This window comes from Verrucomicrobiia bacterium, from assembly GCA_023953615.1.
GTDB lineage: Bacteria > Verrucomicrobiota > Verrucomicrobiia > Limisphaerales > JADLHS01 > JADLHS01.
Genome location: JAMLJH010000001.1, coordinates 1,211,103 through 1,268,773 on the forward strand (window position 1 = coordinate 1,211,103; position 57,671 = coordinate 1,268,773).

Here is a 57,671-nt window from a genome sequence, read left to right on the forward strand (position 1 = left end):
AAGCGCTGCGCGAAAAGATCGAGAAAACACCGCTCTCGGAGGAAGCCCGCAAAGTGGCGACCCAGGAATTGGAACGGTTGCAGCAGATGCAACCCGCCGCGGCGGAATACCCGGTGGCGCGCAACTATCTCGATTGGATTCTCGGCCTGCCGTGGGGACAATCCACCGCCGATAAAATTGACCTGAAAGCGGCGGAAAAAATTCTGAACCAGCAGCATTACGGTTTGGGCAAGGTCAAGGACCGTCTGCTGGAATTCCTCGCGGTCATCAAACGCAAACAGGTGATCAAGGGTCCGATCCTCTGTCTGGTCGGTCCGCCCGGGGTGGGCAAAACTTCCCTTGGCAAAAGCATCGCCGATGCGTTGGGACGCAAGTTCGCGCGCATTGCGCTGGGAGGCATCCGGGACGAAGCGGAGATTCGCGGGCATCGGCGCACTTACGTCGGGGCGATGCCGGGACGCATCATCCAAACTTTACGTCGCGTCGAAAGCAACAATCCGGTCATCCTGTTGGACGAGTTGGATAAAATTGGATCGGACTTCCGCGGAGATCCCGCTGCCGCCTTGCTGGAAGTGCTGGACCCCGCCCAAAACAACACCTTTACTGATCACTATCTGGATCTGCCGTACGATTTATCGCGCGTGCTGTTCATTGCCACCGCCAACTGGCTCGATCCGATCCACGCCGCTTTGCGCGATCGCCTGGAGGTCATCGAACTGCCCAGTTACACGGAGTCCGAGAAGTTGCAAATTGCCAAACGCTTTCTCGTGCCGCGCCAACTCGAAGAGCACGGCCTGAGTAAAAAGGAATTGGTGTTGCCGGACGCCACGTTGCGTTGTTTGATTCGCGAATACACGCGGGAAGCGGGCGTGCGCCAGTTGGAACGTCAGATTGCGGCGTTGTCGCGAAAGGCCGCGCGCAAATTGATCAGCGTCAACAGTCAGACGCCCTCCATCAAACTCGAACCGTCCGCGTTAAAAGCGGAATTGGGACACGCGCCGTTCATTTCCGAAACGGCGGAAAAAATCAAGGAGTTCGGCATCGCCACGGGACTGGCGTGGACGCCGGTGGGAGGCGAGGTGCTGTTCATCGAAGTCTCGCGCATGCCGGGCAAGGGTAGTTTCCTGCTCACCGGCTCACTCGGCGAAGTGATGAAGGAAAGCGCGCAAACGGCGTTCAGTTATCTGCGCAGCCAGGCGGAAAGTCTCGGGTTAGATTTCAAGGATGCGTCCAAGTTTGATTTTCACATTCACGTTCCAGCGGGGGCGACACCCAAAGACGGTCCGAGCGCGGGCGTTACGATTGTGGCCGCACTGGTTTCGCTGCTCGCGCAGCGGCGCGTGCGTTCGGACACCGCCATGACCGGTGAAATCAGTCTGCGCGGCCGCGTGTTGCGCATTGGCGGGGTGAAGGAGAAAGTATTGGCGGCGGTGCGGTTCGGGGTGAAGCACGTCATTCTTCCCGCCGGCAACAAACCCGATTGGGAGGAAGTTCCCGCTGAAGTGCGGCATAAACTCAAAGTTCATTTTGTGACTCGCATCTCCGAAGTGATCAACATCGCGTTGGCCAAAAAATGAAAACAGCCGTGGCGAGCACACAGCGATACCCTGTCCAGGCGAATGAAATTTTGAGTCCCGTTCGCGCGTGGCCGGGGCACTGGATCACTCGCCAGGCCTCGGCGCGATACGGGGGCTTGTTGCTGCTGGCGATGCAGCTCCTGGGTGTCCCCGCGTCCAACGCCCAGACCTCTGGCCAGGTTCTCTATGATCCATCCAAAGCCATCGAACTGGGGCGCGAACTGGTGACGCAATTACGGACCGCGATGCCCGAGCGGGAATTCACCAACACCGGGTCGCTCTACATCAAAGCGCGCCGCCAACCTTTGGTGAAAATCGCTTACACCTGCCGGGTCGTTGTCACGCCAACGAACTGGATCAGTTATTACTCCGCCCGGAGCGGCAGCACCAATTTGCCCGGGTTCTCCGTTGAGCACCGGCCCCATCAGCCGAGTCTTTATCGTGACGATGCGGGCGCGTTGCTTTCTGGAAGTCAACTGGACGTCCCCTTTGCCGGGTCGGATTTCTGGCTGTCGGACCTTGGCCTGGAATTCCTGCACTGGCCGGAGCAGCGGGTGAGCCGCTGGGAAATGGCGCGCAGCATTGGGTGCAAGGTTTTGGAGAGCAAAAATCCGGCGGCGTCTTCCTCCGGCTATTCGCGCGTGGTTACCTGGATTCAAGATGACGCGAACGGGATCGTGCAAGCCGAAGCGTACGACGCGCGCGGCAAGCTGCTGAAGGAATTTCGCCCCACCGAACTGGAAAAAATCAACGGGCAGCATGAGCTGAAGGAAATGATGATTGAGAATGTCCAATCCGGCTCAAAAACCCGTCTGGAATTCGAGCTTTAACCGCGAGCATCCTTCCTTCCCAGGTCCCGTCGCGACCGGGCAACCATATTCGCCGGACCTATCCCCAAGAAGGTGCGGCGATCACATACAGGTGCGCAAATGGTTCGGGTTGCTGACAAGTGGTAACGCGCCAACTGTTCTCAGGCGGTGAGGTGGCGGTTGATGCTCACCGTGCCACGCGTGCGGCGTAAAACCTCTTGCGGCGACGGTGGGGCGGGCGATTGCCAGGTACCCGTAAGCGGCGAGACGGTGGAAAGCGGGAAGCGACTTCGTAACTGGCTGCGCCTGAAATTCAGGCGCAGCCAGTATTAATCGAGTTCGGATTTACAGCCGTTTTTCACTGGCCGTCAATTCGTTCCGGTACGCCCGTTCCTATCTACGGGCCCGGAAGAATTTAGCACCGCCACTCGTAGGCACAGTGTATGGTGAAGAGGCGCCCACCACGTCCGCATAACCGCCATTCGCCGTGGTTGAGCTTTGCAACGTGCCCGTGTAAGTGATCACCACATCCGCACCAACTTTCCCGATGGAGAGCGTGGGCGGAAGTGGTGCGGTCACTTCGCGATAGGCCATGAGCGAGCCAGACGCACTGGCGTCATGAATGAGCGTGCGCGTAATGGCGTCCATGGCGAGGGAGTCCGAGGTGACGGTGGCCCATTCGAAGCCGGCCCCGCCGCCGCCCTGCTCATAAAGCACATGGATCGGATAGAGGCCGCTTTGAGGCACCGCAAAGCTGAAGTCCACCCAGCTCATGCCTTTGCCATAGTCCGCGATGCCGAGTTCCAGGTTGGCATCCCGACCGAGCGTGGCCACCAAACCGGATTTTGCCCAGATGTCCTGCTCTTCACCGCCGAATCCATTAACGCAAACTACTGGAATGGTGATGGGCGTGCTGGGCGTGTTGCCGCCCAAGACATAAGGCAGACCCCACTGCGCGTCATTGATGATGATGCAGCCAATCGCACCCATGGCTTGCGCTTGAGTCACGTAATCACGGTCCAAGCATTCGCTATTGTTGATTGCGGCGATCTTGCCGGTGAGGTCGGTGGCGGGTAGTGGGCAACCGGCGCTCGAGTCAAAGTAGGCTACCGGCCCCGAAATGGGCACAACCGGCATGGCGGCCCCAAAGGAACTGTTGCCCGTCCAGGTGACGACGGCGGCGACATCGCGATCAATGCCTGGACCGTTGACGTGGAGAACTTGACGGGTGATTCCAGTGCCTTGGGTCACGCGGAAGCCATCATCGCTGTTGATGCTCATGCGGTAGTAACCAGCGTTCAAAGGCAACCAGCCTTCAATCCAAGCCGCAAAGTTATCCGTTCTACCCGTTGCGCCGGGAATTCCTGGCAACTGATGGTCGGAAGCAAAATCACCGGGCGAGCCGCTGCTGTTGAAGTCCATGACGTCAGCGTAGAACCATTTGTTGCCTTCATCCGCCGGGATTCCGGAATACCAGCCTTCCACATCGGCGGTATTCGTGCCGTAGTAGGGGAAGAAGAGGCCGCCGATCAGCGCATCCATGGCATCCATCTGGTTGGGCAGACCGTCTCCTTCACCGGGTCTGGCCAGATCTGGATCCATTTGGGCCACGGTAATGGTAAAGCCCGGTTTACCAGTGTCACCTGCTGAAAGCGGCACACTGAGTCCGGGATTAAGCGTTGTATAAGGGGCCACGGCGAAACTCCAATTATTGGAATGAGCCGCGCCGGCAGCGTCGCTCCAGATCAAGGTGGCCGTGCGCGTCCCGGCCAGCATGAGGTTCGCGAAGGTGAAATTGGCTGCAACCGTGGTAACGCCGCCAACTTTGGTGCTGATTGGATTCACGGAAACACCATCCACCAACAACTGGATGCTGCCTTGATTTACCAGGCTGGCGCCGTCCGTGATCTGAGCCACAAGTTTATCCGCACGACAGCCCGTCGCCCCCGCAAACGGATAGAAGTGCGAAACGTAGGCCGGCAGCGTCGGCCCGATATAATACGCGGCGATGCCCGAGGTGTTGGTTGGGCTTGGATCATTGATGAGGTATTTTACTCCATTCTTGATCGTGAACCATTCCAGGTTGGCTCCGTTACCCGTACCTTCGCCGTTGCCATTTTCCCATACCAGGCGCACGGGATAGATGCCGGCGTTGGTGACGGCTATGGTGAAGGACACGTCACTCGCGCCTTTGCCGCCGTTGTACAGCCCGAGCCGATTGGCAAAGCGGTCACTGGGATTCTTACCTTCGGATACCAGGAATCCATCATCGCTGTTTACCACCATGGTATAAACGTCGGCCGTATCGAATTTAAGGAATGTGAGCAGTTCAATCGCAGTACTGCCGGTCAGTCCGTTCGCGCCCGGAAGACCTGGGAAGTGCGCGTCGGGATAGCCGTTCCCGGTGTTGAAGCTGCCCGCATCACTTAAGCCATCACTGGCTGGAAAGACATTGAAGTTAACTAGGCCATTGAAGTTGATGTAGCCATTGTTGGTTGCACTGGTTAAATCGGCCTCGTTTGCGCCGTGTAACCCAAGCAACTGCTCTTCCAGCCAGTAGAGCTGGTTCGGCTGGCCGGGCGATTGCCAGGGCCGGATGCGATAGCCGGGTTTGGAGGTGTCAACGCCGGTCACTGCGTCCGCCGCCGGAATGGTGACGTACGCTGGAACTGTGAAAGTCCGTTCGGCGGTGATGGAATTTCCATTACCATCTTCACAGGTGAACTCCACCGTATGGATGGAACCCGAAGCCAGCAAGGTCGGGAAGCCGCGGTAGGCAAAGGTGGTGGTCGCTCCCGCTTTCGTGCCGGTGATGGGAGTGACGGCCACACCATCCAGCTTGACCGTGGCGTTGGCGGTGGCCGGATTGACCACACTGCTCCCGGAATCGGTTACGTCCAAGGTGAAGCCGCCGGGGTTGCCCGTCGCCACACCCGCCTGAGCCAGGGTTGCCGCCACAGTGGTGATGGAAATGTTATCCACATCCTGGTTCTGCCAGCTGCCGCCGGTGCGTCCGGCGAACACCAAACGGCCGGGACTGGGAAAGTACGTGGTTTGGTAATCCGTCAAAATTTGCGTGCCTTTCCACCAAACGTTGAGCTTGCCGTCGGCCGCGAGTTGCACCTTAAGACGCGCCCAGTGCAAGTAAGCAGTGCCGCTGACCCCATCCCAAGGGCCAGTTTGAATCGAGGTTGGATCCGTCCAGTCGCTGGGATTTCGGGTCGGACAAGGATATTGCATGACCAGAATACCGTCCACGCGGACGGTTACTGCGGCCACGTCGATCCCGATGCTCTGGTCCACAACGCTGCAAAGTGATCCGGCGGTTCCACCACTGTCCCAAGCGTCAAATCCGATGCTGATCCCGGTCTGCGTGCCTTCCTCGGGGAGATTCGCTTCACAGTTCTGCCCTTCCGCGAATGCACCGCCCGTTAGCACCGGATCATTTGCCCGGCAATAGTTGACGCTGAAACCATCGGCCGGACTCTCCGAACCATTGCCGATGCGCAGATCACATTCGAACGTGAAAGCCTGCACTACGGCGCCTTCATCGAAATCCGCAAAGATGATTCTGGTATTGGCACTGGTCCCCTCGGTCAGCTTCAGGAAACCGTCTTCGGGGTTGTCAGGATAGTTAACTCCATCGTACGGGTACCAACCACCATTCCCGGTGATGGTCATCAAACCCTGCCCGGCCGGGTCGGAGTTGAAGTCAAAAAAGAATGAGCCGCTCCACGCCGTTCCGGCGCACAACAGGCCCATCAAGACACCACTCAACCATTTTTTTGTCATATACGATCCCTTCTTATTTTTGGTTTTCGGTCGTTGTTATTATTGGATTGGTAACTAACAATTCGCTGTCCTGCCTTGGGATAATCAAGTTCGTCAAACTCCGTCGCGGCGGTTGAATTCTTCACCACCCCAAAAGCTCCATTGGACAACATGCGTATTAGGCGCCTTCGTGTGTTATTTGCAAGAATAAATTTGAAACGGGCGGGCGCTCGTTCAAAATTAACCTGACAACGAAAGAATCGGCACCATGCCACCAACGAACGCCTCACCTTCAATCTGGACTTATGCCTTGGGGCTTATCCCGATGCTGGCCATTTTGGCGACGCTCGGTTGGATCATGTGGCGGGCGCTGAAAAAGTCGCCGGATCCGGCACGACTGATTTTCAAGTGGATTTTAACCGGGGCCGGTCTGGCGGGCTTGGTAGCCATCGGTGTTTTCATTGGCAAGGCCATTGACCGGCAGGCCTGGGATCCAGGCAGTGCAGTTTTCGGAGTTCTGGCCCTGGCGGTTTTGGGTTTGTTCTTCGCCATCATTTGGACGCCGGCGCTCACCGACCTCGCCGCCCGCGTGTTGGGCAATCTTTATGACGGCGGCAATCTCGAAGTGCTCCCGGAAGCGCACTATTCCAGCGCAATCGCCAAGCGGAAACGCGCCGAGTTTCAGGCGGCGCTGGCGGACATCCGGAAGCAGTTGGAAAGATTCCCGACCGATTTTGCCGGGCAGATGTTGCAGGCGGAAATTCAAGCTGAGAATCTGGATGACCTTCCCACCGCGACGATCACCATTCAACGCATCCTGAATCAGCCAGGACACGCCCCGCGAAATATCGCCTACGCGCTGAACACGCTTGCTGATTGGAACCTGAAATACGATCTGGATCCGGAAGCGGCCCACACCAGCCTGGAGCAAATCGTGGAGTTGCTGCCCAATACGGAATTTGCGGTGCTGGCTGAACAACGGATCAGTCATTTGCCCAGTCGGGCTTATCTGCTTGAGTCGCACGATCGGCCGCAAATGAAGGTGGTCAAAGGCGTCGAGAACATCGGATTGCTTTCTTCCTCCCGGCATCTGGCCGCCCCGCCCGAGGATCCGGTTGCGAAAACGAACGAACTGGTGCAACAACTTGAAACGCACCCGCACGACCACGCCGCGCGGGAACAACTCGCCATTCTTTACGCGCGGCATTACCAGCGACTCGATCTGGCCACGGAACAGTTGGAGCAGTTGATCCAACAACCTCATCAACCCGCGCGAACGGTCGTTCGCTGGTTGAATCTGCTCGCCGATCTGCAACTCCACGGCAATGCGCCCAGCGAGACCATTCAGGCGACATTACGCCAAATCATTGAACGCTTCCCGAATCATGCCGCCGCAGACCTGGCGCGGAATCGCCTGGATTTGATGGCGCTGGAAATAAAAGCCAAAGCCGCGGCGCGCACCGTCAAGTTGGGAAATTACGAACAAAATCTCGGTTTGAAATACGGGCCGCCCGGTTCGCCGCGTTGAGGGCAATAAAAAAGCCGGACGTAAAGTCCGGCTCAAATTTTTGCCGATGGCTACTGCAGCTCCACCGCAATGCGATCCACCACCTCCTTGGCGGTGGCCAGATCGGTGCCGCCCCAACGGGTGCGAACCTGCACGCGCGCCACAGTTTGCTGCGGGGCTACCTGCTCCAAGCGTACGTAGATGCCGCGTTCGTTGATCCAGCCTTCCACCAGGCGCACCGGATTGGCGCCCGCCACGTCCATTCCCTCACGGGTCGTATTTCCAAAACTGTTGATGGCGCGCTTGGTGGCTTCAAATACCGGGTCAACGGATTGCTCGTAGCGCCCTTCCACCCAGTCCTGATAGGACGGCATCAGGCCCCGATCATTGCGAGTCACTGTGTTTACACAGCCAACCACGCCCGCCAACGCCGTCAACAACAGGAGGTTTCTTAATTTTTTCATACCAGATTTAATACGTTCCCGTCAGCCCAACGGCAGCGGATTGCGTTTACTTGGACAATTCCAAAGCGATTCGCGTCGCCAGTTCATGCGCGGTTTGCACATCGCTCCCGGCCCACGTGCCTCGCGCCTGCACGATCACGGACGTCAAGCGCGGCTCCAACGCCTCCACCCGCACCCACACGCTGCGACCATTGGCCATGCCTTCCAGGGCGCGCACTTGGTTGGTGGATTCCAGCAATGTGGTTTCACGAGACAACGCACCATAACCCTTCAGCGCAGCCTTGGCCGCTTCCAGTGCCTGGTTGAAAGGCACTTCGTAATGGTTCTCGACCCGATCGCGCGACAACTTTACTCCGGCCGTCTTCTGTTCCGAAACTGTATTCACGCAACCGGCCAAGGCCAGCAGCGCGGCTCCCATTGCCAGAGCCAAAAAACCTTTTTTCATGCTCAATCAGTGCAATACAAAGCGCGGCGCCGGTCAAGAACGAAGCACAGACAGTTTTCCGCACGGCCCTGCCATTCGGAGTGGAAAATAAAAAACCCGGCCAGTGATCTGGCCGGGCTGAATTCAATGCGGAGAACGACTTAGTAGTCCATTCCGCCCATGCCGCCGGGACCGTGTCCGGCAGGAGCCGCGGGCTTTTCCTTCTCCGGCACCTCGGTGATGAGGCATTCGGTGGTCAGGAGCAAACCCGAGATTGAAGCGGCGTGTTGCAACGCGCTGCGGGTGACCTTCTTCGGGTCCACCACGCCCGCCTTGACGAGGTCCGCATACTGGCTGGTGGCGACGTTGTAACCTTCGTTGCCCTTCGCTTTCTTGACCTGCTCGACGATGACGCTGCCTTCCTCGCCGGCATTAGCCGCGAGCGCCCGCAACGGAGCTTCGACGGCGCGCTTGATGATGCTGACGCCGATCTGCTCGTCTTCATTGGCGGTCTTGGCGGTGTCAATCGCGGCAATACAGCGCACCAACGCCACGCCGCCTCCGGCCACAATGCCTTCTTCGACAGCGGCCCGGGTCGCGTGCAAGGCGTCTTCAACGCGCGCCTTCTTCTCCTTCATCTCCGACTCGGTGGCGGCGCCGACATTGATGACGGCCACGCCTCCGGCCAGCTTGGCCAGGCGTTCTTGCAATTTCTCGCGATCGTAGTCGCTCGTGGTTTCCTCGATCTGACGGCGAATCTGATTCACCCGACCCTGGATTTCCGAGGACTTGCCCGCGCCCTCAACGATGGTGGTGTTTTCCTTGTCCACCACGATGCTCTTGGCGCGACCGAGATCATCCAACGTGATGGTCTCGAGCTTGATGCCGAGGTCTTCGCTGATGAACTTGCCGCCGGTGAGGATGGCGATGTCTTCGCACATGGCTTTGCGGCGATCTCCGAATCCGGGCGCCTTGACGGCGCAGACGTTGATCGTGCCCCGCAGCTTGTTCACCACCAAGGTGGCAAGCGCTTCGCCTTCGACTTCTTCCGCAATGATCAACAGCGGTTTGCCGACTTTCGCGACCTTTTCCAGGATCGGTAACAGATCCTTGAGCGAACTGATCTTCTTTTCAAAGTTCAGGATGTACGCGTCATCCAGCTTCGCTTCCATCGCCTCGGCGTTGGTTACGAAGTAGGGAGACAGATAGCCTTTGTCGAACTGCATACCTTCGACCACGTCGAGCGTGGTTTCGATGGATTTGGCTTCCTCGACGGTGATGGTGCCGTCCTTGCCGACCTTGTCCATGGCCTCGGCGATGATGTCACCGATGGTGGTGTCCCAGTTGGCGGAAACGGTCGCGACCTGCTTGATCTCTTCCTTGTCCTTGACCTTTTTGGAGATCTTGTCCAAGTGCGCCACGGCGGCGTCCACCGCCTTTTGAATGCCGCGGTGAATTCCGATCGGATTGGCGCCGCTGGTGACGAACTTCAAGCCTTCGCGATAAATCGCCTCGGCGAGAACGGTGGCGGTGGTGGTGCCGTCGCCCGCGTTGTCGCTGGTTTTGCTGGCGACTTCGCGGACCATTTGCGCGCCCATGTTTTCGTACGGATCTTCCAGCTCGATTTCCTTGGCGACCGTCACTCCGTCCTTGGTGATGGTGGGAGAGCCAAATTTCTTATCGAGCACCACGTTGCGACCCTTCGGCCCGAGCGTGGCGGAAACCGCCTTGGTGAGTTTGGAAACCCCGCGCAGGATAGCCTGACGCGCGGCTTCATCGAACAACAGTTGTTTTGCTGCCATAATTTTTAATTTCTAGTTTATTGATTAATTTCGTTTGGTAGGGACGTCGCGCGGCGGCGTCCGGTCAGCGCAGCGCGCTGACCCTACCGATTTTGATTAGTTCAGAATCGCGACGAGGTCATCGGAGCTGAAAATCTTGTACTCCTTGCCGTCGAGCTTGATTTCCGTGCCGCCGTATTTCGAGACGAGCACGCGATCGCCCACTTTCACTTCAAAGGCGATTTTCTTGCCGTCATCGTCCGTTTTTCCCGTGCCGAGCACGCGGACAATACCTTCCTGCGGTTTTTCCTTGGCGGAATCGGGAATAATGATGCCGCCCTTTTTCGTTTCCTTCTCTTCGACCGGTTCCACGAGAATCCGGTCGCCGAGGGGTTTAATGTTCAGTGCCATAGTTTATTCTGTCTGGTTGTTTGGTTAACTGCTTAAGTAACTCCCGCCGCCCGAGCGACAGGAAAAACATTTCGAATCTTCACTCTTCTTGTTTCACGAAGCTGATGTTGAAGAACCTGAATGGCGCATCGCCCCGATCACTTCTTCTCGTCCACCACTTCGGCGTCAATGATCGGCCCTTCATCCTTGCCGTCCTTGGCCTCATCCGCTTTGCCGGCACCGCCGCCGGACGCCTCGCCCGCCGTCGCGCCGCTGGCCTTGCTTTGTTCCGCGGCTTTTTTGTAAAGCTCCGCGCTCACGGACTGCCACACCTCATTGAGCTTTTCGCTGCTCGACTTGATCGCCGCCGCGTCGCTGCCTTTTAGCGCGTCCTTCACGGACTTGACCGCTTCTTCGATCTTCTTCTTGTCGTCGCCGGAAAGCTTGTCGCCGCTTTCCTTGAGCATTTTCTCGGTGCGATAAACGGCATTGTCGGCTTCGTTGCGCGTCTCGACTTCCTCGCGCTTGGTCTTGTCTTCCTCGGCGTGCGCTTCGGCGTCTTTGCGCATCTTCTCCACTTCTTCCTTCGAGAGACCGCTGCTGGCCGTGATGGTGATTTTTTGCTCCTTGCCCGTGCCCAGGTCCTTGGCGGCCACGTTCAGGATGCCGTTCGCGTCAATATCAAACGAAACCTCGATTTGCGGCACGCCGCGTGGGGCGGGAGGAAGATCAGCGAGTTGGAACTTGCCAATGGTTTTGTTATCGCGGGCGAATTGGCGTTCGCCCTGCAACACATGAATCTCCACGCCGGGTTGACCGTCGCTCGCAGTTGAAAAAATTTCCGATTTGCGCGTCGGGATGGTGGTGTTGCGCTCGATCAACCGGGTGAACACACCGCCGAGGGTTTCAATTCCGAGGGACAACGGGGTCACATCCAGGAGCAACACGTCTTTCACGTCGCCCTTGAGCACGCCCCCTTGGATGCCGGCGCCGATGGCAACCACTTCATCCGGATTCACCCCTTGGTGCGGAGTCTTGTTCACCAGTTTGTGCGCGGTTTCCACCACGCGCGGCATCCGGGTCATTCCGCCCACCAAAACCAGTTCATCAATTTTATCGGCGCTGAACCCGGCGTCCTTCAAGCAAGCCAGCACCGGCTTGGTGGTGCGCTCAAACAGCGCGTCGGTGAGCTGTTCCAGCTTGGCGCGCGTCAGCGTCTTTTGAATGTGCTTCGGGCCGTTGGCATCCGCCGTGATGAACGGCAGATTAATGTCGTAAGTGGACGAACTGGAGAGCGCGATCTTCGCTTTCTCAGCCTCCTCCTTGATGCGTTGCAACGCGTCTGGTTGCTTGCGCAAATCCATGCCTTGTTCGCGTTTGAATTCGTCCAGAATCCAGTCCATCACCGCGTTGTCCCAGTCGTCACCACCGAGGTGCGTATCGCCGTTGGTGGCTTTGACCTCAAACACGCCATCGCCGATTTCCAACACGGAAATATCGAACGTGCCACCGCCCAAATCGTAAACCGCGATCTTCTCGTCCTTCTTCTTGTCCAAACCGTAGGCAAGCGAGGCGGCGGTCGGTTCATTGATGATGCGAAGGACTTCGAGACCCGCGATCCGCCCGGCGTCCTTGGTGGCCTGGCGTTGGGAGTCGTTAAAATAGGCGGGCACGGTGATGACCGTTTGCGTGATCTTCTCGCCCAACCGGGTTTCAGCGTCCGCTTTCAGCTTGGCCAGAATCATCGCGGAAATTTCCGGCGGCGAAAATTGTTTGGCTTTGCCCTCGACTTCCACTTCCACGGCGCAATCGCCGTTGGCGGCTTTCACCACCTTGTAGGGCATGCGTTTGGTTTCCTCCTGCACTTCATCGTACTTACGACCCATGAAACGCTTGATGGAGTAAATCGTGTTGCGCGAGTTGGTGACGGCCTGACGCTTCGCCGCGTCGCCAACCAGCCGCTCGCCATTTTTGGCAAAAGCCACCACGCTGGGAGTGGTTCGCTTGCCCTCGGAGTTCTCGAGAACCACCGGCTCCCCCGCTTCCATCACGGACATGCAGGAGTTCGTCGTTCCCAAGTCAATGCCTAATACTTTTGACATAAAATAAAATCGGTTTGTGCCACGACAATCGTAACGATCCTGTTAACGCCAGATTTATGCCAAGTGATAAAAACTCGAAAAATCCAATTAAAACCCAACAAATCCATAATTTTGTAATTGCGCTTACGAACGGAAAGTTGTGTCACGTGTGACATCGTGTCACAGTAATTCCGAGTGGTCTGGCGCAGCTTTTGATCCCAGGAAAGTTCAACGAGCGATGGGGTTTTTCGGCGTAATTCAATCTTTGCTGAGCGCAATTTTTCGTGCTCTTGGCAAAAAGCTCTTGTTAATCCGTTCTTCAATCAAAATCCTGCCCGGGCCATGAACATGAAACGCCGCACTTTCATTGGAACGCTCTCCGTCGCTGGACTTGGACAAACGCTCGCTCAAAGTTCCGGCCCGTTGTCACCGGTCAAGAAAACTTCGCTTGTCCGCACGCCCCTGGTGCTCATGGCGCCGCGCGCGGATGGTTGTGAAGCGGTCTGGGCGGTCAACCGTTTGAGCCGGGGTCGGATTGAATGGGAAGCGGAGGATGGTTCAAGCGGCCGAGCGGGCGCCGATGCGTTTGGGTTCGTTCCCCAAGGCGACAATATCCTGCGGGTCCGGGTTTCCGGATTGACCCCGGGCCAAAGCTATCGCGTGCGTTCAGTGACTCAGGCAGCCGATAACGACGAGACGCAGGTCAGCGCGTGGAAGTCATTTCGCACTTTAAGCCCGACCGCCGCGGCCACGCGCTTCGTCGTCTGGAACGACACGCACATTCACAATGACACGATTCGCGGGCTGCATCAGGCGACACCGGCGGCGGATTTTCTGTTGTGGAATGGCGACACTTGCAACAACTGGACCGATCAGGAGTTGTTCGTTCCCACTTTGCTGCATCCGGGTGAGTGCGACATCAGCACCGACCGCCCCCTGTTCATCACCTGGGGCAATCACGATGTGCGGGGCGCGTTGGCTTTCAAGATGCCCGAACTGGTGGCCACGCCCAGTGGCCGGCCTTTCTATGCGTTTCGCTCCGGCCCGGTGGCGGTGATCTGTTTGGACACCGGCGAAGACAAGCCGGATGATCACCCCTCGTTCCGCGGGCGCGTGGCGTTTGACGTTTTGCGCGCCGAACAAACGCAATGGTTGCAGGAAACCATCCGTCGCCCCGAGTTTCGCGACGCCCCGTATCGCGTGGTGTTCTGTCACATTCCGCTGCGATGGCGCAACGAGCAGTTGCCCAATTATGACCAGGGCGGTTTCGATCACTTCAGCGCGCGCGGTCGCGCCGCTTGGCATGAAGCGCTGGTCGCTTGGAAGACGCAAATCATTTTGTCCGGCCACACCCACTCCGATGCGTGGCTGCCGCCAACGGAGGAGTTTCCCTACGGTCAATTGGTGGGCGGCGGTCCGCAATGGGAGCGCGCCACTTGGATCGAAGGCGTGGCCGACCTTGATCAACTCCGCTTCAAAACCACCAATCTGGAAGGAAAAGTTCTACACGACGTCACGCTTAAACCACTGACCTGAACTCGCGGCGCCGCAGTGTCCGCAGTGTGAACGAGGGCCGCTATTTGCTGCCGGGTTTGACGGCGGGCGTTTTTGCCAGGTCCGGCGGAAGATGATTGGGATCGAAAGCTTCCACCTGCAAAGTGATCAAGCTGAATTGCGGCACGCCCAGTTCGGTTTGGCCGTTGGAACGATCCACCATCATGCCCACGCCCAGCACGTTGCCGCCGTGCGCACGCACAATCTCAATGGTTTCCCGCACCCGCCCGCCCTTGGTCACCACGTCCTCAACCACCAGAATTTTTTCGCCGGGAGCGATTTTGAATCCGCGCCGCAGCACCAGCCGGCCTTCCTCCTTCTCCACAAAAATGAAACGCAGGCCCAGTTGCCGCGCAACTTCCTGCCCGATGACGAGACCGCCCATCGCGGGCGCCACCACTGTGACCGCGCCGAGCGACTTGAGTTTCGTTGCCAGCGCCGCGCCGAGTTTTTCGACAATGGGCATTTGTTGCAAGGCGAGCGCGCACTGGAAGAATTGGCGGCTGTGCAAGCCGCTCCGCAGAATGAAATGACCTTCCAGCAAGGCTCCGGTATCGCGAAAAACTTGTAGCACTTCGTTTTGTGTCACGGACGGAATGGTAAATTGAGCCATCAAAGTTCAAAGCCTTTTTTGCCGGGCACACGCCATTACCAGTCTGGAAAGAATTTTCTCCCGACCTCTACGCGACTCCGGTTAAGCTCCGCGCGTGCCGAAGTGGGTTAAATTCATCATTGCCATCTTGTTGCTTCCGTTGTGCCTTGCCGCCGGCAAAACGCTCGGAATGGTCATGAGCCGCTGCGGCAGTGCGGACACGACCATCGTTCCGATTCTGGGAGGCGCCGCCTGTTGGCTGTCCATCTACCTGTTTTTGCCGCGCCCGATGTGGCTCTACGTTGTCGGCCACGAAATGACCCACGCGTTGTGGGTGTGGCTGTTCGGCGGACGGGTGAAGAAGTTCAAAGCCACCGCGCGCGGCGGCCATGTGATTGTGGATAAAAATAATTTTCTGATCTCGCTCTCGCCCTATTTCTTTCCGTTTTACGCGGTGTTGGTGGTGGTCATTTTTCTGATCGGCCACCTGATCTGGAATTGGCACAATCTCTTCGTCTGGTTTCATCTGTGCGTCGGCGCGGCCTACGCGTTCCACGTCACCCTCACGGCGCACATTCTCAAGACCCAGCAATCCGACATCACCAGCCAGGGCTATTTGTTTTCAGCGGTCATCATTTTTCTCGGCAACACGCTGGTGCTGCTCATCGGCATTCCCCTGCTGACGGCCAAAGTGGATCTGACCACGATGCTGGGTTGGTGGCTGGAAAATACCGGGATGATTATTCACCGTCTGGGCCGAATCTTTTAACCACCGTGCTTGCATGAAAACACTCGCTTGGCTCGGCCTGCTGCTCGCCAGTCAGTTTATCGCTCTGCCCCAAATAACTCAGTCAGTGGTCCCGGCGACCCTTTATCGCGACGACCAAATCCTGGTTCTGCCCCGACCCGGTACCGACAACGCCTTGGCGGAACTCCGCCGCGCCTGGCAATCCGAAGTGCGCAGCACTTTTCCCAGTCTCGGAGGATTGCAAGTGGTGTCCGTGCCGCCGCCGGAAACGGTTGCCAGTTTGATCGAGAAATTTCAGCAAAGCGGTTGGGTGCAATATGCCGAACCGGATTACCGGCGCTTCCTGAACGTCGTTCCGGACGATCCTAAATTCACCGACGGCGCTCTGTGGGGATTGCATAACACCGGCCAGAACGGCGGCACCGCGGATGCCGACATTGATGCTCCGGAAGCCTGGGATCTCATTCACGACGCCAGCAACGTGATCGTGGCCGTGCTGGACACCGGCATTCGTTACACTCATGAAGACCTGGCCGCCAATCTGTGGACGCATCCGCTGGATGGCGGCCATGGATTCAACGCTTTTGATGGCAGCACGAACGTGTTGGAAACGAGCGGCTCGGGCCATGGCACCATGGTGGCCGGGGTGGTGGGCGCGGTGGGCAACAACGGCAAAGGCACCACCGGAGTCGCCTGGCGCGTGCAACTGATGGCCGGTAAATGTTTCGACGCTGTCGGCAACTCCAGCGATTCGCTGATCATCGCCTGTTTGGATTACGCTCGCACCAACGGCGCGCAAATCATCCTCGGCGCGTTCGACAGCCCCGCTTATTCGCAATCCTTGTCCAACGCGATTGTGGCGGTGCGGGATGCGGGAATTATTTTTGTCAGCTCCTGCGGCAACGCCGAACCACCCGCCTACCAACCGGTCAACGTGGATGTTAATCCGCGCTACCCTGCCGGCTACGACATTGATAATATCGTCTCGGTGGCGTACACGGATCGGAACGATCAACTCGGCGTGCTTTCCAATTATGGCGCGACCAATGTGGACCTGGCCGCGCCCGGTGAGAACATTTACACCACCCACGTCGCCACGGACACGTTCTACACGGATTTTTACTCGGGCACGTCGCTGGCCGCGCCGCACGTGGCGGGCGCGTTGGCCTTGATGAAAGCCAGATTCCCCACCGAACCGCCGCAACAACTGATTCAACGATTGCTGAGCGCGGTGGACCCGAAGCCCGCCTTGCAGGGTAAATGCGCGACGGGCGGACGCTTGAATCTGTATCGCGCGCTCAGTCCCCCCCTCCGGCTGACACCTCTTGCCGCGCCGGGCGACTGGCCGTTTCGATTGCGCGTGAGTACCGGGCCGAATCGCTGGTGCGTGGTTGAAACTTCAACCGACCTGGTCCAGTGGCAACCCGTGCATACCAACACCACTTCCGCTACGGGCACATTTGATTACACCGCCGCCACTCCCACCAACGCAGCGTCATACTTCTTCCGCGCCACCGCCGCCCCGTGAATGATCGCGGCGAAGACGGCAGAGTATGTTTTCAACTTATGCGGAGTTCCTGACTGTCTTGTTCCCGCTGACAATCCACCACTCAGCGGCAGGTCTCTGCCAGAACTTCAGGCTTGGGATTTGTTTCTGTGGTCGAGCGAGTTATGCCAACGACAATTGAGGGAGTTGATCCTCTTCGGCTCGGGCCTCGCTGCTCGGGTGAAGCGTCAGTCGGGTGCGCGAATGAGGACGATTCATTTGGGATTAGCGATTTGCTTTTGGGCGGGTTTGAGGTAAATGAACAGGCGTCGCGCACGTGGCGGAATTGGCAGACGCGCCAGACTTAGGATCTGGTACCGCAAGGTGTGAAGGTTCAAGTCCTTTCGTGCGCACCATCACTTCACGTCCGTAAACTGGTTGCGGTCATTCAGTTCTTCCTGCAACCGCGTCAGCTCCGCTTTCAAATCCGCCACCAGTCGCGCGTTTTGCGGTGCGGCATAGAGGTTCCGCAACTCGTGCGGATCCATGCGCAAATCAAATAGCTCCCATTGCTCCAGGCGGTGGTAGTAAATCAATTTGTAGCGTTCGGTGCGCACGCCGTAGTGTGGCTCGACCCCGTGTTCGTTCGGATAATGGTAATAGCGATAATACCAACTACGCCGCCAATCGGCCGGAGGGAGGCCCGAGAGCAGCGACCGGAAGCTGCGTCCCTGGACTTCCGGCGGCACGGGGACGCCGGCAAAGTCCAGAAACAACGGCGCAAAATCCACGTTCAGTACCATCGGATCAACGACGCGTCCCGCCGGCAGTTCGGCCGGGTAACGCATCAAGAAGGGCATCCGAATGGATTCTTCATACATGAAGCGCTTGTCGAACCAGTCGTGGTCGCCGAGGAAAAATCCTTGGTCCGAGGTGTAGATGACGATGGTGTTGGTGGCCAGACCGGTTCGATCCAGGTAATCCAACACGCGGCCCACGCTTTCATCCACGGACGCGATGCACGCGAGGTAATCCTTCAGGTAACGCTGATATTTCCACTTTTTGAGCGCCGCGCCGGTGAGCCGGTTGGTGCGCCCCGCCGTGATCATTTCCAATTCCGTATCCGTACCGCGCCGCCAAGCGGTCAGCGCTTCTCCTTTCAATCCGGGCGGTGGAGGCAGCTTGAGATCGTTTCGAGTGAGATCGCGGCTGACCCGCATGATGGCTTCTCGCGCGGCGTCCGCGCGGGTGGCGTAATCGTCATTAAATGTTTCCGGCTCGGGCAGGTCCGCGTCATCGAATAGGTACGCGTATTTGGGATGAGGCTGCCAGGCGCGATGCGGCGCTTTGTGGTGCATCATCAGAAAGAACGGCTGATCGGTGGGACGTTGCTCGAGAAATTGCAGTGAGAAATCGGTGATCAGGTCCGTGGCGTAGCCGGAGTGTTTTTTCCGCTTCCCCATTTCAATGAACACCGGATCAAAATACAATCCCTGTCCGACCAGGATGTTCCAATAGTCAAAACCGGTCGGGTCACTTTGCAGATGCCACTTGCCGATCATGCCGGTGTGGTAACCCGCCGCCTGCAACGCCTTGGCCACCGTCCACTGGCTGCCATCGAACCGGTTGAAGACCGTAACGCCGTTGATGTGACTGTATTTGCCGGTGAGAATCGCCGCCCGACTTGGGGTGCAGATTGCGTTCACCGCGAAACAATTGCTGAGCCGCACCCCCTCGTGAGCCAGCCGATCCAGATTAGGAGTTTGATTGACCTGGCTGCCGTACGCGCTGATGGCGTGCGCTGCGTGGTCGTCGGACATGATGAAGAGGATGTTGGGTCGTGCTGGTGCGGCGTGGACAAATTCCACCCCAGCGGCGAAGCTCAGAAGCAAAATCAAAATGCGGTTCACGTTGGTTAGAGTTGCGACCAATCCCGACGCGGGCAATGAAATTTTACCGGACCCATTTGATGCCGACGCTCTTGGAACGCTAACGGTTGGAATGTGTCTTCCGCTACGGCTACCGTGTGGTCGGGGTGCGGTGCAGCCATCCAATTTGGTGTTGCGTCGCGCAATCCGCGAAAACCCATCGCGAGCAAAACACTCTGAAGATGAAAGCGTCACCGAAGCCAATTCGCACGGCGGATAAAAGGCCCCGATGGCGTCATCTATTTCCCCATCGCGGGAATTTACATCCGAACCTGCGGCTCATCGTGGGAGGACTGTTCAATCTCGTTCTGGTGATCTGGGTGCGACCGCACTTGGGTGCCGCTACGGATCCTGCCTACGCATTGGCCAATGCCCTGCGTCCCCTCGTGGCCGTTGCGCTCCCGAGCGTCACCCTGCTGGTCCTGCTGCCGGTCTTTTTCCTGGGTCGCGAGGTGCCGCGATTGCTGGCGATTGGATTTTCGTTTCTGCCCGCTTACGTGCTGGCCGTGGGTCTCATGATGGCCTTGAGCCTATTGCTGAATTGAGACATTCGGTTTCCGTGGCGGGCGCCGTTGTAAAAGTCGGCCCACAAATGCTGGCGTCCACAGAGTGCGCCGATTCACGCAGCGGGCAAATCGGAAAAATCTCGGGATTTGCGTTATCTGCGGATGGGTGTTTCAGGGTATCACCGGCCGCAGGGGTGGCGTCAGAGGTTGAAGTCCGGGCCGAGATAGATTTCGCGCGCCTTGGGATCGTGCGCCAGAAATTCCGCCGAACCTTCAATGAGCACCTGGCCTTTTACAATGATGTAACCGCGATCAATCAGCTTGAGCATCTCGCGCGCGCTGTGGTCGGTGATCAACAGGCCGAGACCGCGATCGCGCAGGCGGCGCACAATTTTCTGCACCTCATAAACCGCCAGTGGATCAATGCCCGCGAACGGTTCATCCAACAGCAGCAACTTTGGACTGGTAACCAGGGCGCGGGTGATTTCGAGCCGACGCTTTTCGCCGCCACTGAGCGTGTAGGCCTTGCTTTTGGCGAGCGGGGTGAGTTCCAGTTCTTCGAGCAGATATTGCAAACGCACCGCGCGTTCGCGCCGATCCATTTTGCAGGTTTCGAGAATCGCCTGGATGTTTTGCGCCACCGTGAGTTTGCGGAATACGGACGGTTCCTGCGTCAGGTAACCGATGCCCAACCGCGCGCGTTGGTGCATGGCCAGTTTGGTGATGTCGCGATCCAGAAAGCTTACCTGCCCGGCGTCGGGTCGCACCACGCCCACCACCATGTTGAAGGTGGTGGTTTTGCCCGCGCCGTTCGGACCGAGCAACCCAACGATTTCGCCCGCGCCCACCTGGATGGAAACTCCGTTCACGACGCGGCGATGTTTGTATTCCTTCACCAGCGCGCTCGTTTGCAGCAACAGCGAATCGGAAGCCGCAACGGGAGCCGTGGATGCCGCTGGCGATAGAGTTGGTGACTGGTCCATGTCAGGGAAATCTCTCTGATTCCTTAAGATTCTTCAAGAGCGCAGGTGCGGCGGTGAAGCGCGCGTTCGAGCCGCGCACGGTCTGGTTCGCGTTGTTCCAGATCAATTCATCTTCGGACTGATAAACGCCTTCCGGCAGCTCGATGCGCGGATGTCCGATCAGGCGCAGGATTTGATCCGCCGCCGTGTAAACCACCTGCGCGCCCTGTGCCCGGCTGGCGGTTTGTTGAAAATCCACTCCGCCCGTGGCGGAAAGTTGCAGCAACTCGCCCGTGGCGGGGTCCGCCTGCGCCGTCAACGTGGCGCAATCCATCCGCGCGTATTCCGCCGGGCCGTTGGTTACCCCGAGGGTGCCGCGCTCACAAATCACGTTCTGTCGCGCCTGCAAAAACTCGGTGTGCCGTTGATCCGCGGCGAGCCGGATTTCCAACTCCTGCGCCCGCATTCGGGCTTCGCTGCCATCGGCGGGGATTTCCTGCGCCACCACGTCGCCCGTGAACAGACCGTGTCCATCCCGCAATTGAAACGATTGCGCCTGGATCATGACTTTTCGCGCCGGCGTCGGGATTGACGGCGGTCGGCGCGTGGTTTCCGTGGGCAGAATATTTAGAAAGCTACCCTGAGCGTTGGTCAACGGAAACTGCACGGCAACCGAATCCAACGCCTGAATTTCGCTCGCCTGCGGTCGCACGAGCACGCGCCCCGCCGTGCCGCGAATTTCGCCCTCCTGCAAACGCGGATTGCCGGTGAACAAAATTTCGTTCTTCACCCGGGCATACTCGGCGCGATCCGACTGGATGCCGCCCGTGGCGGAGCCGACGAAGACGTCGCCGGTGGCGATGGCCCATTCGTTCGTCGCCGGTCGGATGGCCTGCCGTCCTTCCAAACGTGCGCAATGCAGAAAGTTTGATCCCTCCACCAGGCGCACGTTGCCGTCCGCGAGCAACGCCACGCCGTGTTTGCTGAAGCGGTCGGCAAAGAGCGAAACCGTATTGGTGGCCGTCCCCTGACGAACGGTATTGGTGGTCGTCAACAGATTGGCCGCGGCGCCCAGCTCCGCGCGTGGCAACGTCAAACGCACTTCGCCGCTGGCTTCAATATCTTCGCCCCAATGCCAAAGCGTGAATTGCTCCGCCTGCCCGGAGCGCCCGGCAAACGCCCAATCCGCCTGTCCGATCAAATCCACGCGTTGCTCGATCGGGCGCAGGCGACCGCGTTGCGCACGCGCGTAGCCGGGGCGGGCAAGCCCGAGAATTTCCAGTGGGCCTTCGGCTTCGATGATTTCCACGCCGCCGGAATTGAGCGCGTTGTGGCCCGCGACGGTTGGTCGCGTTTGATTGGTGTTGCCGATGATGGTTAAAGTAGTGCAGGTCAAGGTTTGGTTCGTGTCCGTTACCCGCACGGCATCGTAAAAAACGCCCCGATGCAGCTCGGCGTCGAATTGAAACCAGCGCGACGTGATAACGAGCGGCGGCGCGTTGTTGGTGTATTGCACCACGGCGTGGACGGCGTTCGAGATGATGAGCGTCTTCTGGTTCTGCCACCACTTGAAGCCCGTGCCCGTAATGCTGAAATCCCCCGTGCCGGTACGCATGGCCAGCGGCGCAGCGGAAGCGATGGTGCGCGCCTGCGAATCGCGATCGTCAAACCAACACTCCGGCGTCTCGAGGGTCAGCTCCACTTCTCCCGAGGGCCGGAACGAAGTGAAGTGAGGTTGGGTGATATGATATTGGCGGACCTGATTGGTGGGCTGCACGGCTTCGCTGCCGGTCAATTGCATCTGCAACTGCCGGAAGTTTGGCGCCGGATAGTATTGCGTGACCTGATAATCCTTGATGATGCCGACCTGTCCGCGCACGGAGGCCAGACTGACGCAGAGCCAGATCAGGCTCCACCCCAGCCCGCGACTTCGTGGCGTAAGACGCATCAGCATCATTTCATTAACCTGGGTTCACGGCGGCAAAAACCTTTCGCAAGCTTTGCAACACTTTGGGCAGGTCCGCCAAGGCGATCATGTTCGGGCCATCGCTGAGCGCCTTGTCAGGATGGGGATGGGTTTCAATGAACACGCCGTTGGCGCCCGCCGCCACCGCCGCGCGCGCCAGCACCGGCGCGAATTCCCGCTGGCCGGAGGATTGATCGCCACCCGCCCCCGGCAATTGCACCGAGTGGGTCGCGTCAAAAATGACCGGGCAATCGGTCTGTTTCAGAATCGGGATCGCGCGCATATCCGCCACCAGATTGTTGTAACCGAACGTCGTGCCGCGTTCGGTCAATAAAATCCGTTTGCCACCGGCGCGACGCGCCTTGGCCACCACGCGCCCCATTTCTTGCGGCGAAAGAAACTGTCCCTTCTTGATATTCACAATTTTTCCCGTGGCCACGGCGGCTTCGATCAAATCCGTTTGACGACAGAGGAAGGCGGGGATTTGCAAAATATCCACCACTTCGCCCGCGGCGGCGGCTTGCGCTTCGGTGTGGATGTCGGTGAGCACGGGCACACCGATTTTCGCGCGCACCCGGGCCAGCACGTTTAGCCCGGCGACCAGACCCGGCCCGCGAAACGACTGATCCGAAGTGCGATTCGCCTTATCGAAGCTCGCTTTGAAAACGTAAGGGATGCGGAGACGGGTGCAGGTTTTTTTCAACGCCGCCGCCACGTCCAGGCAGAGTTTTTCCGACTCGATCACGCAAGGCCCGGCGATCAAGGCAAGCCGCCGTCGGTCGGTCAACGCTTTCCAAAGTGAGGCATCATTAAGCACGCCGCGTTGTAACATTCCCCAACGCGAAAGTAAATTGCCGTGGGTTGAGCGGTTGAGGTTTTTATTTTCAGCGCCGGAGGCGCGGCGGAGGGTAGCCCACGGCGTGAGCCGTGGGTAAAGCGTGGCCCAGACTCAAGCCCCGGAGGGGCGATGGAAAACCAGAAGTTGCGAGACGTTCTGCCGCCCCTCCGGGGCTGGATTTTCTTTCCATCTTTCCCCACGGCTCACGCCGTGGGCTACCAGCTATCGCTGCTCCGCAGCTAAGAAGCTGCGACGGTTGACAGCCCCAAACGCTTTGATTGCATGATAACCCGATGTCGTCCGCGAGACGCGAACGACCACCGCCGAGACGGCGGTGCCACTTTGGGTCTGGGTGGAACAGCCAACTTGGCTGTTCTGGTTGGCAACCTGCCGACCAGTGCAGTCTGCGTTTAGCTAGGGACGCGATGAAACGTGTCCCTCCCCCATAAAACACCACAAGTGGTGGTGAAGTTCACTGCCGTGCGGTGACTCATCGGCGCGTCCCCGCGGAGTTTAGCATCACGGTTGCGTCTGTTTCTGTAACTCAACTGGCTGCTCCAAAATAACAGGGCGACCACTGCCCATACCACCACAATACCGATTGATGACACTCCGATAATCTTCTGCTTTGAAACAAACATCAGCCAACGCCAGATAGTCGCCGGGCATTAAAAAGCAAAATCCCCATCTGCTTCCGGCTGGCAAAGTAAAGCTTCCGTCTGCTGCCGACGTGCAATGAATGTTGGAATGATTGCGAACTGCTATCCTCACACCTGAAATCGCTTGCTTGGTCGTAGCATCAACCACCGACCCGCGCACTTCTGGCGTTGGATAGGGAAAGACGACACACCCCTGACAAAAAATGCTCCCAAGCAAAATCGCAATACTGGCTGAAAATCTCATCGCACGATGTAATGCTTAATATGCTCGGCTCAGCCACGTCGAACCAGTAACGTGACCTGCGGAAGTGGATATGCCAACGCCACCCGGTGTTAGCACATGATTGACCACGTCATCTCCGAGTCCATCCACATGATGAGCATCCGTCTCCCTCTCGTCCGACAATTTTTGAGTGGAATTTCTTATCATATTCTGGTCGCGGAAACTATGCGAATTTTGTAAGCCTTTGTCCAACCGGTATTATTGAAATACACCTCGAATTTCGGCGGAACGCGGCCTCCCGATATAACGACGCTGTCGTCGTGAGCGTGTGCTCGGCCAACGATGTGGCCGCGGCATCCCGCCGCAGTTCCGACCAAACCAAGTCGAGATGCCTCGGTGTCCCCTAACTTTAGAACTGCTTGTCGTCCGCGAGACGCGAACGACCACCGCCGAGACGGCGGTGCTCCCCCAATCCCCATTCCTCTGCCAATCATTCCCTTGTCTTTCCGTTCGCGTATTCCGTGTATTTCGCAGTAGTGATCGTGCCAGTGCGACTGGGGAGCATACGCGTCTCGCGTGTGCTGGCGGGCGTCTCGCCCGACAGAATCTGCATCAGCCAGCCAGTAGCCCGTTCCACCCAAACTCCAATCGAATCGTTCCGGCCAACAATGTGGCGGCGGCGTCCCGCCGCAGTTCCGACCAAACCAAGTCGAGATGCCTCGGTGTCCCCTAACTATAGAACTGCTTGTCGTCCGCGAGACGCGAACGACTACCGCCGAGGACGGCGGTGCTCCCCCATTCCCCATTCCCCATTCCTCTGCCCATCATTCCCTTGTCTCTCTGCGGAGTTGGCTGGGCATGGTGATAATTTCCAATCCTTCGATTGTCAGGACGCTGCTTCGACGGCGTTCATGAAGCTACTCAGCTTCTTCGGATCCAGTAACCCGTTCGTACGGACGCCGGTGCAGAGATCAACTCCGAACGGTCGGGTTGAGCGTATCGCTTCGCCGACATTGGCCGCGCACAAACCGCCCGCGAGAAACACAGGCACCGTCGAGCTTTGAATAATCCGCTTGCTGAGCGACCAATCGTGCGTGCGTCCGGTCCCGCCCAGTTCCTTTATGGGTGCATTCTGGTTGCCAGAGTCCAGCAAGATCGCATCCGCCCGACGCCCCAATTCCAGAGCTTCGTCTATTGAAGATTCGTCGCTGACGTGAACGACCTGCACCAGTGAGATACCGGGCAATGCCTCGCGCAAAGCCAAGTGGGCCGCAGCCGTCAGCCGGTCGCAAAGCTGAATGGTATTGGTGCGGCAACGTCGTTGCTGGGTGATGATGGCCTTTGGCTCCGTCCGACTGGTAAGCAGGAACGTGCCAATGGACGGCGGGACGGTGCTGGCGATCTGGTTGATCACGTCTTCCGCGATGACGCCCGGGCCGCTGGGCATTTCTGATACGAAGCCCAAGGCGGAAGCGCCCTCACGCACGGCGAGGCGAGCTTCTTCAACCGAGCCGATACAGCAAACTTTTACTCGTATCATAAAACCCGCTCTGAAGCCTGAAGTTCACTCCGGTCGTCGGCCGCGCCGGGTTCAGGAGAAAATGGCGGCGGTCATGGATCGCCGCGACAATCTTTACGCGCCGAACTTATTGAACATTTGCGCGTTGGCCTGCATCAATCGGATCAGAAATTTGGACGGAAAAATTCCGAGCGAACCCGAGTTGGCGCCGGTTTCGGTGAAGCGATCCAGTTTGTCCCAACCGCTGACGGCGGAGTTGAGCAGCACGGGCTGCGGATGCCACGAATGCCCCTTCAAGGCGCACGGCGTGGAGTGATCGCCCGTGATGGCGATGACGGACGGTCGCTTCTTCAGCAGGATCGGCAGCGCGGCATCGAAGTCTTCCACGGCTTTTTTCTTGGCGGCAAAGTTGCCGTCTTCGCCCGCTTTGTCGGTGTATTTATAGTGGATGAAGAAGAAATCGTAGTTGTCGTATTCGGTCAGATAACGCTCGAACTGTTCGGCGATGGTTTGCGGGCCTTCCAGTTTGGTCATGCCGACGAGTTGCGCCAGCCCTTTATACATTGGATAAACGGCGAGGCAGGCGGCTTTGAGCTGGTAACGTTCTTCAAAGCGCGGCAGGTGCGGCTGATGCGCGATGCCGCGCATGAGAAAACCGTTCGCCGGTTTTTCCGAATGCAGGATCGGCAGGGCCAGTTTGTAAAAATCAGCAATCAACTTTGCCGTTTTCTTTTGTTTCGCATTTTTGGGATCGCGCGGCGCGACGGTGGGAATGGGCAACCCTTCGCGATTGGGGTCCGCATCCGTCAGCGGCCCTTCCAAGCCGTGCCCCCGGAACACCACCACGAACCGATGTTCTTTGCCCGCCTTGATGATGACTTCCGTTTCACCGATTTTTTTGATCTTGGACCGCAACAACTCCACCAGACGTTCGCAGGTGGCAGTCGGAATCCGCCCCGCGCGCCGATCGGTGATGACGCCTTTGGCGTCCAAGGTGGCGAAGTTGGCGCGCGCACAGATGTCGCCGGGCTTCAATTCCACGCCCAGCCCCAGCGCTTCGATCACGCCGCGTCCGACCTGGTAATCCACCGGATCGTAACCGAACAAACCCAGATGGCCCGGGCCGCTGCCGGGGGTGATGCCCGGCGCGACGGGAATCATCCGACCTTGCGCAGAGCTTTTGGAAAGCGCGTCGAGATTGGGCGTGTAGGCCGCTTCCAACGGCGTGAGGTAGCTTTGTTCTTTGATGGCCAGATCGCCCAGACCGTCCAGGACGAGGAGCGCCAGCTTGCCGCTCGGTTTGAGGGTTAATTCAGAGTAAAGGTCGTCGAGATGCATAATCAGTTTCAGTTGAAATTCATTTCAGCGGGCGTTAGCCCGGCTCCGTGAGTCATGATGCGGCTATTCTCGCCAACCGGTCAACGCGATTTGCGACCGGTTTCGACTGGCCTATGTTGTAGCGTTCTGTCACGCTGTGATCGTTCGGGTAGAACTTTTGATTTTATGAGCGAGAAAACCGTTACCCTCTCCCGCGATGTAGATGCCGCCCTGGTGCCCGTGGGCACCAAAGTCGTTCTGATGAAAGGCGAACAGGCCCATATCACGCAATCGTTGGGCGGCGCTTACACCGTGGTGGTGAACGGAAACATGTTCCGCATCGAAGGCAAAGACGCTGATGCGCTCGGGATCGAAGCGCAAGCGCAAACCAAGACGGCGACCGCCGGACCGGTCACGCTGGAAGCGCTCGAAAAGCAGGTCTGGGAATCGCTCAAGTCCTGCTACGATCCGGAGATTCCCGTCAACATTGTGGACCTGGGATTGATTTACGACTGCCACCTGACGCCCACCGGCAACGCCACGTACAAAGCGGAAGTGAAAATGACATTGACCGCGCCGGGCTGCGGCATGGGATCGGTGCTTGCGCAGGACGTGCAAAATAAATTGATTTCGCTCGAACCGATTGACGAGGCCGACGTGGAACTGGTTTGGGAGCCGCCCTGGAATCAGGGCATGATGACCGAAGCGGCCAAGTTGCAATTGGGTTTGATGTGATTTCGACTACGGATGGACACGGATTCACACGGATAAAACCATTTGACGCATGGCCAGCGACGACCCTCGCATCAAAAGAGTTTTGAAGCGCTATGAAAAGGACGCTCAATTCAGAGATGCGCATATAGATTTGGAAGCGGTTAGTCTTGAAGCACTGAACGTCGCCTTTGGTTTTCCTCCGGAAGATGAATTTAAGTCGCCCCGAAAGCTTGATGAATACGCCATCGCCTGCTTTGAACAATGGATGGGAATTGAACTGGATGCGGGTATTTACGATTACTTCATTCACCCATACGCCCGGCGCGAATTTTGTTCTGCAGAACACGTTCCCGAGGAAGGACTGGATCTACCATGTGAAAATGGTCCTCCAACAAGGATTCCTCTTGCGGAAGGCCTTCGCTGGGTTTCAACGCGCCCCGAGGAAGATGGAGAAAACTACAAAGAAAACTACGTTGGGGTTGAAGATGATTACGATGATGCGAGCGCGCAGTAAAAAGACCGGTTTGGCTGCGTTTATCCATGTTCATCTGTGCCCATCCGTGGTTAAATTTTCATGACTGACAAGAAGACTATTGACTGGGCCGCGCTGCGAAAAGATTTTCCGATCCTCGATCAAAAAGTCCACGGCAAACCGCTGATCTATTTCGACAACGCCGCCACGGCGCAAAAGCCGCGCGCCGTCGTGCAGGCGTTGGTGCATTATTACGAACACGACAACGCCAATGTGCATCGCGGCATCCACGAATTGAGCAACCGTGCCACGCACGCGTACGAAAATGCCCGCGCCCGCGCCGCCCAGTTCATCAACGCGCGGCACGCGGAGGAGATCGTCTGGACGCGCGGGACCAGCGAAGCCATCAACCTGGTGACCAGTTCCTGGGGCGCCAAATTCCTGCGCCCGGGCGATGTGATTTTGCTGACCGAAGCCGAGCACCACAGCAACATCGTGCCGTGGCAATTGCTTGCTGAAAGAACCGGCGCCAAAGTCGCCTACCTGCCGGTGTTGGGTGATGAAGGCATTCTGGATTTGTCGCGCGTTGACGCCATGCTGACTTCGTCAGTGAAACTGCTTTCGATGGTTCACATCTCGAACGCGTTGGGCGTGGTGAATCCCGTTGCTGAACTTTGCGCCAAAGCCCGCAAGCTGGGTATTGTGACGTTGGTGGATGGCGCGCAAAGCGCCGGGCATCTGCCCGTGGATGTGCAGGCCATCGGTTGCGATTTCTTTGCTTTTAGCGGTCATAAAATTTGCGGCCCCACCGGGATTGGCGTGTTGTACGGGCGTCAGGAACTTTTGGAACAACTACCGCCCTACCAAGGTGGTGGCGAAATGATTCTCACGGTGAACTACGATAAAACCACTTTCAAAGCGCCGCCGCACCGTTTCGAGGCCGGCACCCCGAACATCGCCGGCCCGGTCGGATTGCACGCGGCCATGGATTATCTGGACGCCATCGGGCGCGACCACATCTGGAAGCACGACCAAGAGCTGGCGCAATACGCCTACGATCAACTGGCCGCCTTGAAAGACATCCGGTTGTTTGGTCCGAAAACCGGTCGCGCGGGACTCGTCAGTTTTTTGCTCAAAGACGTTCATGCTCACGACGTGGTGACGTTGGCGGACCAGGGTGGCATTGCCTTGCGGGGCGGACACCATTGCACCCAACCGCTCATGCACAAGCTGGGCGTCGAGTCCACCGCGCGCGCCAGTTTTTATTTCTACAACACCCGAGCCGAGGTGGATCATCTGGTCACCGTGGTGAAGGAAATCCAGAAATTTTTTGCCGCATAATTTGAAAAGCCTTGTGCTTGGCCAGTGGCATCATGGTCATGAACGAAGCGCCAGAACTAATCTTACGATGTAACCTTCACGGTCATGCGCCCCCAATAGCAAGCTCGCCTTAGCCGGAAGGATGCAGTTGGTCCGGGTGGAACGCCGCTGGCTTGGAGGAAAGAGGGAAAGCCCCTTGCCCATGGTTCCCGCGTCAGTTAGGGTTCGCCCATGAAAGCGATTCCCATTCGCGAGGCGGAAGGACAACTCGGCCAGCTCATCGCCGAGGCGTATCGCGGCGAAGTGATTGTGCTCACGGACGGCGAGCGGCAAGTCACGTTGTCACCGGGTGAATTGCTGGATTTGGAGGCGGACAGTCCGGAACTGGAGGCGGAATTGTTGAAGGCGGCCAACGGGCCGTTCACGCCTTACTCCGCAGAGGAAATGCGCGCGGCATGTGAGAAGGTCATTCGTGAAAAACACGGATGAGTCGAGCCATCAAAAAGTCGCCGCTGTTTCACGCTGACGTTACCAGCCAGTTCAGTTGGTATGTTGATGAAGCGGGCGAGGAACTGGCTTGGCGTTTCTTCAATGCCGTTGATCAAACCCTGCTCAAACTTTCTCGCCAACCCGACTTGGGCCGACGGCGGCGATTTCGGAATCCGATTCTGCAAGGATTGTGGTCTTTTCCGATCGTGGCCCCGTTTCAACGATTTCTGATTTTTTATCGCGTGACCGAAATTCATCTGGAAGCGTGGCGGCTGATCCACGGCGCGCGGGATTTACCGCGCCGATTGGTCGAGTCGCCCGGAACGGAATAACCTTTTTGCGGATCTTGCGCTTCTTTGCGGCAAACAATTCAGGTTCACTTCCGCACTCGTCCTCAATCTCGTGCGGATGAATGAAGCGATGAGTTGCGAGGACACGCCGCTGGCTTGGAGGAAAGAGGGAAAGCGGCCAATTCGCCGCTTGAGTCAAACCAAGCCATTCCTCTAGGCTGTGGACAAATGATTGCCAAACGACTTTTTGCCGCGACGGCCACCTTGGGGCTGCTGCTCGGTACGGCCCGCGCGGCGGACTGGGACGCTCCGTTCTATGCGGATGGAGTTTATGGTTGGTATGAGGCCGGCCCGGCGTACGGGCAAAAGGCCACCATCCGGGATTTTTTTGGCGCGCCGGTGGGCGGCACAACTTTGAAGTTTGATCCGGGATTCCATTTCGGCATCGGCATTGGCCAGGAAATCACCACTTTTTTCAAGGTCGAGGTGGAGAGCGGATTTAATTACAACGGCCTGGATCAAATCACGGGCGCCACGGCGGCCAGTGCGAATTTTTACCGCGTGCCGATCCTCGCCAACCTCATTCTGCAATATCCGAACCCTGCGGGTATTGTGCCGATGATCGGCGCGGGCATTGGCGGGCAATGGCTGCATTTGGACGCGCAAAACATCATGTTCGCCGGCACCACGCTGCGCGACGACAGCGACGCGTGGGCGTTCACGTATCAAGGATTCGCCGGCATTCGGTACGAGTTCCACGAACGCTTCAGTCTCGGTTTGTTCTATCGCTTCAACGTGGCGGACAGCCCGTCATGGGAGTTCCGCAACGTGCCGGGCAACTTCAAATTGAATCAGCTCCGCACGCACTCGGTTTCGCTGACGTTTGGTTGGACGTTTTGAGCGGCGTCCGTTTACTCACGCACCGTCTTTAATCCGGTCCGGATGATGCGCTCGATCAATTGCGGGTAGGCCAGCCCGGCGCGCAACGCGGATTGCGCAAAATCCTCGTCCGCCGCCAGAATGGGGTTGGGGTTCGCTTCGATAAAATAAATCTCATTTTGCGGCGTAACCCGCAAATCCAGACGCGCATAGCCGTCAATTGTCAGCAAGTGATAAATCCGTTTGGTGGTCTGGATGATGTCGCGGATCAATGCGGGGTCCAAATCAGCGGCGAACTGATTCTGCAGCCCCCATTTGCGCCGATACTCCTCGTCCCACTTCGCGCGATAGGTGGCGATTTTGGGTTCGTCGGGCACTTCCTTAAACACCAGCTCGCGAACCGGGAACACTTCCAGCCGGTGATTGCCCAACAGGCTCACGTACAACTCGCGACCGGCGATGTATTCCTCGGCGATGGCGTCGCAATCGAACGAGTTATGGATGAATTGCACCCGCTCCTTGAGTTGCTCGTCGTTGGCGACGAAGGAGGCCTGGGAGATGCCGTAACTGGCTTCCTCTTTCAGCGGTTTGACGAGGATCGGAAATTTGAGACGCGCCGGCCGCGCGCAACGCTTGCCGCGCGTGATCACCGTGAAGTCCGGCACTTTGATGCGGTGGTAACCCAGGATTTTTTTGGAAATCGCCTTGTGCTTGCACAACGTCAACCCGGTGGAGCCGCAGCCGGTGAACGGCAGTCCGTGCAATTCGAGATACGCCGCGATGCCTTGGTCAAAGGCGCGATTGTTCCGGAACTGATCGGCCAGATTGAAAATGACGTCGGGCGTGAAAGTTTCCAATTTTTGCTGGAGCAGGTTCAGGTCGTCGAAGATCGCCAGATACTCGGTGGTGTGCCCCAATTCCCGCAGCGCCGCCAGCACGTGCGCCTCGGTTTTCCAATCACCCGTCTGCAACTCCTGACTCAAATCCTGATTCATCGTCGTCGGCGCGATGGCATCGAATAACGCGAGGATTTTCAACTTTCGTTTCACGCGCGGAGCGACCGGGCCGGGCGTGGGGGCGTTCCCTTTATCCGGGCGGGGTGCCGTGGCGGGAGGCGCGGAGGATTTTTCGGTTGTCGTATCCATTCAAATCAAGTGGTTGATGGCGTGCCGCCGCCGCTGCGCCGCCGGTGGATGGTGAAACGGACGACGATCTTTGCGTTGGCGCGATGGGCGGTCAGGAAGCAGGCAGTGATTCATTTTGCGCGTTTGAATTTTCCCGTGAACAGATGGTTGGCTACCAAAGTTGTGATGTAAGCCGCCACCTGAATGTTTTGTTTGGGGTCGTAGGATTTGATGTAAAGATTCAGTTTATCACAACGGTCAATCAATTTCCCGACCAGCTTGTTCACGCGATAACGATTTTCGTTTGACCATTGGCTGATGGCGGATTCCAGGTCGCGCCGATGGCGGCGCAGATAATCGGAAGCCTGCACACGCCCGGCGTCATCCGCGCTGGCCTCGAACAACTGGCGCAAATCATTGTCATAAAAATCCGGGAAGGAATGTTCGTATTCCTTCCGCTTCTTGGCGTAGTAGGTCTTGAGCTTGACGTTCAGACAATTGAAATCCGCCTCGCGATATTCCGGCTGCGGCAACGGCGGTTTGCCCGCCAGCGAACGCATCAGTTCATCCACATACTCCAGCTTCTCCAACGCGCCCCAGTCCCGGTATTTGGCGCGCCAGTCCAGACCCGGCGTCAGCCAGACCGCAAACGTCTCGGCAAAATCCTCGTCCGGATGCGACTGGGCGTACCAATCGCCCAGGTGGACGACGAAACTGCGACTGTGCGGCCGGGGACGATAAAACGAGGGCGTCTCCCGCGCGTCCGAACGGCCAAAGGTGCGGCGCCATTTGCGCTGGTGAACAAACCGGTAGGCGTACGAATAAGCGTGGGCGGTTTCGTGGCGCAGGAGTTTCATGAACCACTCATCCGTTTCGCCTTCCACTTCGAGCATGATTTTGCGTTCCAATTGCCGCAACCGTTCATGCGCAAGAAAGAATGGAATAAAAATCGCCGGAATGCCCACCGGCACGAACCATTCATCGCCCAGATGACACGGCGGATGAAAGCGCAGCCCATGTTGCGAAAGTTCACCGTAGAGTTGCTGAATCAACGCGGGCAGCCGGGTCGTTTCGAGTTTCAATCCCAGCCGGGCAATTTTGCACTCGAGCAATTCTTCATCGCTCAAATTGACCCAAGCCGGCGTTTCCATGTCGCGAGCTTAACGAGGAAGAAAATGCCTCACAAGCCACAGTTTCCACGGTTTATTTCACTCGTTGCTCAGGCGGGTGAGCCTTGCTAGAATCCCGGCGCGAACCATGGCTTTTGGCTTCTCCAAAAAATCGCCGCGCGACCGGCCGGAAGAAAAGCAACGCTATTACCTGCTGCCCGGTCAGGGCGGCAGCAGTTATCGGCGTAAGCAACGCTTCATCATCAAGTGGGCCATCGCGGTGGGGCTGGCGGTTTCGCTGATCTTCGCCTTGGTCATCTACCTCACGGAACGCGGTCCGCACTGAACCAACGACAAGGCGCGCGCCAGCGCCACTGATCGCGCTCGTTCTATCTGAATTCAGTCAAGCGTTACCATCGCTGGCTCCACCCGGCGCCGTGTCATTTATGGTGTCGGTTGAGGCTGAGCGGCTTTCCATTCGGCTTCACTGACTTTGCGGACGAGGTGTTCGATGTAGAACGTGCCGCGTTTATTGCCGACGACGAGATCGGGATACTTTGAATCGTGGTTAGGCGTGGCCACGATTTGAGTTCCCACGCCCGAGGCATCATCAATCAAGTGAGGAATAAACTCCGCTCCACCACCCGGAGTCCGTTTGAGTTGGAACCAATAGAGAACTGCGGCGTCGTTGCGATCGGGATCGCCGGTGCGTCCGTGCGACCAAAAGCGCTTTCCGGTCACGATGTCTTTGAGTCCGTCGCCATCCATATCCACCAGGTCCAACGCGTGGATTTCGGAAAAAGAGACCCCATATTGATTGGGAACGCGTTTTTGTTCCGTGCTGAGGATGACGTGCGGTTTGAACGTGATGTTGCCGCCGTCACGAATTTGTTCATACCACAACAAGCCGAATCCATGCGCGGCGTAGCTCGTGATGACGTCATTCAGTCCATCGCCGTTCACGTCGTAGGCGTACATTTGCGCCCCGCCATGCGGACTGAACTCAAATTTGTGGAATGTCCAAACGGGATCCCCCGCCTGGGAGGCGGGTTGTTCCCACCAACCGTTCTTCTCCAGTAAATCCATCCGTCCATCGCCGTTCACGTCACCCACGCCCATCCCGTGCGTGAACTTGTGATAATTATTGTTTGGAGAAATGGGGTGAAATTTCCAGGGCGCCGTCGGGTGTTCCGGATCCAATTGCGCGTAGCCGTAGAACCCCTTCGAGCAACAGACCAAATCCGGCACCCCGTCGCCGGTGATGTCGGTAAAGGTGGGCGATTCGTTGTCGGTGACATCCAGCACCAGATGTTTTTGCCAATGCCCCGCCTGACCTTTCGGGTTCTCGTACCACACGGTGGCTTCACCGGGAAACCCGATGATGAGGATGTCGTTCCACTGGTCGCCGTTGAAGTCGTAAACATAAGCGAAGAAATTATCCGAATACTTGTTCTCCACTCCGAGCGCGCCTTCAAAGCCTTCAACGGTCTGCGTGGTGCCATCCGCGCGCTTGAGTTGGAAGGTCGTGGTGGCGGGATAAAATTCGTGGCGCGTTTTGAAGTCCGGCCCCTCATACCAGAACGGTCCGGAAATCAGGTCCTTCTTGCCGTCGCGATTCAAGTCGCCGAGCGTTGCGCCTTCGCCCCAAAATTTGTCGGTCAACTGGGTGCGCTTGAATTCATGCACGTAATAGTTGGCGCTGGTGCAGGAAATACCGGAACCGGCGACCAAAGCGAGCCAGACGATGGTGTTCTTCATGTCGCTAATCTTGGCGTAGCCAGAATCCCAGTCAAGCCTGAGCGTCGGCGGCGGCGGTTGCGGAATCGGGGCGCACTTTGTCGAGACCAAGGTGACGAAAGGCGGGTCGAGAGTCAGGGCGTCGGGGCAAACCGCATGGTTGTCCGACATGGATTCGAACCATGACTAAAGCCTCCAAAGGGCTCTGTGCTACCATTACACCATCGGACAAACCGGCGGAGAGCCTAAGCCGGGGCGGCAACGAGCGCAAAGGAAAATTCCGCCGCCACGCTCCGATTACGGAAACAACCCGCGGATCTGCTTCGCTTCATGCACCCGCTTCACCCCCACGCTCAACGCCACCAGGCGCATCGGAATGTTTTGCTTCCGACTCAGACCGACGACTTGGACGAAGGCCGCTTCCAAGGTGCGGAAGAGCTTGTCGGTGAGTGCAACTGTTCGGCGAGGATGTGTCCAACGGCGTCGAATCCGCACCCGGAAAAAAGACGCGGCAAAAGTGCAGGCGTTCAGCCAGAACGCCAAACAAGTTCGGAATGAAAAGTAGGAGGGCTAACAACCCATTGCAGCCTGACATCAGCGTGCCCGATCAATCTCAGCAGCTGTGGGTGGCGGGTTGGCAGGCATGATTATTACACCTTGAGGGTATCTTTGCCATTGAGTGGAAATGCGGTTGCCGTGGAGACTGTTGATATGATCCAGAATCCACAGTTGCCGAGCCTGTGGAGCAGGAGGAAGATCGTTGGGATTCCATCTTTTAGGATTGGGCATGATCGCGAGCAGTTTTGACAATTGCTCCGCATTTAGCGATTTTCCAGAAACTCCGAAGTGATGATATGCACCCGCTTCCAGCCCATAGACACCATCACCCAACTCAATCACATTTGCATAGATGGTCAGAATTCTTTTCTTCGAGAGCAACAACTCCATCCAGATCGAGTAATAGGCCTCCAATCCTTTACGGATCCAAGACCGGCCTTGCCACAAAAAGGTCGAACGCGCGCACTGTTGGGTGATGGTGGAAGCACCACGCGGCGGCTTTCCGGTGACTTGCGATTCGTGGATGGCGGTTTTAATGGCCCCAAAGTCAAAGCCATGATGCTCAAAGAAACTCAAATCTTCGGCATAAATCACCGCATCCACAAAGTCATCTGGGGTATCCTTCAAATCAAGCCAACGGATTGGCATGGATTTCTTTTCTGGGTGGAAAGCATATTTCAACTGCCAGAGCAGGCGCGGCATGGTAGTTGGCGGATTCACCCAACGCAGACAAAGCACTTGAACTATGGGGAGCCACAGCAACACGATTCCCAGCCCCAGTATGGCCTTCCGCCAAGTCCCTTTTATTTTCGCGGTGGAGCCGCTCTCAATGGGTTGGGTTGGGTCTTTCATCCTGAAAGCTGGCGCCAAGGATATGCGCCGTCGCCGATAAAAAAGTCTTTGTCTTCATACGGAATTCACAATCCGTTCGAATCAAAGCCATTGGAGCCGCTATTACCCAACTGGACAGGGACCCACCGCTTTTCTTCAGGATACCAATAGAGTTGCAAATAAACCCCGGCACCCACCTTGCTTTCGTTTCGGATGGCAAAGCAACAGGTCGCATACTTCAGCGTTCCATGCTTGTTCTGCAATTCCCGGGGCGTTGGAGAATCAATGAAAACCGGATTCGCCGTAAAAACTCCCCAATTGGGTCGGCGCGAGCCGATTTCCAATACTCCCGGTGGTGCGGGCGGGGCTTCCGTGATTTCAATGGTTGACTCATGGCGGCCGATTTCCCGCCAAAACAACCCGTTACTTTTCAGGAACGCAAGCATATTAACGTTCCAAAATTTTTCCACGACTTCACGATCCGTCAGATTCTTTGTTGGCATGTTCTCGTCCAACTTTTTCCGGTAAAATTCCACCACCTGCGGGTTGAATACACCTTGTGGCGCGGGGTTTTCACCAAAACGAAAGCGCTGAAAACTCGCAAACTCATGGGTTTGATTTAGCAGAAGAAAATCCGCCAATACTCCGATAAGCTGAATTTTTTCTTCGCTGGTCAGCAACGGTTCTCCGGCTATTTTTATTCCAGCCAGTATTCCATCCACGTTATCTTTATCATAGAGCGTGAATTCAAACTGCTGCCAATAATTGGTGGATTCCATCGTCGAACTCTCAATCCCCGTAGGATGCCGGGGCGCTTGTGTAGCAAAGAATATCACCGCAATCAGAGCCAGCCCAATTGGAAGAAATAATAGGAACAATTTTTTCATAGATCGTTTGAAATCAATGCGCCTGCCTGTGCATAAGCACAAACCGGTGATGTCAGAGCTGTGGTTTCAATTACAAGTGCGGCTATTGCAATGAGGCTTTTCCAATGCGCCATAGTCCCAGCCCCAACGGTTCGGCAAAGAGTCTTTCCGGTGCATGCGCCCACACTCTGCCAATTCCATCACTCGTTACCCATCAAAAATGTCAGAGAACCCTATATTTAGGCTTTCCAGCGGAAACTACACCTCGCCTCGCCTCGTATGGAAGTAAATATTTTTAATGCGAATAATAACTGTACATCGCGGCCGCATCTTACTACCCCAGCAAGACCCCGCGGCCGTTACCGCCGCGTGTCAATTTGTGCCCACGGTTGTTCTCTGCTCCGCGCTAGGGAAACAACCCTCGGATCTGCTTCGCTTCATGCACCCGCTTCACCCCCACGCTCAACGCCGCCAGGCGCATCGGGATGTTTTGCTTCCGACTCAGACCGACGACCTGAACAAAGGCCGCTTCCAAGGTGCGGAAGAGCTTGTCGGTGATTTCCGTTTCGCCCCAAAAGAAACTTTGTAAATCCTGCACCCACTCGAAGTAGCTCACCACCACGCCGCCCGCGTTGCAGAGGATGTCCGGAATGATGAAAATTTCCGGACGTTGGTTCAAAATCACGTCGGCCTCGGGCGTGGTCGGGCCATTCGCCGCTTCCGCCAAAATGCGGCATTTGATTTTGCCGGCGTTCGCTTCGGTGATTTGTCGTTCCAACGCCGCCGGCACCAAGATGTCGCAGGGCAACAACAACAATTGCTCGTTGGCAACCGATTCTGCTCCGGGGAAACCGACGACCGACCGGTTGCTGGCGACATATTGCTCCAACGCCACCAAATCAAGGCCCTTGGCATTGTAGATGCCGCCGTTCACGTCGCTGACCGCAATCACCTTTGCCCCGTAACGCGCCAGGGAGAGCGCGGCCATGCTGCCAACATTCCCGAAACCTTGCACGACCGCCGTGCATTGATGCAAATCCAGTCCCACCGTGTCGGTGGCGCGATTGATCAGATACGCCACGCCGCGTCCGGTGGCTTCTTTGCGCCCGAGCGAACCGCCGATTCCCACCGGTTTGCCGGTGACGATGCTCGGCACCGAGCGCCCTTTGTGCGCTGAGTAAGTGTCCATCATCCACGCCATCACCTGCGGGTTGGTGCCCACGTCCGGCGCCATGACATCCGTTTGCGGGCCGATGAACGGAATCATTTCCTGCGTGTAACGCCGGGTCAGACGCTCCAGCTCTGCGCGTGAAAGTTTGCCCGGATCACAGGCGATGCCGCCTTTGGCGCCACCGTAGGGCAATCCCGCCAGGGCGCACTTCCAACTCATCCACATGGCCAGCGCGGCGACTTCGCCCAGCGTAACGTCCGGGTGATACCGCAACCCGCCTTTGGTAGGCCCGAGCGTCAGATGGTGCTGCACCCGGTGGCCGAAGAAAACCTCGGTCGAGCCGTCGTCGCGATGAATGGGCAGCGCAACGGTGAGCGCCCGCTTGGGATACTTGAGCCGCGCCCGATCTTCCTGCGGAATCTGTAAATGATCCGCCACCAGATCAAATTGCTGGCACGCCATGTGAAACGTCGGATGATCGTAGATATCCATGCGCACAGGATAACGGGAATCGTCAAAACATTAAATCGTTAAAACGTCGTTTAAGGTCTGTCGCTCGCGCGCCACGCGATTCAACATTGTAACGAGTTGGCGATTTAACGACATTATCCGCGATGTCCGAAACGCTGGTCGTCAACGAAATCTACCTGAGTTTGCAAGGAGAAAGCACCTGGGCCGGCCTGCCGTGTGTTTTCGTGCGGCTCACCGGATGCAACTTGCGTTGTTCGTTTTGCGACACGGCGTATGCGTTCACGGAAGGCAGGAAGCGCGACCTCGGCGAAGTGCGCGCGGAGGTGTTGCGGCTCGCGAAGCCGTATCAAGTTAAACCCTTCTCATTAACCCCGGGCTTCAGCCCGGTGACAACGCCAACCAGAGCCGCAGCCGTTTCAACGGCTTTCTCCATCGGACCAACCGCTGAAGCGGTTAAAGGTCACGCGGCGACCATCCCCGGGCTAAAGTCCGAGGCTAATGAGATGGAAAATGTCGCGCGTTTACCGCTGGTCGAATTAACCGGCGGCGAACCCCTGCTCCAACCCAATGCGCTCACGCTGATGCGACAGCTTTGCGACGACGGATTCACGGTTCTGGTGGAAACCAGCGGCGCACTGGACATTGGCAAAGTGGATTCGCGCGTACACCGCATCATGGATTTGAAATGCCCCAGCAGCGGTGAGGTGGAGCGGAATCGCCCCGACAATATTCCGCTGCTCCGGGCCACAGACGAAATCAAATTCGTTATCGGCACGGTGGAAGATTACGAGTGGGCCAAACAACAGATTGCCGCGCATAAACTCGACGAAATCTGCCCGTTGCTGATGTCTTGGGTGCATCCGTTGCGACCGGAGCAACAGGACAAATCGCTCAAGCGCGTGCCCGCCGGTCAAACCCCGCTCACGCGGAAGGAACTGGTTGAACGTATCCTTGCCGATGCTTTACCGGTGCGCTTTCAGGCGCAGTTGCACAAAATCATCTGGCCGCCGGAACAGAGAGGCGTTTAGAAATTTACGATTTATGATTTGCGATTTACGATTCGCAAGATTGATGGCGCGTAAATCGTAAATCCTCAAATTCCGAATCCATGACAGCCACCGAAACCACGCTGCAACTCTTGCGTAACTACGAGTCGCGCAACATCACCTTCATGGAGGCAGACGGTTCGTGGCCGATCGTTTGGGCGCGTGCGCAGGGCGTCCATGTCTGGGATGCGGAAGGAAAGCGGTATCTGGATCTTACGGCGGCATTTGGAGTGGCGGCTGCCGGCCACGCCAATCGGGCGGTGGTGCGGGCCGGGCAAAAGCAAATGAGCACACTGCTGCACGCCATGGGCGACGTGCATCCGCACGCGCTCAAAGCGGAACTGGCGCGGGAGTTGAGCCGGATTACGTTCGAACGCTGGAACGTAGCTGCGTTCGTGAGAACGCGGCCAACTTCATCCGCCTCGACAAAAAGAATTAGCCGCACTCTCACGAGTGCAGCCACGGGCAAAGTCATCTTCAGCAACTCCGGCTTTGAGGCCGTGGAAGCCGCTTTGAAGACAGCAATGCTTGTCACAAGCAAACGCGGCATCATCGCGTTTGAAGGCGCGTATCATGGTCTGGGCTATGGCGCGTTGAACGCCACGCATCGCGAGCATTTTCGCGCCGCGTTCCGACCGCAGTTACGGGAGTTTGGCCACTTTTTACCCTTCCCCCGCACGCGCCAGGAACTGCCCCCGCTTGCCCGGCGTATCCGTGAATTACTGCGCACCAAAAAAGTGGGGGCTATTTTGGTGGAGCCGATTCAAGTGCGTGGCGGAATCAATATTCCGCCACCAGACTTTCTGCCGCAGTTGCGAAAACTTTGTGATGAGTACGGCGCGCTGCTCGTGTTGGACGAAATTTATACCGGCTTCGGACGTACCGGAAAATGGTTCGCGTGCGAGCATGTCGGCGTCACGCCGGATTTGATCTGTCTGGGCAAGGCGCTGACCGGTGGATTTCCACTTTCCGCTTGTGTGGGCCGCGCCGAAATCATGGACGCCGCCTGGCCGCCTTCGGATGGTGAGGCGATCCACACCAGCACCTTTCTCGGACATCCGGTCGGTTGCGCCATGGCGCTCGCTCAAATCCGCGAGTTGCGGCGCCGCAAACTTTGTGAACGCAGCGCGAAGCTAGGCCCGGCTCTACTAGCGCAACTGCGCCAACTTCGCGGCAACGCATCCACGCTCCAATACGAAGTGCGGGGACTGGGGCTGCTCGCTGGGTTGGAATTGCGCCAGACCGATGGTGCGCCAGCCACTGCGACCGCCTTGCGGGTCATCAAAGCCATGTTGCAACGCGGGTACATTTTGTTGCCCGAAGGTGAGCACGGTAACATCGTCAGTTTCACGCCGCCGCTGATGATTACGGAGGCGCAACTTGGCCGCATGGTGGCGGAGCTTCAAAAGGTTTTGAGCCACGGATGAACCCGGATGAATACAGACGGGAAACGGGAGTGGCGCTAATTTCGCGAATTATCGCGAACTCAGATCCGGCTTTCTCAATTCGTGATAATTCGCGCCATTCGCGCCAAAACTTTCTCATCTGGGTTCATCCGTGTCTATCCGTAGTTTCAATTTTTCCATGATGAAACTTTCCGAAATGCGCGAGTGGTTGGACCGGCGCGACATCCAGCTCACGAAATCGCTCGGGCAAAATTTCCTGCACGACGCGCAACAGTTGCAGCGCATCGTGGATGCGGGGGAGTTGACGAAAGCGGACAAGGTCTTGGAAATCGGGCCAGGCCTTGGACCGCTGACGGAATTACTGCTCACGCAAGCCGGCCAAGTGTTGGCCATCGAGAAAGACGCGCGCTTGGTGGCGGTATTGCAGGAGAGATTGGGTACTCCCCACTCCGCGCTCCGCACTCCGCACTTCGAACTGATTCACGCCGACGCACTGGAATTCATCAAACGCGAGCGCCGGGATTGGCGCGATTGGAAACTGGTGGCGAACCTGCCATATTCCGTGGCCTCACCGATTTTGGTGGAATTGGCGCAATCACCGCTCCGCCCGCTACGAATGACGGTGACGCTGCAATTGGAAGTGGCGCAGCGGTTGATGGCGCAGGCGGATGATGATGATTACGGCGTGCTGACGTTGTTACTCCAACTGGATTACGAACCGCGCGACTGGTTCAAAATTCCCGCGAGTTGTTTCTTTCCGGCGCCGGACGTGGATTCCGCCTGCGTGACCTTGGTGCGACGCGAGACGCCGCTGCTGGCGGAGGAACAACACCGGACGTTCGTGAAAATTGTGAAACGTGCGTTTTCGCAACGTCGGAAAATGATGTTGAAACTGCTCAAGACCGAATGGCCACTGGAAAAACTGCAGGCGGCGTTTGCGGCCTTGAACATTTCGCCGCAAGAACGGGCGGAGAAGTTGAGTTTGGAGCAGTTTGTGGCATTGACTGAAAAGCTGGTTACCGATTGATAAGGCTCGGACTCTTGTCTGTCCGTTGACAGAACCCTTTGAAGGGCTATTCCGGATGCATGAAAACGACGATTGATATTCCAGATGGCGTGCTTAAAGAAGCCATGAGGTTCACCAAGGCAAAAACCAAGCGCGAGGCCGTGGTCACCGCGGTTGAGGATTTCAATCGCCGCCATCGGCTCGCCGCCTTGGCCAAGCGTCTGCACGGCTCGATGCCGAACTTCATGACGCAGGCGGAACTTCAGGCCAGGCGCGAGGACTCCAAATGGGAGGCCAAGCCGTGACCCTCGTGGATTCTACCAGTTGGATTGAATTTCTGCGCGGACACGAAAAGCGAGCCAGCGCAACGCGTTCAAAGCCTGCTCGCTGGCGGAGAAGCGGCGTGGTGCGATTTGATCGCGGTGGAATGGGGTTCGCGTCGGTAGCGAGCGTAAGGCTTTGGACCTGCTGGAAGCCGAACTGACCAGTTTTCCTTTGGCGGCGACGGAATGGAAGCTGGCCCGCAAACTGGCGTTCCACAGCCGGCAAGCCGGGATTACAGTTCCAACGAGCGACATCATCATTGCCGCGTGTGCGGTGGCGCACGGATTGGAACTGGAGCATTGCGACAAACATTTCGACAACTTAACGCCGCTCGCAAAATCCTTGTGAAAACAATTTCGCTGCAGAAACGAACCAACATATCGAGTTTGGCATAATTTGTGGTGTTTACTAAAGGAGTTTCATCCACAAGCGAAATGCAATTTATGAATGATCAAGCCATACGCGACCGACTGGTTAATCACGGTCGGCAAATACTGAACTCCGAACAAAGGACGGAAAAATTTACTGATATTCCCGCCGCAGACGCCTTAATTTGTGACTTGGATTCGCGACCTCACGCTTTTGTCTTGGCGTGTGTAATGGATCGTCAAATTAAGGCGGAAAAGGCGTGGCTCATCCCGTATGAACTTGCAGCGCGAGATTCAAAACTTGCAGGATTTTCGATGGAGGCACTTGAAAAGCTGTCTTTGGCCGAGGTGCAATCGCTTATGTTAAATCCAAAGCCTGTTCATCGATTTGTTGAGATAATGAGCAAGGTATTTTATTCGGCAATTCGACACATCAAGGAAAAATATCGTGGTGATGCCAGTCGGATCTGGAGAGGACGACCATCGAGCGCTGAAGTCGTCTATCGTTTTCTTGAATTTGATGGGGTTGGGCCAAAGATTGCAAACATGGCGACCAACATTCTCGTAAGAGGATTTAAAATTCAATTTGCTGACTACGCCTCGATAGACATTTCCGCCGATGTACATGTACGTCGGGTGTTCGCTCGCCTTGGTTTATCGGCGTCCAATGCCTCAGTCGAACAAATCATCTACAAAGCGCGAGCATTGCATCCGGAATTTCCTGGCATCATGGATTCGCCGTGTTGGGAGATTGGAAGAAACTGGTGTAAGGCTGGCGAGCCGGATTGCGCGAGCTGTTACATGAAAGATTTATGCCCTACAGCAAATGGAACTCTGTGACCGAATGGATTTTTGATGTGGCTCCGAGCCTACCGCATCACGATTCAGTGAATTGACCCGGCAGCGAAGCGGGAATATCTTTGCGCCATGAAATTTCGCGTGCTCATTGAGCCGGATGAGGATGGCATTTTTGTGGCGGAATGTCCGTCGCTCCCCGGATGCATTTCCCAAGGGAAAACCCGCGCCGAAGCGGTCACCAACATTCGGGACGCCATCGCCGGCTATCTGGCCAGCCTTGCCAAGCACAATGAGCCGGGACCGTTGCCAATCAACGAAGAAGTGGTCGAGGTTTCCGCATGAGCAAACAGCCGGTTTGCTCGGGAGCGGACGCGGTGAAAGTCTTCCGCAAGATCGGCTACGAGGTGGATCATCAAACCGGCAGCCACATCATTCTGCGTCACGCCAGTGGCCGGCGGCTGACCATCCCAAACCATCGGGAACTCGCCAAGGGAACGTTACGGGCAATCATCCGGGAAGCGGGTATCACAAAGGACGAATTCAGTGCGTTGTTGTGAAGTGCCCGGTTTATGAAAGTTCCCCCGACGCCAATCCATGACCGAAGAAATTTTTGATGTCGTCAACGAGCGCGATGAAGTCATAGGACAAGCGCCGCGCAAGGAAGTCCACGCGAAGCAACTGCGCCATCGCGCCGTGCATGTGTTGGTGTTCAACGCGCGCGGCGAGGTGTTTTTGCAAAAGCGCTCGCAGTGGAAGGACACGGCCAGGGGGCAGTGGGATTCTTCCGCGAGCGGGCATGTGGATGCGGGCGAGACGTATGACGCCTGTGCCGTTCGTGAATTGCGCGAGGAAATCGGACTCCATCTTGCCAAACCGCCGGAGCGGATTCTGCGGGTTGGGCCGTGTGTCGAAACTGGTTTCGAGTTTGTCTGGGTTTATCGCTGTGAAAATGAAGGTCCGTTCACGTTACACCCGGAGGAAATTGAGCGTGGCGACTGGTTTATACCCGAAAAGGTGACCTGTTGGACGATGGAACATCCCGAGGAGTTGGCCTCGGCTTTCGTGTTGATTTGGGGGCTGTTGAGGCAGCAAGCGCCGATGGGTCGTCCGAAAAATCCCTGAATCCATGCTTGACGATTTTGAGCGCTCCGCATAAACAGACGACGCAATTGAATAGGAAATAACCATGTCTGAAAAATCAATCGAACAACGCATCAAGGATATCATCGTCGAGCAGCTCGGGGTGAAACCAGAACAAGTCACACCCGAAGCCAAGTTCATTGAGGATTTGGGCGCGGACTCTCTGGACACAGTCGAGTTGGTCATGGCGCTGGAAGAAGAATTCGGCAGCGAGATCCCCGACGAACAAGCGGAAAAACTGCAGAGCGTGGGCGACGTCATCCGCTACGTGGAAGACCAGCAGAAATAATTTGTGATCCGATCGCTCCGGGGCAGCTGAGCTGAAGAGAGCTTGAACTGCCCCGTTTGTTTTTATGGCTAGCAACTGGCAGGATCGCCGCGTCGTCGTTACCGGTTTAGGTGTCGTGACTCCTTTGGGGCACGACTTGGAAATTTTTTGGCAACGCCTGCTCAAAGGCGAAACCGGCATCGAGCACATCGCGGCTTTCGACGCCACCGCCTACGACTCGCGCATGGCGGGTGAAGTGCGCAATTTTGATCCCACTCCCGCATTTCCGCATCCCAAAGACGTCCGCCGCACTGATCGCTATTCGCAATTCGGCATCTACGCCGGCTGGCAGGCCTTGAAAGATTGCGGCGCGGATTTGAGCCAGTTGAACCGCGACGAAATCGGCGTCATCATCGGCTCCGGCATCGGCGGGCTGGAAACCACCACCGCCCAGCTCAAAGTGCTGCTCGATCGCGGCCCGGGCCGGCTCTCGCCGTTCATGATTCCCATGTTGATCAGCAATATGGCGAGCGGTCTGTTCTCGATGTATCACAATTTGCGCGGGCCTAATTTCGCCACCTGCTCGGCCTGCGCCACCGCCAATCACGCCATCGGCGAAGCCTGGCGCACCATCAAGATGGGCGAAGCGGTCATGATGTTTGCCGGTGGCAGCGAGGCCGCCATCGTGCCGATCGGCATTGGCGGTTTCTGCGCCATGAAGGCCATGAGCCGACGCAATGACGATCCTCACCGCGCCTCCCGGCCGTTCGATAAAGACCGCGATGGCTTTGTCATGGGCGAAGGCGCGGGAGTGCTCTGCCTGGAGGAACTGGACCACGCAAAACGTCGCGGCGCGCGGATTTATTGTGAGATCGTCGGTTACGGCAACACGGCGGACGCCTATCATCTCACCGCGCCCTCGGCAAACGGCGAAGGCGCGGCGCGTTGCATGAAAGCCGCGTTGCGCACCGGTGGATTGAACCCAACCGACGTTTCCTACATCAACGCGCACGGCACTTCCACTCCGCAGGGTGACGTTTCAGAAACCTGCGCCATCAAAACGGTATTTGGCGATTACGCGCGACGGGTCGCCATCAGCTCAACCAAAGGCGCAACCGGTCACATGCTCGGGGCGGCGGGCGCGGTGGAAATGACCGTGTGCGCGCTGGCGATCGAGCGGGGCGTTGTGCCGCCGACCATCAATTACACCACTCCGGATCCGGCGTGCGATTTGGATTACGTGCCCAACACAGCGCGCGAAATGCCGGTCAACGCCATCGTGAACAACTCCTTCGGCTTCGGCGGCCACAACTCGACCATCGCCGCGAAGAAGTTTGTCGGGTGAAATCGAGAATTCCATTGCCCCTCCCACTTCCAAGTTTATCATCCGAAACCGATGAGCAAACTTGAGCAGGCACACCATCCATTTGAGAAAGCGCTAACTGTTTGCTGCGAAGATTTACAGGAGATTCTTCTTAATTATCCTGCCCTCCCTTGGCTTGATTTCTGGTTGAATCCACGTCGTTTGCGCGGCAGTGATTTTCTCATGCGCTGGTCGCAAGGCGTGTGGAGCGAACATCGGTTAATTGAAGCCGTGGGGGAAACCGGAAAGTTCTTCGCTATTCCTTACGGTCCGAGCGGCACAGCACCGACTGGCAGCGTCAGAGAATTTGAACTCTACTTTGAAAGACTGGAAGCGGCTGGCCTTGGTAAGGTCAAACGCCCCGACCTCCTGATTTTCCTCAAGGAGGACAGAAAAAAAGTGGAAGGTAAAATCGCGGCGGCAGGCGGTTTGGCAGAGTTGCCCTTCATCCCTGAAACTGATCCACGCATTGCGGCCCTCCTAGCCGATGCACTTGTTGCTGTGGAGTGCGAGAACAGCCTTTGGCGCGGAGTGAAGATGCCAGACTTCCAGACACCTCTACGTCCACAAAAACGGCTTGGCGGGAAACTGGGATTAAAAAAGGGCGCGGTGCTTCCAACCATCATCATTAAAGAAGAAGACCGACGGCCATTGTTGCAATGGCAAAAGCTTCGGGGCGTTCCCATTCATATCTGGCATGTATTTTACGACCGTGCTTACGGGCTGTCCTTTGATCGCGCCGAAAAATTAATTAGAGAAAAACTGACCGAAGCTACGGTGCAAACTTTTCAAGCACCCGGCGGGGCAACAACCAAAAAAGCCATCTACAAACACTACTACCACTACGGTTATCCAGTAGGCATCAGCATTGAAGACCCGAAACTATTGCCGGCGTTTGTTGAGGACAAGAATGGTCACATTTTACCTTACGTTACGTTCAGCGGGGGTCACCTCTCCCTGCTGCCCGAATCTCTGGAGCAACTTCGTTTACTTGCGGCCAAGCGGGAATAGCTTTGTTAGCCATGCGCGCCATTCAAAAACTGCCAGCCAACGGAACTGAACGAGAAGCGTTGCGCGTGAAAGGACAATTCTGGACACCATCGTGGTTGGCAAAAGTCATGGCTGGTTGGGTAACGCAAGATCGTCCAGAGGTTCTCTTTGATCCCGCAGTCGGCCCAGGAACCTTTTTCGCAGCAGCACGGGACGCAGGATTTACCGGCGAGTTTCAAGGTTTTGAACTTCACCGCAATGCTTTTACCGATGGTTGGAAACTTGGCTTAAAGCCGGATGACTTCCGTCATGTGCAGATCGCCGATTTCATTAGTGCGCTTTCGCCAAACAAGTTTTCGGCCATCATTTCCAATCCGCCCTATATTCGCCATCATCGCCTGTCTCAAGAGCAAAAGGTTCAATTAAAACAACTGGCACAAAATCATCTTGGATTTTCACTCGATGGTCGTGTTGGTTTGCATGTTTTTTTCCTGCTCAAATGCCTGACGCAACTTGCCCCAGGTGGCCGACTGGCGTTTCTTTTACCTGCCGACGTTTGTGAGGGAATTTCATCCTCAGCTTTTTGGGATCGTATCTGTCAGCAGTACCGACTGGTCGCCGCCATGACCTTTGCAGATGCTGCCGCACCATTTCCAACTGTGGATACCAACGCGATGGTATTCCTCTTCACCAAAGAAAGGCCCTTGGAAGATTTCGTTTGGCTGCGTGTATGTGAAAGAGACAGTGACGCGATCTCCGCTGCGTTGAATGGACGCAAAGCAACAAATGCCGTCAGTCTCCATCGTCGCAAACTTACCGAGGCTTTGAAAACCGGATTGTCACGGCCGCTCCGCGTCCAAAATAGCCTCGGCACACCACTCTCCCATTTTGCCAAAGTCATGCGTGGGATTGCGACTGGCGACAACGCGTTTTTCTTCCTCACTCGCCAACAACTGCGTTCGCATGACCTGCCGGAGAAGTTTTTCCGCCGCGCCATCGGCAGAACAAGGGACTGTCCTGGCGATCGCCTGACAGTCGCAGACTTGGATTGCCTTGACACTGCTGGACGTGCAACTTGGTTGCTTAACCTTGCAGCCGATCCCCATGATAAACTCCCAACTGTATTGCAGGCCTATTTGAGAAGCGGAGAGCGATTGGGATTGCACAATAAATCTTTAATCAAAACACGGCGGCCTTGGTACAAGATGGAAAAGCGAACTCCACCACCAATCCTTTTTGCATATCTCGGACGGCGTGATTGTCGGTTTATTTTGAACGATGCAAATGTTGTTCCGCTAACAGGATTTCTTTGCGTTTACCCTTGGGACACAACTCCAAGCAGCGTGAATAAGCTTTGGCGAGCGCTCAACCATCCAAATACGCTGGCAAATTTGAGCCTCGTTTCCAAAAGCTACGGAGGCGGCGCGTTAAAGACCGAGCCAAGACAACTAGATCAGCTTGAAATTCCACAGACCGTTTTAGATGAAGTCGGTCTTGCTCCGCTTAAGTCAATCAGTCAGCCAATGCTGTTTGATAAACAGCATTCCAAAAGAACGGTAACTGGTCGAAAACGCAACTGCCCTTAAACCTTAAAACACTCAGTGAAGACACGCGCAACCAGTAAGAAACTCGCTAACCGCAGTCGGTTGATTTGCTTCAATTGCGGCAATACGCACCGATTTGTCGAGGTGATGGCTGAGGAAGCCCACATCGTGGACGGCGATCTAAATTACATCCACTTATTGGAAGCCGTCACGGACCATTACATTTGTTGTGAATGTGACACAACCTTGCCCGCTGATCTCACACGAACCAAAAGCAGGTCTTGAACTTCCTCTCGTGCATCGAATCCAAGCGCTCTGGCGAATTACTCTCGTCAAAGCAGATCCAAGCGATCGTCGCCGCCTACACCGCTGGAAAAATTCCCGATTACCAAATGGCCGCTTTTCTCATGGCGGTATTTTTTCGAGGCCTGAATCGGGACGAAACCACCGCGTTGACGCTGGCAATGCGGGATTCGGGTGATGTGCTCAAATTTCCCAAAGACGAACGCCCGATCGTGGACAAACATTCCACCGGCGGGATCGGCGACAAAATTTCCCTGCCCCTGACTCCATTGCTGGCGTGCCTCGGTTTTCGCGTGCCGATGATTTCCGGGCGCGGCCTGGGCATCACCGGCGGCACATTGGACAAGCTGGATTCCATCCCGGGTTTTCAAACGCTGTTGTCCACCCGGCGCATCATCAAAATCGTGCAACAAATCGGCGGGGTGATTTGCGGCCAAACCGAACGCATGGTGCCTGCGGATAAAAAAATCTATGCGCTGCGGGACGCGACCGGCACCGTGCCCAACCTGTCGCTGATTACCGCCTCCATCCTTTCCAAAAAATTGGCGGAACAACTCGACGCTTTAATCCTCGATGTAAAGTTTGGTTCAGCCGCCTTCATGCCGACCCAAGCCGCTGCCCGCCAACTGGCCCGCGCCATGGTCGCGCTGGGCCGACAGTGCGGGGTGAACACGCGGGCCATCCTCACCGACATGAACACGCCCATCGGTCGGTCGGCGGGCAACTGGCTCGAAGTGCGGGAAAGCGTGGCGTGCCTCGATGGACAAGGACCGGCAGACCTGCGTTTGCTCGTGCTCACCTGCGCTGCGCATTTATTGATGCAAACCGGCCGAGTGAAAACATTATCCCGGGCCATGCGCCAAGCGGAATCGTGCCTGGATTCGGGAGCACCCCGACGTAAGTGGGACGAGATGTTGCGAGCGCAAGGGGCCGATTTGAAGGCGTTTGAGCGCAAACTGGAGCGTCAGTCAACCGCCCGGATTCAATGTGTACTCCAATCGCCGCGAGCGGGTTACGTGACGCAATGTGACGCGCGCATCATTGGTGAAGTGGTGCGCGACCTGGGCGGCGGACGACAAACCCAAGAAGCCTCAATCAACCATGAGGTGGGCATTGATCAACTCGCCAAACCGGGTGAACGCGTCGAGAAAAATGGCGCGCTGTGCCGGGTTCACGCGGCCAGTCAGCGCTCGGCTGAAGCGGCTCTAACGCGATTGCCGGCAGCGTTCCAACTGGCTGTACAGCGGGTCCAACCGCCACCCCTGATCGGGGAAACGATTCGCTGAAGTTCGGCTTGTGCCTCTCCGACTTCGCGCCCAATTTGAAGGCGACAATGACGGTCACATCCATTAGTTCCAGCACCTCCTTGAATTCCGGATTGAAAACCGATTTACAAGTGGACGGCATGACGTGCAACAACTGCGCGCGGCATGTGACGACCGCTTTGCAAGGCGTCGCCGGCGTGCAGAGCGCCCGGGTGGATTTGCTCACCAATCGCGCCACCGTGCGTTGGACGGAGGCACAAGCGGCCGATAGTGAAAAATTGATTCAAGCGGTCGCGGCCGCCGGTTACACCGCTGCAGTTGTCGCCATCCCGACCGTCGCGACGCAATCCGCGCGGGCCACGCATCGCGTCTGGGAGCTTAACCTCTGGTTAGGCGGAGTGGTCACCGCGTTCTTGATGTTGGGCGAGTGGGTGTTCTCATTCGGGATGACGCGGTGGTTTGCCTGGACGTCCTTCGCGCTGGCGGGTCTGGTGCAAATTTTTTCTGGCGCGCAATTTTATCGCGGCGCCTGGCGGCAATTGAAGATCGGCAGCTCCAACATGGATACGCTCGTGGCGTTGGGCTCCACCACGGCCTTTGGTTACAGTACCTGGGCCTTGTTCCACGGCGGCGGTCAGCACCTCTACTTCATGGATGCCGCCGCCATCATCACGTTGATCAGCATTGGCCATTGGATGGAAGCACGCATCAGCGCGCGAGCCACCGATGCGCTGAAATCGCTGTTGCAATTGGCGCCCGCGACCGCGCGTCGGATTAAACCACCCCGCCGCCAAAGCCAGACGGCGCCGCTCCAACCTTTCGAGTTGCTCGACCTGAAATTTCAAATGGCGACCGACTCGAAAACCCCGCCGCCCGCCGATGTCGCGGCGGAAGAAGAAGTTCCGGTGGCCCGTTTGCAACCGGGTGATCTGGTCGCGTTGCGCCCGGGCGACAGCGTCCCGGTGGACGGCGTGATTACGGAAGGCCATTCAACAGTGGACGAAGCGATGTTGACCGGAGAATCATTGCCCGTGGAGAAAACGGTGGGCACCGAAGTCTTCGCCGGCACCGTCAATCAGAGTGGTCGTCTGGTCATGCGGGTAACCGCCACTGGCGAACGCACGGCGCTGGCGCACATCATCGCCGCCGTGGAACGTGCGCAGACCAGTCGCGCCAGTATCCAACGCTTGGGCGATCGGGTCAGCAGCATCTTTGTGCCGATTGTAGTGGTGATTGCCTTGGCCGCAGGATTGGCCTGGGCCTTGACGCCCGACACCATGCACCAGATCACTCAGGCGCTGAGTCCTTATTTGTGGACGGCGCATCCGCCCATTGGTCTGGCCGCCGGATTCATCATCGCCGCGGCTGTTTTAATTGTAGCCTGTCCGTGCGCCATGGGCTTGGCCACGCCGGCCGCGATCATGGCCAGCGCCAACGCGGCGGCGCGCCGTGGCATTTTAATTCGCGACGGGGTGGCGTTGGAAAAAGCCGGACGCATCACAGCAATTGTTTTTGATAAGACGGGAACTTTAACTAGCGGTGAACTTGCCGTCGTGGGGCCGTGGACTTCCAATGCGTCTGAAACTTCTATCAAACAAGCACGAGAAATCGCCGCCGCTTTATCGCGTTCGTCGAATCACCCCATTAGTAAAGTGCTTAAATGGTTATCCGATGAAGCGATTGAGTTGAAAAACTGGCAGGAAATTTCCGGTTCGGGAGTTCAAGCGGAACGGAATCTTGAAAGTATTCGACTGGGTTCGTTGACGTGGCTTCATTCACACGGCGTCAACATTCCAGAAAATGAAAAATGGATTGAACAACGGAAAGATGAAGGCGCAACACTTGTTGGTTTGGCAAAAGGGAATTCCTTGATGGGCGTTTTTGCCTTGCGAGATTTTTTGAAAGACAACACGTCAAAAGTTGTTTGGCGATTACAGCAACAAGGATTGAAGACTTTTCTTCTGACAGGAGATAATCCGCGCACTGCTCGTGGAATTGCGAAACAAGTCGGCATCGCGCCGGAACATGTTTTTGCCGAAGTGCGTCCCGAGCAAAAGGCGGAGTTCATCAAACAACTGCAAGCGCAGGGCGAACGCGTGGCCTTTGTCGGCGACGGCATTAATGACGCGCCGGCGTTGTCGCAAGCGGACCTCGGCATCGCGGTGAGTCGGGCGAGCGACGTGGCGCGCGAGGCGGCGGACATCATTTTGCTCAAGTCGGAGATCGAAGCCGTGCCGGAGGCGTTGGGCTTGGCGCGGGCGACGTTGCGGACGATCAAGCAGAACCTGTTTTGGGCGTTTTTCTATAATTGCGTGGGTATTCCGTTGGCGGCGCTGGGGTTTATGAGCCCGGTGCTGTGCGCGGCGGCGATGGGCTTTTCCGACGTTATTGTCATCGGCAACGCGCTGCGCTTGAAGTGGCAGTTCAGCAGTGACACTCGGTAGGGTTAATGTCGTCGCCAAACACTTCGCCTTTTTCACTGGCACTTGTTCGCAAACAACAATGACAGCACACTCGAACTTTTGTTGCATATACGACAAAAGGTTGTTGACGTTCATCTGAGTGGTATCGGTGGTTGTATTTTGAGATTGCTGATTGGGTCATGGCAGCGTCTCTTGACTGGTGATGAAAATTGCTGTGGTGGGTTGCGGGGCCGTCGGTAGTTATTACGGGGCGTTGCTGAGTCGTGCGGGCGAGGATGTGCATTTCCTGTTGCGCAGCGATTATTCCGTTGTGCGCCAAAACGGCGTCCACATTCACAGTCCGCGCGGAGATTTCACGGCTCGTCCGCAAGCCGCCGTTGCGCCGGAAGAAATCGGCCCCAGCAATCTGGTCGTGATTGCACTCAAGACCACAGCCAATGCCGCGTTTGCCCGCCTCCTGCCCCCGCTCGTTGGGCCTCAAACCGCTCTCCTGACCTTGCAAAATGGATTGGGAAACGAGGTAGCGCTGGCACAGCTTTTTCCCCGGAATCCGATTTTTGGCGGGCTTTGTTTTGTCTGCGTCAATCGCCTTGCGCCCGGAGTGATTCAACATCTTGATCACGGATTGATCATGCTGGGTGAGTTTCAACGACCGTCTTCGACGCGGTTGCATGAAGTCGCGGCGGTGTTCCAGCGCGCGGAAATTGTCTGTCGCGTGGCGGATGATCTGGCTCGCGCACATTGGGAGAAGTTGGTTTGGAATATTCCGTTCAATGGGCTCGGGGTTGCCAGCGCCGCCGGTTATGATGCACTCATCACCACCACCGAAAACATGGCTGTAAAACAACCGTGCCGCACCACGGATCAATTACTGGACGGAGGTCGCTGGGAAATTCTGGTGCGCGAATTGATGTTGGAAGTCATCGCTGCCGCCAACGCACTTGGTCACCAGCTCGAAGGAGGGCTGGCCGCCAAAATGATTGAACGCACCCGCACAATGGGCGCTTACAAAGCTTCCACCGTACTGGATTTTGAACATGGTCGCTCGCTTGAACTGGAGAGTTTGTTCCTCGAACCGCTGCGTCAAGCGCAGGCGGCGGGTGTTTCCGTTCCCAGGCTGACCGTGTTATGCCGCTTACTGGAACGTCTCAATCCATAGCCGCGAGGCGTCTCACGGGACCAAGCGCACGGCCCGATAGAAACGCAGCGGTTGGTTGCTTTCCGGGTCCGTGAATTGGAAGCTCGGACCACCGAGGTTGGTCGTCAGCACCGGCGTCCAATTCGTGAGGAACGTGGATTGTTCAATCACAAATTGTCCCGGGCCGCCGCTGATCAATAACTGCGCCTGTCCGCTCGGTAATAGAACGATCGAATCAATCTGCGGCGCGGCGGGCGTAACGGTCAAGGTCGCCGCTTCACTCAGGATGGTCGCCACGATATTCGAGATCACGACGGTATAATCACCCGCATCGGCAAGTTGAACTTCGGCCTTGGTATAACTCGATCCGGTGGCGCCGGGAATGTCCATGTCGTTAAACCGCCATTGATACGTGGGTGATGGCGAACCGTTGGCGGTCACACTGAATGTGGCGGAGGCGCCGACAGCCACCGTCAGGTTTTGCGGTGGCACGGTAATGACGGGCGCGGTTTGAACGGTGAGCGTCACGGGCGCGCTGCTGATCGAACCGAAGGCATTCGTAATGACGACCTGATAAGCGCCGGCATCCACCGGTTGCGCGTTCAACTTGACGAACGAAGCGCCGGTCGCGCCGGGCAAATCGGCGCCCGCATGACGCCATTGATAGGCCAGCGGACCGGTGCCATTGGCGGACACGGTGAATTGAATCGTGTCGCCCTGGTTTACCGTCAAGCTCTGCGGCGGCGTGACGATGGCGGGCGGGGTGGGTGGTGGCGGCAGGTAAACCAACTTTACCGCGTCGGCAATGACGATGTCACCGCCGACGCCTTGCGTCACGTCGTTGCCGACTTCGATGTAGCTGACGGTTCCCGCCGGCAGAAAGCGGTTGCTGGCGATCAACTGGAACGAGTTGCCATTGGCTTCTTCATTCACGCGAGTCAGAGTGGTGTCGCTGCCGTTGTAAACGCGGAACGGTGCGTTCACGGCGCGGTTGCCCCCCGGCGCGGACGCCGACCACGAGGCGTAGATGTTGTAATTACCCGCCACGGGTAGGTTCGGAATGAAGCGCGCCGTACGATCCGGACTGCCCAGGACGTACCTCGGACTGGCATAGCGGAAGTAACCCAGGTAAGCCGCGCCGGCGGTGGACGCACTCCAGTTGCCGGTGTACGCGACCGTGTGGCCGCCGGAGTTGTTGGCGTTGTCCTCATCAATCACAATGTCGGGCACCGCCATGGCGGCCGTGGTGAAGGTGTAATTTGCCGAGTAACCGATCAGGTTGTTCGTGCCTTTCGAGTGAACACGATAGTGATAGGTGGTATTCGGGCTTAATCCCGTCAGACTTACCGTGTGGTACCAGGCCAGCGCACTGTTCGTTTTTGCTGAACCGTAAGCCGGCGTTAAACCATATTCAACGACGCCATCGGACCCTTGATCGGTCGGCCAGGAAATGGTGGCGGTGGTGGTTTGAACGGTTGCGACTGGCGGGTATTGCACCAAGGGCGCGTTGGTGTAAGGCCAGGCCAGAAAATTGGTGCGAATGGCGGCCCAGACTTGGGCGGGATGCAATTCCGCGCGCCAATAATCCACGGCGCGGAATCCGCCGGGCGACACCGGGTTGGCGATGTTTCGCAACGCGTTTTCAAATTCGCTGATTTGCTCGGCGGTTACGGTGCCACTGGCTGAACTCCAGCCCTGGCCGGTCATGACGAATGGTTTGATCGCGTTCGTCCAGATTCCGCTCAAGCCATTTTTCCAACTGGTCCACTCGCTATTGATACGGTTGACGCATACGGTGGGCGTAACGCCCAGCTCAATCCAGTACGCCTGCGGCATGATGACGTCGCAGTAATACGCAAACTCCTTGTAAGGCAGATTGGGATGCAGCGCGCGATACGGCCAGGTGGAGACGCCCATGAATTTATTCGGCCAGTTCGTGCGCACCGTGCTACAAAGCTGGATGGCCAATGCGGAACGCGCCGCCGCGTTGCCGCCCACTGTTTCCCATTCGGATTCCGCGTCGTAAATCAAACCGTCGGCGCCCTGATTAAAAATAAAATCCGCCATGGCAATTTCGCCCGGGACATTCGCGCCGGTGGTGTACAGATAACCGAACACCTTCAATCCCGCCGCGTGTCCGGCCGCCACGACTTCCGGAGTGAATTGAGTCGTGCCGCCGGCCTGGAAAACGCCATCGGCCTGCGCCGCCTTGATGATGACATATTGCAACCCTTGATTCTTCAGGTAGGTCATCAAGTTGGACAACGTGTTGACGGACGGCACGTTTCCACCCAGGCCGCTGACGGCTGTGGGCAGAATGTAAATCCATGAGCCACGCCCCAGGTTATGCGGATTGATATTACCATCGCGAATCTGCGCGGAAGCAATGCCGCCGAGACTCCAGGCGATCAAACAACCCCAACCACAGAGCGCGCTGGGGTGGAGAAAACTGCGGCGCGCAGTTTGAAGAACGATCTGCAGGGTCCGAAACACCACTCTGATTTTCCGCATAGATTGGGCAAATCTCTCCCAGCGGCAAGGCCGGGTCAAGCGGCAGCGCATGTCAAATGATGTGTATGACCGGACGCCCGGGCGCGTCATTCATCATTGTTTGGCGGGCGCCGACCGTAGCGCTTTTCCTTTTCGGGAAGGCTCGAATCCACTTTCACATGGTAAGCATCATCCCCGAAGCGTTGGGTGACCGCGACCTGCAATTCGCGCGACGGCGTGACCGCAAAGCGTTCGTTGGGCGCCACAAAAACATAACGCCCGGTCGGGTAACGGAAGCACAACATCAACTCGCATCGGCCCAGGTGCGTGCTGACCAGTTCGCGTACCTGCTCCAGCGCGTCCGGCTTGAGGTGCGCCGTGTGCAGATGCAACGTCACCCGCTTGGTCCAGCGTTTGGGCGCGTCATCCAGCGGCACGATTTCCTGCGGAAAAATTTTGGGCCGATCCTCAGTGGTGCTGACTTCGCCGACCACCATGATGGGCTGGTTAAGCTCAAGCAACGCGCGGAACTTGTCGTGGTTCTCGTTCATCACCAGCACCTGGGCGGCGCCCTGCAAATCCTCCAGCGTGACGAGCGAGTAGGGTTTGCCGCTTTTTTTGGACACCCCATGTTGCACGGCGGCAATCAATCCCCCAACGCGCGTC

52 protein-coding genes and 2 tRNA genes (2 of these 54 cut by a window edge) are annotated in these 57,671 nt (G+C 57.1%); 31 read left to right on the top strand and 23 right to left on the bottom strand.

Translation table 11 applies throughout. The features are described from left to right. Positions 1-1,577, top strand: partial view of an endopeptidase La gene (gene lon, locus M9920_05015; GenBank protein MCO5051644.1) — the 3' portion only. 787 nt of this gene lie to the left of the window's left edge; only the last 1,577 of its 2,364 coding nucleotides appear in the window; the start codon falls outside the window, past its left edge; the stop codon is at positions 1,575-1,577. Positions 1,578-1,627: 50 nt separating this feature from the next. Next, positions 1,628-2,407 (top strand): outer membrane lipoprotein-sorting protein, encoded by a 780-nt coding sequence (locus M9920_05020; protein ID MCO5051645.1) that lies wholly within the window; start codon positions 1,628-1,630, stop codon positions 2,405-2,407. Positions 2,408-2,779: 372 nt separating this feature from the next. On the opposite strand, the gene M9920_05025 is transcribed toward M9920_05020, so the two are convergent. Further along, positions 2,780-6,178 (bottom strand): hypothetical protein, encoded by a 3,399-nt coding sequence (locus M9920_05025; protein ID MCO5051646.1) that lies wholly within the window; start codon positions 6,176-6,178, stop codon positions 2,780-2,782. Positions 6,179-6,425: 247 nt separating this feature from the next. On the opposite strand from M9920_05025, the gene M9920_05030 reads away from it, so the two are divergent. Further along, the gene (locus M9920_05030; protein MCO5051647.1) at positions 6,426-7,685 is read left to right on the top strand and encodes an outer membrane protein assembly factor BamD; all 1,260 of its coding nucleotides are present in this window, start codon (positions 6,426-6,428) and stop codon (positions 7,683-7,685) included. Between the two features lie 50 nt (positions 7,686-7,735). On the opposite strand, the gene M9920_05035 is transcribed toward M9920_05030, so the two are convergent. From M9920_05035 to dnaK, 5 genes are all read right to left on the bottom strand, one after another. Next, positions 7,736-8,128 (bottom strand): hypothetical protein, encoded by a 393-nt coding sequence (locus M9920_05035; GenBank protein MCO5051648.1) that lies wholly within the window; start codon positions 8,126-8,128, stop codon positions 7,736-7,738. Positions 8,129-8,174: 46 nt separating this feature from the next. Next, positions 8,175-8,573, bottom strand: coding sequence for a hypothetical protein (locus M9920_05040; GenBank protein ID MCO5051649.1), 399 nt, complete (start codon positions 8,571-8,573; stop codon positions 8,175-8,177). A gap of 140 nt (positions 8,574-8,713) precedes the next feature. After that, on the bottom strand, positions 8,714-10,354 hold the full coding sequence (groL, locus tag M9920_05045) for a chaperonin GroEL (protein MCO5051650.1): 1,641 nt from the start codon (positions 10,352-10,354) through the stop codon (positions 8,714-8,716). Positions 10,355-10,450: 96 nt separating this feature from the next. Continuing rightward, positions 10,451-10,744 carry a co-chaperone GroES gene (locus tag M9920_05050; protein ID MCO5051651.1) on the bottom strand — a complete coding sequence of 98 codons (294 nt, stop codon included), beginning with the start codon at positions 10,742-10,744 and terminating at the stop codon, positions 10,451-10,453. 137 nt (positions 10,745-10,881) lie between these two features. Beyond that, on the bottom strand, positions 10,882-12,825 hold the full coding sequence (gene dnaK, locus M9920_05055) for a molecular chaperone DnaK (protein MCO5051652.1): 1,944 nt from the start codon (positions 12,823-12,825) through the stop codon (positions 10,882-10,884). 321 nt (positions 12,826-13,146) lie between these two features. Here dnaK and M9920_05060 point away from each other — a divergent pair, with 321 nt between their 5' ends. After that, complete coding sequence (locus M9920_05060) at positions 13,147-14,340, top strand: metallophosphoesterase (protein ID MCO5051653.1); 1,194 nt, start codon at positions 13,147-13,149, stop codon at positions 14,338-14,340. Between the two features lie 40 nt (positions 14,341-14,380). On the opposite strand, the gene pyrE is transcribed toward M9920_05060, so the two are convergent. Continuing rightward, entirely contained in the window at positions 14,381-14,971 is a 591-nt protein-coding gene (pyrE, locus tag M9920_05065; GenBank protein MCO5051654.1) for an orotate phosphoribosyltransferase, read from the bottom strand. Between the two features lie 94 nt (positions 14,972-15,065). On the opposite strand from pyrE, the gene M9920_05070 reads away from it, so the two are divergent. The 3 genes from M9920_05070 (at position 15,066) to M9920_05080 (ending at position 17,600) form a co-directional block, all read left to right on the top strand. After that, a complete protein-coding gene (locus M9920_05070; GenBank protein MCO5051655.1) occupies positions 15,066-15,719 on the top strand; it encodes a hypothetical protein in 654 nt (217 codons plus the stop codon). A gap of 13 nt (positions 15,720-15,732) precedes the next feature. Next, complete coding sequence (locus M9920_05075; protein MCO5051656.1) at positions 15,733-17,226, top strand: S8 family serine peptidase; 1,494 nt, start codon at positions 15,733-15,735, stop codon at positions 17,224-17,226. 289 nt (positions 17,227-17,515) lie between these two features. After that, positions 17,516-17,600 (top strand) — tRNA-Leu (locus M9920_05080). Here M9920_05080 and M9920_05085 read toward each other — a convergent pair. Next, positions 17,601-19,004: a sulfatase gene (locus tag M9920_05085; protein ID MCO5051657.1), complete on the bottom strand. Its 1,404-nt coding sequence runs from the start codon at positions 19,002-19,004 to the stop codon at positions 17,601-17,603. It lies immediately after the preceding tRNA gene. Between the two features lie 290 nt (positions 19,005-19,294). Between M9920_05085 and M9920_05090 the strand changes: the two genes are divergently transcribed. Then, complete coding sequence (locus M9920_05090; GenBank protein MCO5051658.1) at positions 19,295-19,657, top strand: hypothetical protein; 363 nt, start codon at positions 19,295-19,297, stop codon at positions 19,655-19,657. A 161-nt stretch (positions 19,658-19,818) separates the two neighbouring features. Here the strand turns inward: M9920_05090 and lptB are convergent, their stop codons facing one another. The 6 genes from lptB to M9920_05120 all read right to left on the bottom strand — a co-directional run bounded on the left by lptB (position 19,819) and on the right by M9920_05120 (position 27,123). Further along, positions 19,819-20,601, bottom strand: coding sequence for an LPS export ABC transporter ATP-binding protein (gene lptB / locus M9920_05095; protein MCO5051659.1), 783 nt, complete (start codon positions 20,599-20,601; stop codon positions 19,819-19,821). Between the two features lies 1 nt (position 20,602). After that, entirely contained in the window at positions 20,603-22,537 is a 1,935-nt protein-coding gene (locus M9920_05100; GenBank protein ID MCO5051660.1) for a hypothetical protein, read from the bottom strand. Positions 22,538-22,541: 4 nt separating this feature from the next. Continuing rightward, on the bottom strand, positions 22,542-23,378 hold the full coding sequence (kdsA, locus tag M9920_05105; protein MCO5051661.1) for a 3-deoxy-8-phosphooctulonate synthase: 837 nt from the start codon (positions 23,376-23,378) through the stop codon (positions 22,542-22,544). A 525-nt stretch (positions 23,379-23,903) separates the two neighbouring features. Further along, positions 23,904-24,287: a carboxypeptidase-like regulatory domain-containing protein gene (locus M9920_05110; GenBank protein MCO5051662.1), complete on the bottom strand. Its 384-nt coding sequence runs from the start codon at positions 24,285-24,287 to the stop codon at positions 23,904-23,906. An 865-nt stretch (positions 24,288-25,152) separates the two neighbouring features. After that, the gene (locus tag M9920_05115) at positions 25,153-25,806 is read right to left on the bottom strand and encodes a phosphoribosylanthranilate isomerase (protein ID MCO5051663.1); all 654 of its coding nucleotides are present in this window, start codon (positions 25,804-25,806) and stop codon (positions 25,153-25,155) included. 93 nt (positions 25,807-25,899) lie between these two features. Further along, positions 25,900-27,123, bottom strand: coding sequence for a 2,3-bisphosphoglycerate-independent phosphoglycerate mutase (locus M9920_05120; GenBank protein ID MCO5051664.1), 1,224 nt, complete (start codon positions 27,121-27,123; stop codon positions 25,900-25,902). Positions 27,124-27,288: 165 nt separating this feature from the next. On the opposite strand from M9920_05120, the gene sufT reads away from it, so the two are divergent. From sufT to M9920_05150, 6 genes are all read left to right on the top strand, one after another. After that, on the top strand, positions 27,289-27,837 hold the full coding sequence (sufT, locus tag M9920_05125) for a putative Fe-S cluster assembly protein SufT (protein MCO5051665.1): 549 nt from the start codon (positions 27,289-27,291) through the stop codon (positions 27,835-27,837). A 49-nt stretch (positions 27,838-27,886) separates the two neighbouring features. After that, positions 27,887-28,330, top strand: coding sequence for a hypothetical protein (locus M9920_05130; protein ID MCO5051666.1), 444 nt, complete (start codon positions 27,887-27,889; stop codon positions 28,328-28,330). 60 nt (positions 28,331-28,390) lie between these two features. Further along, positions 28,391-29,629, top strand: coding sequence for a cysteine desulfurase (locus M9920_05135; protein MCO5051667.1), 1,239 nt, complete (start codon positions 28,391-28,393; stop codon positions 29,627-29,629). Between the two features lie 210 nt (positions 29,630-29,839). Next, positions 29,840-30,097 (top strand): hypothetical protein, encoded by a 258-nt coding sequence (locus M9920_05140; protein MCO5051668.1) that lies wholly within the window; start codon positions 29,840-29,842, stop codon positions 30,095-30,097. Further along, positions 30,094-30,429 (top strand): type II toxin-antitoxin system RelE/ParE family toxin, encoded by a 336-nt coding sequence (locus tag M9920_05145; protein ID MCO5051669.1) that lies wholly within the window; start codon positions 30,094-30,096, stop codon positions 30,427-30,429. Before M9920_05140 ends, M9920_05145 begins: the two co-directional genes overlap by 4 nt. 186 nt (positions 30,430-30,615) lie before the next feature. Then, complete coding sequence (locus tag M9920_05150; GenBank protein ID MCO5051670.1) at positions 30,616-31,287, top strand: porin family protein; 672 nt, start codon at positions 30,616-30,618, stop codon at positions 31,285-31,287. Positions 31,288-31,298: 11 nt separating this feature from the next. On the opposite strand, the gene M9920_05155 is transcribed toward M9920_05150, so the two are convergent. Continuing rightward, the gene (locus M9920_05155) at positions 31,299-32,411 is read right to left on the bottom strand and encodes a hypothetical protein (GenBank protein ID MCO5051671.1); all 1,113 of its coding nucleotides are present in this window, start codon (positions 32,409-32,411) and stop codon (positions 31,299-31,301) included. Between the two features lie 110 nt (positions 32,412-32,521). After that, entirely contained in the window at positions 32,522-33,541 is a 1,020-nt protein-coding gene (locus M9920_05160; GenBank protein ID MCO5051672.1) for a hypothetical protein, read from the bottom strand. A 106-nt stretch (positions 33,542-33,647) separates the two neighbouring features. Here M9920_05160 and M9920_05165 point away from each other — a divergent pair, with 106 nt between their 5' ends. Continuing rightward, a complete protein-coding gene (locus M9920_05165; GenBank protein ID MCO5051673.1) occupies positions 33,648-33,845 on the top strand; it encodes a hypothetical protein in 198 nt (65 codons plus the stop codon). 98 nt (positions 33,846-33,943) lie between these two features. Here the strand turns inward: M9920_05165 and M9920_05170 are convergent, their stop codons facing one another. From M9920_05170 to M9920_05190, 5 genes are all read right to left on the bottom strand, one after another. Beyond that, positions 33,944-35,257 carry a VCBS repeat-containing protein gene (locus M9920_05170; GenBank protein ID MCO5051674.1) on the bottom strand — a complete coding sequence of 438 codons (1,314 nt, stop codon included), beginning with the start codon at positions 35,255-35,257 and terminating at the stop codon, positions 33,944-33,946. Between the two features lie 136 nt (positions 35,258-35,393). Continuing rightward, positions 35,394-35,467: transfer RNA gene (locus tag M9920_05175), tRNA-Gln, on the bottom strand. 363 nt (positions 35,468-35,830) lie between these two features. After that, the gene (mtgA, locus tag M9920_05180) at positions 35,831-36,646 is read right to left on the bottom strand and encodes a monofunctional biosynthetic peptidoglycan transglycosylase (protein MCO5051675.1); all 816 of its coding nucleotides are present in this window, start codon (positions 36,644-36,646) and stop codon (positions 35,831-35,833) included. Positions 36,647-36,711: 65 nt separating this feature from the next. Beyond that, a complete protein-coding gene (locus M9920_05185) occupies positions 36,712-37,512 on the bottom strand; it encodes a hypothetical protein (protein ID MCO5051676.1) in 801 nt (266 codons plus the stop codon). 385 nt (positions 37,513-37,897) lie between these two features. After that, positions 37,898-39,154, bottom strand: coding sequence for a Glu/Leu/Phe/Val dehydrogenase (locus tag M9920_05190; GenBank protein MCO5051677.1), 1,257 nt, complete (start codon positions 39,152-39,154; stop codon positions 37,898-37,900). A 122-nt stretch (positions 39,155-39,276) separates the two neighbouring features. Here M9920_05190 and M9920_05195 point away from each other — a divergent pair, with 122 nt between their 5' ends. The 16 genes from M9920_05195 (at position 39,277) to M9920_05270 (ending at position 54,536) form a co-directional block, all read left to right on the top strand. Next, on the top strand, positions 39,277-40,161 hold the full coding sequence (locus tag M9920_05195; protein ID MCO5051678.1) for a radical SAM protein: 885 nt from the start codon (positions 39,277-39,279) through the stop codon (positions 40,159-40,161). Positions 40,162-40,241: 80 nt separating this feature from the next. Next, the gene (locus M9920_05200; GenBank protein ID MCO5051679.1) at positions 40,242-41,606 is read left to right on the top strand and encodes an aspartate aminotransferase family protein; all 1,365 of its coding nucleotides are present in this window, start codon (positions 40,242-40,244) and stop codon (positions 41,604-41,606) included. A gap of 157 nt (positions 41,607-41,763) precedes the next feature. After that, on the top strand, positions 41,764-42,612 hold the full coding sequence (gene rsmA / locus M9920_05205; GenBank protein ID MCO5051680.1) for a 16S rRNA (adenine(1518)-N(6)/adenine(1519)-N(6))-dimethyltransferase RsmA: 849 nt from the start codon (positions 41,764-41,766) through the stop codon (positions 42,610-42,612). Between the two features lie 59 nt (positions 42,613-42,671). Beyond that, positions 42,672-42,896 (top strand): type II toxin-antitoxin system VapB family antitoxin, encoded by a 225-nt coding sequence (locus M9920_05210; protein MCO5051681.1) that lies wholly within the window; start codon positions 42,672-42,674, stop codon positions 42,894-42,896. Positions 42,897-43,050: 154 nt separating this feature from the next. Then, positions 43,051-43,263, top strand: a complete 213-nt coding sequence (locus tag M9920_05215) for a hypothetical protein (GenBank protein ID MCO5051682.1) — start codon at positions 43,051-43,053, stop codon at positions 43,261-43,263. A 95-nt stretch (positions 43,264-43,358) separates the two neighbouring features. Next, positions 43,359-44,123: an iron-sulfur cluster loop gene (locus M9920_05220; protein ID MCO5051683.1), complete on the top strand. Its 765-nt coding sequence runs from the start codon at positions 43,359-43,361 to the stop codon at positions 44,121-44,123. An 87-nt stretch (positions 44,124-44,210) separates the two neighbouring features. Further along, complete coding sequence (locus M9920_05225) at positions 44,211-44,423, top strand: type II toxin-antitoxin system HicB family antitoxin (protein MCO5051684.1); 213 nt, start codon at positions 44,211-44,213, stop codon at positions 44,421-44,423. Further along, entirely contained in the window at positions 44,420-44,638 is a 219-nt protein-coding gene (locus M9920_05230; protein MCO5051685.1) for a type II toxin-antitoxin system HicA family toxin, read from the top strand. The genes M9920_05225 and M9920_05230 overlap by 4 nt, the downstream gene beginning before the upstream one ends. 37 nt (positions 44,639-44,675) lie before the next feature. After that, positions 44,676-45,203, top strand: a complete 528-nt coding sequence (locus tag M9920_05235) for an NUDIX domain-containing protein (protein ID MCO5051686.1) — start codon at positions 44,676-44,678, stop codon at positions 45,201-45,203. Between the two features lie 64 nt (positions 45,204-45,267). Further along, the gene (gene acpP, locus M9920_05240) at positions 45,268-45,510 is read left to right on the top strand and encodes an acyl carrier protein (protein MCO5051687.1); all 243 of its coding nucleotides are present in this window, start codon (positions 45,268-45,270) and stop codon (positions 45,508-45,510) included. Positions 45,511-45,574: 64 nt separating this feature from the next. Next, entirely contained in the window at positions 45,575-46,834 is a 1,260-nt protein-coding gene (gene fabF, locus M9920_05245) for a beta-ketoacyl-ACP synthase II (protein ID MCO5051688.1), read from the top strand. 51 nt (positions 46,835-46,885) lie between these two features. Then, positions 46,886-47,863, top strand: a complete 978-nt coding sequence (locus tag M9920_05250; GenBank protein MCO5051689.1) for an AccI family restriction endonuclease — start codon at positions 46,886-46,888, stop codon at positions 47,861-47,863. Between the two features lie 11 nt (positions 47,864-47,874). Next, entirely contained in the window at positions 47,875-49,428 is a 1,554-nt protein-coding gene (locus M9920_05255) for an SAM-dependent methyltransferase (GenBank protein ID MCO5051690.1), read from the top strand. 239 nt (positions 49,429-49,667) lie between these two features. Further along, on the top strand, positions 49,668-50,975 hold the full coding sequence (locus tag M9920_05260) for a thymidine phosphorylase (GenBank protein MCO5051691.1): 1,308 nt from the start codon (positions 49,668-49,670) through the stop codon (positions 50,973-50,975). A 47-nt stretch (positions 50,976-51,022) separates the two neighbouring features. Further along, on the top strand, positions 51,023-53,398 hold the full coding sequence (locus M9920_05265; GenBank protein MCO5051692.1) for a cation-translocating P-type ATPase: 2,376 nt from the start codon (positions 51,023-51,025) through the stop codon (positions 53,396-53,398). Positions 53,399-53,579: 181 nt separating this feature from the next. After that, the gene (locus M9920_05270) at positions 53,580-54,536 is read left to right on the top strand and encodes a 2-dehydropantoate 2-reductase (protein ID MCO5051693.1); all 957 of its coding nucleotides are present in this window, start codon (positions 53,580-53,582) and stop codon (positions 54,534-54,536) included. A gap of 12 nt (positions 54,537-54,548) precedes the next feature. Here M9920_05270 and M9920_05275 read toward each other — a convergent pair whose 3' ends face one another. Both M9920_05275 and M9920_05280 read right to left on the bottom strand, forming a co-directional pair. Further along, entirely contained in the window at positions 54,549-57,026 is a 2,478-nt protein-coding gene (locus tag M9920_05275; GenBank protein ID MCO5051694.1) for an immunoglobulin domain-containing protein, read from the bottom strand. An 86-nt stretch (positions 57,027-57,112) separates the two neighbouring features. Beyond that, a protein-coding gene (locus tag M9920_05280) for a DNA polymerase III subunit alpha (GenBank protein ID MCO5051695.1) crosses the window boundary here: on the bottom strand, positions 57,113-57,671 show its end. The gene runs 3,077 nt beyond the window's last position; only the last 559 of its 3,636 coding nucleotides appear in the window; the start codon falls outside the window, past its right edge; its stop codon occupies positions 57,113-57,115.

Bases quoted from the DNA above. Each gene is read 5' to 3' on its own strand.
- M9920_05130 (MCO5051666.1), top strand. From the start codon at position 27,887: ATGGCCAGCGACGACCCTCGCATCAAAAGAGTTTTGAAGCGCTATGAA.
- M9920_05235 (MCO5051686.1), top strand. From the start codon at position 44,676: ATGACCGAAGAAATTTTTGATGTCGTCAACGAGCGCGATGAAGTCATA.
- M9920_05220 (MCO5051683.1), top strand. From the start codon at position 43,359: ATGAATGATCAAGCCATACGCGACCGACTGGTTAATCACGGTCGGCAA.
- M9920_05265 (MCO5051692.1), top strand. From the start codon at position 51,023: ATGACGGTCACATCCATTAGTTCCAGCACCTCCTTGAATTCCGGATTG.
- rsmA (MCO5051680.1), top strand. From the start codon at position 41,764: ATGATGAAACTTTCCGAAATGCGCGAGTGGTTGGACCGGCGCGACATC.
- M9920_05140 (MCO5051668.1), top strand. From the start codon at position 29,840: ATGAAAGCGATTCCCATTCGCGAGGCGGAAGGACAACTCGGCCAGCTC.
- M9920_05100 (MCO5051660.1), bottom strand. From the start codon at position 22,537: ATGATGCTGATGCGTCTTACGCCACGAAGTCGCGGGCTGGGGTGGAGC.
- M9920_05090 (MCO5051658.1), top strand. From the start codon at position 19,295: ATGAAAGCGTCACCGAAGCCAATTCGCACGGCGGATAAAAGGCCCCGA.
- M9920_05225 (MCO5051684.1), top strand. From the start codon at position 44,211: ATGAAATTTCGCGTGCTCATTGAGCCGGATGAGGATGGCATTTTTGTG.
- M9920_05025 (MCO5051646.1), bottom strand. From the start codon at position 6,178: ATGACAAAAAAATGGTTGAGTGGTGTCTTGATGGGCCTGTTGTGCGCC.
- M9920_05060 (MCO5051653.1), top strand. From the start codon at position 13,147: ATGAACATGAAACGCCGCACTTTCATTGGAACGCTCTCCGTCGCTGGA.
- M9920_05195 (MCO5051678.1), top strand. From the start codon at position 39,277: ATGTCCGAAACGCTGGTCGTCAACGAAATCTACCTGAGTTTGCAAGGA.
- M9920_05165 (MCO5051673.1), top strand. From the start codon at position 33,648: ATGGCTTTTGGCTTCTCCAAAAAATCGCCGCGCGACCGGCCGGAAGAA.
- fabF (MCO5051688.1), top strand. From the start codon at position 45,575: ATGGCTAGCAACTGGCAGGATCGCCGCGTCGTCGTTACCGGTTTAGGT.
- M9920_05190 (MCO5051677.1), bottom strand. From the start codon at position 39,154: ATGGATATCTACGATCATCCGACGTTTCACATGGCGTGCCAGCAATTT.
- M9920_05230 (MCO5051685.1), top strand. From the start codon at position 44,420: ATGAGCAAACAGCCGGTTTGCTCGGGAGCGGACGCGGTGAAAGTCTTC.
- acpP (MCO5051687.1), top strand. From the start codon at position 45,268: ATGTCTGAAAAATCAATCGAACAACGCATCAAGGATATCATCGTCGAG.
- sufT (MCO5051665.1), top strand. From the start codon at position 27,289: ATGAGCGAGAAAACCGTTACCCTCTCCCGCGATGTAGATGCCGCCCTG.
- M9920_05035 (MCO5051648.1), bottom strand. From the start codon at position 8,128: ATGAAAAAATTAAGAAACCTCCTGTTGTTGACGGCGTTGGCGGGCGTG.
- M9920_05185 (MCO5051676.1), bottom strand. From the start codon at position 37,512: ATGAAAAAATTGTTCCTATTATTTCTTCCAATTGGGCTGGCTCTGATT.
- M9920_05210 (MCO5051681.1), top strand. From the start codon at position 42,672: ATGAAAACGACGATTGATATTCCAGATGGCGTGCTTAAAGAAGCCATG.
- M9920_05120 (MCO5051664.1), bottom strand. From the start codon at position 27,123: ATGCATCTCGACGACCTTTACTCTGAATTAACCCTCAAACCGAGCGGC.
- M9920_05250 (MCO5051689.1), top strand. From the start codon at position 46,886: ATGAGCAAACTTGAGCAGGCACACCATCCATTTGAGAAAGCGCTAACT.
- M9920_05170 (MCO5051674.1), bottom strand. From the start codon at position 35,257: ATGAAGAACACCATCGTCTGGCTCGCTTTGGTCGCCGGTTCCGGTATT.
- M9920_05200 (MCO5051679.1), top strand. From the start codon at position 40,242: ATGACAGCCACCGAAACCACGCTGCAACTCTTGCGTAACTACGAGTCG.
- M9920_05275 (MCO5051694.1), bottom strand. From the start codon at position 57,026: ATGCGGAAAATCAGAGTGGTGTTTCGGACCCTGCAGATCGTTCTTCAA.
- pyrE (MCO5051654.1), bottom strand. From the start codon at position 14,971: ATGGCTCAATTTACCATTCCGTCCGTGACACAAAACGAAGTGCTACAA.
- M9920_05255 (MCO5051690.1), top strand. From the start codon at position 47,875: ATGCGCGCCATTCAAAAACTGCCAGCCAACGGAACTGAACGAGAAGCG.
- mtgA (MCO5051675.1), bottom strand. From the start codon at position 36,646: ATGAAAGACCCAACCCAACCCATTGAGAGCGGCTCCACCGCGAAAATA.
- M9920_05085 (MCO5051657.1), bottom strand. From the start codon at position 19,004: ATGTCCGACGACCACGCAGCGCACGCCATCAGCGCGTACGGCAGCCAG.
- M9920_05110 (MCO5051662.1), bottom strand. From the start codon at position 24,287: ATGAGATTTTCAGCCAGTATTGCGATTTTGCTTGGGAGCATTTTTTGT.
- M9920_05155 (MCO5051671.1), bottom strand. From the start codon at position 32,411: ATGGATACGACAACCGAAAAATCCTCCGCGCCTCCCGCCACGGCACCC.
- M9920_05075 (MCO5051656.1), top strand. From the start codon at position 15,733: ATGAAAACACTCGCTTGGCTCGGCCTGCTGCTCGCCAGTCAGTTTATC.
- M9920_05160 (MCO5051672.1), bottom strand. From the start codon at position 33,541: ATGGAAACGCCGGCTTGGGTCAATTTGAGCGATGAAGAATTGCTCGAG.
- lptB (MCO5051659.1), bottom strand. From the start codon at position 20,601: ATGGACCAGTCACCAACTCTATCGCCAGCGGCATCCACGGCTCCCGTT.
- M9920_05145 (MCO5051669.1), top strand. From the start codon at position 30,094: ATGAGTCGAGCCATCAAAAAGTCGCCGCTGTTTCACGCTGACGTTACC.
- M9920_05050 (MCO5051651.1), bottom strand. From the start codon at position 10,744: ATGGCACTGAACATTAAACCCCTCGGCGACCGGATTCTCGTGGAACCG.
- M9920_05040 (MCO5051649.1), bottom strand. From the start codon at position 8,573: ATGAAAAAAGGTTTTTTGGCTCTGGCAATGGGAGCCGCGCTGCTGGCC.
- M9920_05150 (MCO5051670.1), top strand. From the start codon at position 30,616: ATGATTGCCAAACGACTTTTTGCCGCGACGGCCACCTTGGGGCTGCTG.
- M9920_05115 (MCO5051663.1), bottom strand. From the start codon at position 25,806: ATGATACGAGTAAAAGTTTGCTGTATCGGCTCGGTTGAAGAAGCTCGC.
- M9920_05135 (MCO5051667.1), top strand. From the start codon at position 28,391: ATGACTGACAAGAAGACTATTGACTGGGCCGCGCTGCGAAAAGATTTT.
- groL (MCO5051650.1), bottom strand. From the start codon at position 10,354: ATGGCAGCAAAACAACTGTTGTTCGATGAAGCCGCGCGTCAGGCTATC.
- M9920_05030 (MCO5051647.1), top strand. From the start codon at position 6,426: ATGCCACCAACGAACGCCTCACCTTCAATCTGGACTTATGCCTTGGGG.
- M9920_05270 (MCO5051693.1), top strand. From the start codon at position 53,580: ATGAAAATTGCTGTGGTGGGTTGCGGGGCCGTCGGTAGTTATTACGGG.
- dnaK (MCO5051652.1), bottom strand. From the start codon at position 12,825: ATGTCAAAAGTATTAGGCATTGACTTGGGAACGACGAACTCCTGCATG.
- kdsA (MCO5051661.1), bottom strand. From the start codon at position 23,378: ATGTTACAACGCGGCGTGCTTAATGATGCCTCACTTTGGAAAGCGTTG.